Source organism: Marinobacterium marinum, from assembly GCF_013868415.1.
Taxonomy (GTDB): domain Bacteria; phylum Pseudomonadota; class Gammaproteobacteria; order Pseudomonadales; family Balneatricaceae; genus Marinobacterium; species Marinobacterium marinum.
Map to the genome: position 1 here is coordinate 56,665 of NZ_JACEMT010000033.1, position 57,671 is coordinate 114,335.

Below are 57,671 nucleotides of genomic sequence, written 5' to 3' on the forward strand. Positions count from 1 at the left end.
CGGGGCAATCCCCGTGTTCCTGATGCCGACCCGTAACAACTACGGCATCATCGGCCCAATTCCAAAGAGTGAATTCGACCCGGAAACGATCCGCAAGAAAATCGAGGCCAACCCCTTCGCACGCGAAGCGAAGAACAAGAAGCCGCGCATTCTGACCATCACCCAGAGCACCTACGACGGCATCGTCTACAACGTCGAAACCATCAAGGAGATGCTGGGCAACACCATCGACACCCTGCACTTTGATGAAGCCTGGCTGCCCCATGCGACCTTCCACGACTTCTATCACAACATGCACGCCATTGGAGAAGGCCGCCCGCGTTCGGACGAAACCCTGGTGTTCGCTACCCAGTCGACTCACAAACTGCTGGCTGGCCTCTCCCAGGCCTCGCAAATTCTGGTACAGGACGGCAACAACCGAAAGCTGGACACCCATCGCTTCAACGAGTCCTATCTAATGCACTCATCCACCAGCCCACAGTACGCGATCATCGCCTCCTGCGACGTGGCAGCGGCGATGATGGAGCCTCCGGGCGGCAAGGCACTGGTGGAAGAGTCGCTGCTGGAAGCGATCGACTTCCGTCGCGCCATGCACAAGGTGGACGAGGAGTTCGGCGAGCACGACTGGTGGTTCAAGGTCTGGGGGCCGGATGTTCAGGCCGAAGAAGGCCTGGGTGATCGCGATAACTGGATCATCCACGACGATGATGACTGGCATGGTTTCGGCAAGATCGATTCCGGCTTCAACATGCTGGACCCGATCAAGTCCACCATCATCACCCCGGGACTTAACCTGAAAGGCGAATTTGACGAAATCGGTATTCCCGCGGCCATCGTCAGCAAGTACCTGGCCGAGCACGGCATCATCATCGAGAAGACAGGGCTGTACTCCTTCTTCATCATGTTCACCATCGGCATCACCAAGGGCCGCTGGAACTCCATGGTGACCGAGCTGCAGCAGTTCAAGGATGACTACGACCAGAACCTGCCGATGTGGCGGGTGATGCCGGAGTTCGCCAAGCGCTATCCGCAGTATGAGCGCGTCGGCCTGCGCGATCTCTGTACCGAGATCCACAACGTCTACAAACAGTACGATGTAGCGCGTATCACCACCGAGATGTACCTGTCCAACATCGAACCGGCGATGACCCCGGCCGATGCCTGGGCGAAGATGGCCCATCGCGATGTGGAACGCGTCTCCATCGATGCCCTGGAAGGCCGCGTCACCGCCATGCTGGTCACGCCTTACCCGCCGGGCATTCCCCTGCTGGTACCGGGCGAACGCTTCAACAAGACCATCGTGCGTTACCTGCAGTTTGCCCGCGACTTCAACTCCCGTTTCCCCGGATTTGAAACCGATGTACATGGCCTGGTACGCGAAGAGGTTAACGGAAAAGATGCTTACTTCGTGGATGTCGTGAAAGACTGATACGTGGCACAGCCTCCTACCTGAAAGCGCCCCCTTGCGGGGCGCTTTTCGTTGAGTATCAGCGCGTGTTCAGCTGCACCCGGTCTTCCAGAATAGTCAGTTTCTCAACGATCTCGCCGGAGATTTGTGCGACCTGGTCATAACAGGCTTCAGCCTGCCCCAGCTCTCCCGCCGACCGGTACTGAATCGCTTGTTTCACCAAAGCATGCAGCCGTTCGTGCGGCCCTTCAATACTGCTGAACTCCTGCATCTGACCATATTTCTGCTTGCCGTCCGAGTAGTACCATTTGCCAAAGGCACAATCGAAATGCGAAACCGCTTCCTGCTCGGTCAACGTCGACTCACCATCCAAAAAGCTGCGCAGGCGTGTTTTCCAAGACAGATGGGCAGACTTGGCAGCACTCAGATCAATCCCGTCCACATTGGTTTCGAAGTGGCTGACTTCATTGAGCAGGTTATTGACATAACCGCTGATGCCCTGGGTGACACCAACCGACTGCTTGGAGTAGATCGTCGTACGCCGGGATTCATCCGCAATGCTGTTGATATGGCGGTCCATATCCTGCGCCACCTGACTCTGCTCTTCTGACGCTGTCGCAATTTGCGTATTCATGTCGGAAATCACGCTGACAGAATCCACAATCCGCAAAATGACACTGCGAGCCTCTTCAGCGTTGGCCACACTCTCTTCAGCCAAGCTCTGGCTGGTGATAATAGCATCCACCGCCGAAACCGACTGTTTCTGCAAGCGCTGTACAATACGCGCAATGCTCTCGGTCGACTGCTGGGTACGTTGAGCCAGGGTACGCACTTCATCTGCCACAACCGCAAATCCGCGCCCTTGCTCACCGGCACGGGCCGCTTCGATCGCGGCATTCAGAGCCAGCAGATTGGTCTGCTCCGCTACTGCCGTGATTACGTCCAGAATCTGACTGACTTCTTCACTGCCCTTGGCCAGGTCATGAATAACGTCTACGGAGCTGCGCACCTGATCGGCCACCGCCCCTATCTGATCACTGACTTCCGCCACCAGGCGCTGTCCGCCTTTGGCCGAGTCGTTGGCCGACTCCGCCGCAACAGCCGCATTAGCAGCACTGTGCGCAACTTCCTGCACCGTCGCCGCCATTTCCGCCACGGCAGCAGCCACCATTTCGATCTGCGCCTGCTGAGATGAGACCCCCCGGTCCGTATCCGAAAGGTCGGCATTCACCTGGCTGATACCGGTGCTGATCCGACTCGATGTCTGCGTCACCTTGTACAGCAGCTCTCCAATTTCACGGATGATTTCATTGTAAGCCGTATAGTTCTGGCCCACTTCGTTATTGGGGTTGTCCACCTCGATGGGAACCGAGAAATTACCCTGCGACAGAATGCGCAGGTGGTCACGCAGATTCTTGATCTGCCGAAACATCACCGTCAAACCAAACGCACGCCCCATGACAATCAACAACAGCACGACGGCGGTTACCCCCAGCGCGATATTCTGCAACAGACGCTGTTCGGCAATAGCATCCTGTTCCATCATGCCAACGGCCTTGTTCATTTCGGTCAGAACGTCTAATGAACCCGCCTGCAGTTGCATCAGCTCTGTCGCCCCGCCAGCACCTGCCGCCTGCACCAGGCGCTCAACATTCCCGCGATAATCCCGCCAGACCTGGCCCACACGTTCAAGCTGAATCCGTGCCTCACCCCGTACCGGCTTTATACCCAGCTCCGCACTCCCCTCCAGCAAGGCTCGATGTGCCGTGTCAAAGCTGCGCATAGTCGCTCGAGGCAGATCAGCCTGGATCACGCCCTGTTGCAACAGCAGGGTTTCCTTCGCCAGACGCTGACTCAGCATCCGCTGCTTCCCCGCCAGGTTAATCGCTGTCGCACCGTCACTGCCGGCCATCCAGACCGCAACGCCGATCAAGGCCGTCAGTACGAAAATCAAAACATAGGAAAACATGAATTGCGCATCCAGCGAGCGCAGTCCAATCATTTCCAGAATCCGTTCCAACGCCTTGCCGGTACGGTAACGAATGGAGTGTCTATTGGGTAGGTACTTGAACATCAATGCGTTCCTGGTCCTGTGGAATTTAAAGATGTGTAGAGAGTGACAGCATAAACCGACAGTCCAATGAAGGCTATCCAATCATGCCCGGATCACCGGTAATCCGGTATTGTCTTGACCTTACCCCAGGAATCTGGCGAACGCCCCCTCACTGACTGCCCATCAGACCCACCGACCCCGGGTAACTTTCGGCAAGCAATAAAAAAGGGGGCTGACGCCCCCTTGGTATTACTTCTGTTTCTTGACGAACTTGGTCAGGATAACAATTTGCTGACCTTCCACACGCCCTTCGATATGCTCGGGATTATCCGGCACCAGTGAAATATTCCGTACCGCCGTGCCGCGCTTGGCCGTCAGGCTGGAACCCTTGACGTTCAGGTCCTTGATCAGGGTAACGGTATCTCCTGCTTCGAGAACCGCACCATTGCTGTCCAAGTGACGCACGACCTCATCGTCCGACAGGTGGTCACCGGTTGCCTCGGCCCAGGATTGAGTTTCATCATCCAGGTACATCATATCCAACAGGTCCTGTGGCCAACCTTCGCCGCGCAGGCGGTTCAGCATGCGCCAGGCCACCACCTGAACCGCCGGTACCTGGCTCCACATGCTGTCATTCAGGCAGCGCCAGTGGTTGGGGTCCATCTGCTCGGGATCATCCATCTGGGCACGGCAGACCGCGCACGCAAGAATCGATTGATCGACACTGTCATCTCCCGATGGCGGTACCATAAACGCCGCAAGATTTTCAGTTGCGCCACAAAGTTCACACTTGGATTCACTACGGGTGTGCAGAGCCTGTTCGATTGTCATGATCGACCCTCCTGTTGATAAAGGCGCGCATTATGCCAGAAACCATCGTTTTTTTGGGGCCTTACACAAAAAAAGGCTACCGTTCGGTAGCCTTTTCCATTGAACACACGGCAGTGCATCACTACTCTTCGAAGAAAAACGTCTCCTGCCCAAACGCCGGACGAAGGTGGTTCAACCAGGTAGCCTGCTCATCGTAGGCGGCGAAAAACGGCCGCTGCACCCAATCCGGATTGCGACCCTGGATAAAACGCAACACAAATACCTTCTCGCCATTGATTTCGGTTACACCCTGAATTTCCACCTTGCCGGGCGTCGCCGACATCGAAGGACCTCGCGCCGTACGGGCGATACCGCTCACCTGCTTCATCGCATCGCGATAGGTGTTCCAGGCCTGCGCCAGGGGCACTTCGAAATAATGCTGGGCACCGGTATCACGCTCAACGAACATGTAGTACGGCTGGATTCCCAGCTCCACTTGTGTCTGCCACATTTTGGCCCAGTCAGCAGCTTCGGTATTGATGTGATTCAGCAGTGGACCCTGACTGCGAATATGAGCACCCGTTTCACGAATCCTCGCCACCGCCTGACGGTGAATATCGGTGCTCATTTCACGCCAGTGGTTATAGTGCGCCATGAACGCCAGATGCTTGCCAGCGGCAATGATGTCTCGGAACAACGCCATCAAGTCATCACTGTCTTCATCCGTAACAAAACGGTACGGCCAGAAGGTCAACGCCTTGGAACCAATGCGGATGGTGCGGATGTGATCAAATTCCGGCTCCAGCAGCGGCTCCAGATAGGCGCGCAGATTCTTGGTTTTCATCACCATCGGATCGCCACCCGTGATCAGCACGTCCGTCACCTCGGGATGTTCACGCAGGTATTCGCACAGCTGGCCGGATTCCTTGGCGGCGATTTTCAGCGATTGATCGCCGACAAACTGAGCCCAACGGAAGCAGAAAGTGCAATAGCTGTGGCACACCTGGCCGGAGCTGGGGAAAAACAACACGGTCTCATTGTATTTGTGCTGGATACCGTTCACCGGTTCGCCATTAACACGGGGGATGTTCTGTTCCATTTGGCCCGCCGGGTGAGGATTCAAGGCCTGGCGTACTTCATTGACCACGCGCTTGATTTCAGCCCTGTCTTCCGTGGCAAGTGCAGCCTCTACTGCATCAAAGTGCTCAGGTTTGAGCATGCCTCGCTGCGGGAACGTCAGCTGAAACATGGGATCATGTTCGGCATTATCCCAGTCAATCAGTTGCTCAATGACGTAATTGTTGACTCGAAATGGCAGAACGGATGCAACCACTTCCATCTCATGTCTGAGTTGGGAGGGAAGTCGTTGCAACTGCGGAATCTGCTGCAGGTGGCGGGCGGTGAAAACTTTGAAAGCCGGTGCATCAGCGGCGGCAATTTGAACAGCATCAATGGGCGTATGTGAATTCATGAGCTCCCTTGTACAGGCCGGTTAGAAAAATGGCGGATCCCCAGTCTGGAGACGCTGTGTTCCAGAAAAATGAAAACGGGGCACTCAGGTAAGCCGGGCAATACACGCCCTGATCGGGAAAGATGATTCGGAATCAACTCGAATTTGACACAGAATCCAGATAGCGAAAAGCAACAAACAGGGCAGGATCAAGCCTGCAAAACCCGCGATTATCCGCCAAACCTCCCCAATAAACCTGAACGGTAAAGGCAGCATTGTCCTACAGCGCCACACCGGGGGTCAAGAAAACGCAACTCAGCGTTCTTCAGGTGGTACGGCCAGCCAGTTAATCTCTATGGCGGTTGCCGCCCCCACAGTGACCTGTTCCAGGTCAGGAGGCAGCAACGCCCAACCGGGACTCACCTGCACCCGCCCTGCCATGATTTCAGCGCGGGTCTGCGGGTACAGCGGTGCCTGTGTCGGATCGGCAAACCCGTCAGGCCAAACCGGCTGATGGGTGTTCGAGTCATACTTGTCACTTGCACCCAGCGTATGCAGAAATTCATGTACGGCAACCATGTTGTTCTGCCGCTGAAAATCACTGCCGGCATAACCATTGACCAGACCAATCATGCCCCGCTGCAGCCCCAGAGAGTGCCGTGGCGGCGTCAAGGTACTGCCGGGCAGGTAGTAGTTGATGAAGATCCGGGCATCCACATGCGCGTCATGAGTCTCATGACGCCAGACCCACAATCGCATGCGCATTGACCACCAGATCGCATCCAGAATACTGGGCTGATCGGGAACCTGAGGCGGAGCCGCATGAATCTGAGGGGCCAGATTTACCCTTACCGGCTCCGCCAGGTCCAGATGATAGCGTTTGGCTTCACGCGCGAAAAAGCGCTCTATATCCGCAAAATGCTCTGGACCAAGTTGGTCAATATACGACTGGGTCAAGGGATGATAATCGGCATTGATCGGGTAAATCACCATGGTTACAGGCTCCCGCCACCACGTCTCCGAGGCACGCCCCAGCCACACATTGACCAACAACAATGTCAGGATCATCAGCAATATTGCCTGAATGATTCGCAGCAGCAGGGTTTTCGTCATGACTCACTCAGCCGGCCAGCCCGATAACGACAGCATAGCGCAATGATTTGCCCAGCGTAATCATGACCAGGCTGGCAACGAAACCGATCCTGAGCCAACCGGCTACCAGGCAGATAGGGTCCCCGATGATCGGTAGCCAAGCCAACAACAGCCCGAAGGGACCATAGCGCTCCAACCAGCGTTGCGCACGCCGATGCCGAGGGTTTTCCAACGACCGCAACGGATACCGACCGGCAATCCAGTACCCCATCCCCCAGGTCAAGAGACTGCCCAGCACATTCCCTGCCGTAGCACTGATCCATAGCAGCCAAACCGAATGTGTGGCTTCAGTCACCAGCCAGGCCAAAAGCACTTCAGACCCACCTGGCAACAGAGTAGAGGAAATCAGGGCACTGAAAAAAAGCCCGAACGGACCCTGCAGGGCCTCACTCACATCTCCATACCTTGGCGAATACAGCGCAGCAGGCCATATTCATAGCGCCCTTCCAGGGTTTCATGCACCGATTTCAGCGAGTCGCCAAACTGTTGACGACAAAATCGAATGGTGTTTTCGATCTCTGTACGTTCACCTGCCGGCAGCTCAACCACCTCATCCACGCTGATCATCTGCTGACGTATGCCCTGTGCCAAATGACCATAAATCACGTTGACCGACAATTTTTGCTGCCGTGCGACCTGTTCAACCGTCATGCCGCTGCGGTACAGCAGCAGTGACTGCTCGGCTTGATAGCTGGCACTGTCATCCGGTACCGCATGCTCCTCGATCAAGTCCAGAAACGGCTGCCCATACAGCGTCAGCTTGCGCTCCCCCACGCCACTGAGGCGGCGCATCTGCTCGGCACTCATGGGGCGGTACAGCACCATCTCCATCAATGTGGCATCATGAAAAATGACATACGGCGGCACATCCTGCTCCTGCGCCAGCTGCTTGCGCAGGGCACGCAACGCTTCCCATAAACGGTTCTCGTCCGCGTCCAGGCGCTGTTGCGCCACTGCGCTGCGCCCCTTGCCACTCCCGGCAGTCGGCGCTTTCTGGCGCAGGTCACGCCGCAACTCCAGGCACTGCTCCCCCTTCAGCAAGGGGCGGCAGCTGTCACTCAGGTGCAGCACGCCAAAGCCTTGCGGATCAACATTAAGATAGCCCCGCGCCACCAGTTGGCGAAATACCGAGCGCCACTGCTGCTGATCCAGCTCTTTCCCGATTCCCCAGACCGACAGTTGTTCATGACCACGCTGCCGCGTTTTATCACTCGACTGCCCCTGCAGGATATCAACCACATAATTCACCCCGTACTGTTGACCGCTCCGGTATACGGCCGACAATGCCTTCCGCGCCGCCTCGGTACCATCCCAGGTCGGTACGGGTTCCAGACAGGTATCGCAGTTGCCGCAGGGCTCATGCTCGGATTCACCAAAATACTCCAGCAACGCCTGCCGACGACAGCTGGTAATCTCGCACAGCCCCAGCATCGCCTCCAGCTTCTGCCGCTCGACCTGCTTTTGCGCATCCTCGGCGGTCGATCCTTCCAGCATTTGCCGCAAGAAAATCACGTCCTGAAGGCCATACACCATCCAGGCATCAGCCGGCAGGCCATCACGTCCGGCACGGCCGGTTTCCTGATAATAAGCCTCGATGGAGCGCGGCAGATCCAAGTGCGCAACAAAACGCACGTTAGGTTTATCAATGCCCATGCCAAAGGCAATGGTGGCTACCATGATGACGGATTCTTCAGTCAGAAAACGGTGCTGGTTGTGCTGACGCAAGCGTGCATCCAGCCCGGCATGATAAGGCAAGGCATTGAAGCCTCGCTCACATAGCCAGGCGGCGGTTTCTTCTACCCGCTTGCGCGACAGACAGTACACGACTCCGACATCCTGCGGGTGTTCCTCGCGGATAAATCTGAGCAACTGTTCACGCGCCCGGTTTTTCTGGCCAATCCGATAACGGATATTCGGCCGGTCAAAACCACAGACAAATGCACGCGCATCATCAAGCTCCAGCCGATCCAGTATTTCCTGACGCGTCCGCGCGTCCGCCGTAGCGGTCAACGCGATGCGCGGCACACCCGGATAAAGGCTGCGCAGCACATTCAACTGCATGTATTCAGGACGGAAATCATGGCCCCACTGCGACACACAGTGCGCCTCATCGATGGCAAACAGGGCCAGTTTGCTCTCGCTCAGCAACTGCTGGGTACGTGGCTGCTGCAAGCGTTCGGGCGCGACATACAGCAAATCCAGCTCACCGGAACGCAGCTGCCACTCGGTTTCCTGCAGGGCCTCCAGCGACATGGAGGAATTCAGACACCCCGCTCGTATCCCCAGCTGTGACAAGGCACTGACCTGATCCTGCATCAGCGCGATCAAGGGGGAAACCACAATTCCGCACCCTTCACGCACCAGCGCGGGCAACTGATAACACAACGACTTGCCGCCGCCGGTCGGCATAATAACCAGCGCATCACGGCCTTCTATCAGTGTTGCAACAACCTCATCCTGAGGCTGGCGGAAGGACTCGAAGCCGAAGACATCGGCGAGTATTTGTCGGGCGCGTTCAATCATGTGCGATATTATCCGTGATCCCCCACATGAAGTCATCCCGCAACCATATCCCTGTACGCTGCTTCGGGGTAGAATCACTTTTGTTTCCTTCGTTGCGGATATGCTGCCATGACTGCCAATATTGCCCTCATCACAGAAGAAGAACTGGATCATCTGGAAGAGTTTCTGTTTTCACCAGCGGTTTCCGACGAAGCGCTGGACCTGATCGGAGCCCACGGTTTCCTCTGCGCGCTGAACATCAGCCCCAAAACGGTCACCGAGGCCGAGTGGCTGGAGCAGCTTTTTGATGGCGAGCCCGAATGGCGTTCAGCCGCCGAAAAAGACACCATTATCGAACTGCTGCGCAAGCTTTACCGTACCATCGGCAATGACCTCTATAACGATCAGGAAATTCTGCTGCCCTGCGAGCTGAGCCTGGAAGCCGAAGACGACGAAGACGCCACGGAGCTGACCACCTGGGCACAGTCATTCATGGAGGGCGTGTTCCTGCATGAGGAAGAGTGGTTTGGCCAGGACGAGGAAACCGTTGCCGGTCTGCTGCTTCCCGTTATGGTCGCGTCAGACCTGTTCGAAGACGAGGACGTGCGTGAGATCAGCCAGGATCGCGCCCTGCGTGAAGAGATGTGCGTTCAGATTCCTGAAGTTCTGGTTGACCTGTACCTGCATTTCCACGCACCTGACAAGTAATTTTCAGGCCCGGAAGGCGGCCATGCCCTGCATGGCCGCGGCCCCGGTCAGTAGGACACTTTACGGGAGCGTCCCTGGCCCAGTACGCGAATACGATCACCCGGCTGGAAGAAACGTCCGTTTTCAACTTCCTGCACAACAGACAGCACACCACCGTCGTCCAGACGGATAGTAATTTCCTGCCCCTGACGCTCTGTTGCCGACTTTTCGATATGCTGACCAGCCACACCACCGGCCACTGCGCCCACCACCGTCGCCAATGTACGGCCAGTACCGCCACCGATATGGCTACCGGCAATGCCCCCCACAACTGCACCAGTGCCGCTGCCTACGACACCGTCGGTCCGGCCTTCGATACGAACCGGCGTCACGGACTCGACAATCCCGTACTGAACACTCTGAGCCTTGCCCACCTGGTCACGGCTGTACGTATTACCGGTCAATCCCTGTTGCGCACAACCGCCCAGAAGCGTAACGGTTGACAATGCGATCACTGCAATTGTTTTATTCATATCCATAACTCTATTTGATTTTCAAAACCAGCTGACTGATCAACGCCCAAATCAGCTCCTTGAGTTTGCGATGCCAGGGCCGCTTCGACCACTCATCGGCGGTCATTTCAGCACATTGCTCAAGATCCGCCAACATCAAGCGTTCAACTTGTTCGGTCATTTCAGGCTCGATCACTTCCACATTGGCCTCCAGGTTCCAGCGCAGATTCCAGTGATCCAGGTTACACGACCCCAGCGATACCCAGTCGTCCACCAGCCCCACCTTGGCATGCAGAAAGCGCGGCTGGTATTCATAAATACGCACACCGGCATTCAGCAAGCGACGATAATAACGCTTTGACGCATGATATACCCAAAACTGATCGGTGTAAGGGCCGGCCACCAGCATACGCACATCCACGCCGCGCCGCGCCGCACGCCTCAGGGCAGAGCGAATGGAAAACGATGGCATGAAATACGCGGTTGCCAGCCAAACCCGATCATTGGCGCCGTTCACATGATTCAGAAAAGCAACCTTGATGTCCTGCTGATACAGCCCCTGTACGGTTGTCACCCGCATTAACGCCTGTCCTCGCTCAGGCTGCGGCGAGGGCGGTGGTAGCTGGCGAGCGGTACAACGTAGCCACAGGCGGTTATACAGACTGATCAAGTCTGCCACGACCGGCCCTTCGATTCGGCACATGATTTCATGCCAGGGACAGCCCGGTCGCTCCGACAGCCAATATTCGTCCGACAGCCCCGTGCCACCGATAAAGGCAAGGCGCTCGTCAATCAGCATCAGTTTGCGGTGGTCTCGCGCAAAATTGCGTGTCAGCTTGCTCAGCTGCAGCGGATTATAAACAACCAGTTGCACACCAGCCGCTTCCAGACGCTGTCGATCCGCCCGGCTCAAGTGCCGACCGCCAAAGCCATCAACAATCAAACGCACGGAGACACCACGCCGAACAGCATCCGCCAGCGCCTGGGAAAAGCGGTCCATGATTTTGCCGGAAATCACCAGATAGAACTCCAGCAACAGACTGGACTCGGCCTGCTCTATCGCCTTCAGCATGGCGGGAAAAAAGTTTTCGCCGTCCACCATCAGCTCGATCCGGTTACCACCCTGCCAATTGAAGCGCTGCCGCATATGCCGAATGCTTACCTCTATACTTGCCGCTGGCCATACAGCCGAGCATATAACCCCTGCTGATCCAGCAATTCATCGTGACTCCCCTGCTCGCTGATATGCCCATCCTCGAACACGTAGACCCTGTCAGCCTGCTTTACCGCGCTCAACCGGTGCGCCACGATGATTGTGGTGCGTCCCTGCAAAAAGCCAGACATGGCCTGATGCAAGGCAGACTCGGTCTGGGTATCCAGCGCCGATGTAGCCTCGTCCAGCACCACTACCGCAGGATCGGACAACACCATGCGCGCAATGGCCAGCCGCTGCCGCTGCCCGCCGGACAAGCGCACGCCCTGTCGCCCGACCATTGTAGCCAGGCCGTGTTCCAACCCCATGACAAAAGACTTCAGCTGTGCCACTTCCAGCGCATCCCAAAGCTGCCGATCGGCAAAAGAGCGCCCCATGGCCAGGTTGTCACGCACGGTGCCATTAAACAGTGCCGGCTGCTGCAAAACGGTCGCCACATGCTCGCGTACCTGTTCCAGCCCAATGCGCTGCACGGGCACTCCGTCAAAGCAGATTTCCCCTTTTCGTGCCGGATAAAGCCCAAGCAGCACCTGCACAAGCGTGGACTTGCCGCCGCCACTGGCCCCCACCAACGCCACTTTTTGACCGGCCGGAATATCCAGCGAGATCCCACGCAAGACATCCTGATCCGGGAAATAGCCAAAATGCACGTCACGCAAACTGATCCCGACACTCTTGCGGCCTGCAAACGGGTCTTGCAGTTGCGGATAGCGGGGCTCCTGATTCAGATCCATCAAACGATTGACCCTTTCCAGCGCCGCACGTGCTCCGAACCAGGCATACTGCATGCCCAGCACCTCCTGCACCGGCCCCATCATGAACCAGAGGTAACCGAACACGGCCATCATCTGACCCACCGACAGATCTGAGAACACCACCATCAACATGGATACGGCGCGAAACAGATCAACCCCGATCATGAACAGCATGAAACTGAAACGACTGGCCGCATCCGAACGCCATTCATAACTGGTCGAGTGATCACGCACTTCCCGTGCCCGCTCCGTCAGCTGCATCAGATAATGCTGCTCCCGGTTGGATGCCCGGATTTGCTGGATGGCGTCCAGCGTCTCGGTCAGCGCCGACTGAAACAGCTCGTAAGCCGAGTTCTCCCTTGCCTTCAAATGCTTGACCTTTTTGCCCACCATCATAGTCAACCAGATCACGAAGGGATTCAGAAACAGGATGAACAAGGCCAACTGCCAGTGCATCCAAAGCAGAATGATTGCCGTGCCCACAATCGACAACAGCGCCACCAGAAACCGGCTGACCGAACTGCCGACGAAGCGGTCCACCGTATCCAGATCGGTTACAAAATGAGACGCGACCCCGCCACTGCCCAGTGTTTCATATTCCGCCATCGAAATACGCTGCAGACGCTCCAGCAGTCCGGCCCGAATGCGGTAGATGATATCCTTGGAGATAATGGTGAACTGGCGCGCCTGCAGCACGTTAAGCCCCTGCGACAATAGCCGCAACACGACCGTCAGCAGCAGCACCGCCCCGATATACAATGACGGCCCCTGCCAGTCGGCGGGAAAGATCCGCTCCACACTCGCTACAACCACACCAGGCTGCTCCAGCAGGACCTCATCCACCAGAAGCGGCATCAACAGCGGCAGGGGCACACTCAGGATTGCAGCTCCAACCGCAATCAGGTTAGCCAGGACCAACTGACGCTTGTGCTCCAAAGCGATATTGAAGATATACCGCCAGGTATAGCGGGGAGGCGTGGAAGGTGACACCCGAAACTCCTTTATATGCGAGAAAATTCAGACACTCTGCGCGCCTGATTCCTTCAATGTACGCCAGCCCTGAGCAGAAAAACACCCACGGTTGTTGTGCCCTCGCTCTTTCACTATGCTGCAAAGCTGAACCCCTGTTCTGACACCTTGCACAACCGATCGGAAACTTCGCCCATGAACGCCACCCTGATCATTCCGGCAACCCCCATTGGCCCCCTGACCCTTCAGGCTGATGCGACAGGCCTGTGTCGCATCGACTTCGGACGAAGCCAAACACCTACTCCAAACACCGATGAACACCCCGTTCTGGAACAAGCGGCCGAACAGCTCCGGGCCTACTTTGCCGGCACCCTCACCCGCTTCCAGCTTCCTCTTTCATTGATCGGCACTCCGTTTCAACAAGCCGTCTGGCAAGCCTTGCAGGCCATTCCCTACGGCCAGGTCTGCAGCTATGCCGATATCGCTCAAGCCGTCGGTCGCCCCAAAGCCTTTCGCGCCGTCGGCATGGCCAACAACCGCAACCCTCTCCCGATCATCGTACCCTGCCACCGCGTCGTAGGCGCTTCGGGCATGCTGGTCGGATACGGTGGCGGACTTGCAACCAAAGTCCATTTACTGGAGCTGGAGCAGGTACCGCTGACAACTGCGGCCGAACTCGAGCGGTACAGGGTCATTCAAACCGGCAATACACCTTAGGAGACTCGACCTTGGCAGCAATTAGCGGTAGCTTATGCCCCCCACGACCTGCGTAGAGTGAAGCTGCTATCCATGGATACCCTGACCCTGCAACCGCTGGCCCACGCCAACGGCGAAGTTCAGATTCCGGGCTCCAAGAGCCTGTCCAACCGAATTCTTCTGCTCGCGGCCCTGGCCGAAGGCACAACCCGTATTACCAACCTGCTCGACAGCGATGATGTCCGCCATATGCTGAATGCTCTGCAGGCACTGGGCGTACGCTACACCCTGGCAAACGATCGCCGCAGCTGCGAACTGGAAGGACGGGGACAGGCATTTGCCGCCGAGCAGGCACTGGAACTGTTTCTGGGCAACGCAGGTACCGCCATGCGCCCGCTGTGCGCCGCATTGTGCGCCAGCCGCGGGAGCTTTACCCTGACCGGCGAACCGCGCATGTACGAACGCCCCATCGCGGATCTGGTCGATGCCCTGAACCCTCTGGGAGCCGACATCACCTACCTGGGCGAACCCGGGTTTCCGCCACTGCGCATCAATGCCAATGGCCTGAGCGGTGGCGAGGTGTCAATCAAGGGCAACATTTCCAGCCAGTTTCTGACCGCACTGCTGATGAGCGCTCCCCTTGCCGAAGGCGACCTGATCATCAACGTGGAAGGTGAGCTGGTATCCAAACCCTATATCGACATCACGTTACACAGCATGGCGCTGTTCGGAGTAAGGGTCGAAAACCAGGACTATCAACGCTTCATCATCAAGGCCGGACAAACATACCGTTCACCGGGTGAAGTCATGGTGGAAGGCGACGCCTCCTCGGCCTCATACTTCCTTGCGGCTGCCGCAATCGCTGGCGGTACCGTCCGCGTTTATGGCGTGGGAGCCGACAGCGTCCAGGGTGACAAGGCATTTGCCGAAGTACTCGGAGCCATGGGTGCCCAGGTCAGCTACGGACCGACCTGGATTGAAGTCAGCCGGGGAGAGCTCAAGGGTGTGGACCTGGATTTGAATGCGATCCCTGATGCGGCCATGACCATTGCGACCACGGCACTGTTTGCCGAAGGCCCTACGGCAATCCGTAATGTATACAACTGGCGAGTCAAGGAAACCGACCGTCTGAGCGCCATGGCAACCGAACTGCGCAAGGTGGGAGCGGATGTCGTCGAAGGCGAGGATTTCATCGAAATCACTCCGCCGAGCGAGATTCGAAGTGCCGCTATCGACACCTATGATGACCACCGCATGGCCATGTGCTTTTCACTGGCCGCCTTTGGCAAGGCACCTGTTACCATCAACGATCCGGGCTGCACACGCAAGACCTTCCCTGAGTATTTCGATCTGTTTGCGTCAATTACGCGCTGACCGCAAGACATGGCCCGCACCGATGTGACACGCCCAGGCGCTGTCACATCGGTAGCAAAATCCGTTTATCCGCCTGCCTGATCCGTCTTGGAGCCGCCCTTACAGGTCGGCGACAGCGGCACCTCACCACTGCGCTCAACCCACTCTTCCGGTGTATGCAGATGCAGGGCCAGTGCATGAATGGGGTTCTGCATCAACTCCGCAACCAGGCCATAAACCTGCTGATGACGCTGCACCAACCGCTTGCCGGCAAAATCGGGGCTGACCAGTACCAGCTTGAAGTGGCTTTCGGTAGCAGGTCCCGAATGCATATGACTTTCGTTTTCCAACCGGATATATTCCACCTGCAATCCCGCCTGAAGCAGGCATTCCAGCTGTTCAGCAACACTCATGTAAACTCCACTGATAACTCGACGGACGGCGCCCGATCACTTGCGAATGCGATCCTTGCGCGCCATCTGAATAAAGTGATGATGTATTCTCCGGGTCGCCAGCCACACACTGGCAGTCACCACGGGAACCGCTATGCCGGTTGCCAATGACTTGTCAATCGGAACACCTGCATCATACACCGCTTCGAAGACATACTTCAGCAGGCCGATCAGATAATAACTGATCGCCACCACGGACAGCCCCTCAACCGTATGCTGCATCATCAACTGAATACGAGAACGTCGATCCATGGAGCTGAGCAACTGCTGATTCTGCTGGTGAATGCTCAACTCCACACGGGTACGCATCATATCGGACACACGATCCACACGCGTGGACAGGTCTTCCAGACGCTCACCACTGGCCTGGCAGGTGCGTACCGCAGGCGTCAATCGACGGGTCATGAATTCAGTGATGGTCAAATGTCCTGACACCTCATCCTCACGCAGCTCCTCCAGCCGGGTCAGGACCAGTGCATGATAGGCCTTGGTGGCACCGAACCGAAAGGTGAGCCGGGCACGCCAGGATTCTATATCAGCCGCCATGTCGATCAGATCGGCCAACAGAGCCGGCTCATCCACTCCGCCTTCTCCCGCCAACTGCTGGGTCAGCTGGGCCAGACGATCATTCATGCGCACCAGTTCCGGCGATACCGAACGCGCCAGCGGCAAGGCCAACAATGCCATCAGGCGATAGGTTTCAATTTCCATCAGACGCTGTGCCAGACGTCCCAGCTGGCTATCACTCATCCGCTTGTTAACCACCATCAAACGGCCAAACCCGTCGGAATGCAGTTGAAAGCTGGCCCACACATGCGCATCGCCATTCTGAGGACTGCTACCGACCAGACGCAGATCTTCAAATGCCCGCTTGACCTCCGGCAGGTCGGGCTCTGGAGCCTGGCGCGCATCTTCTATGCTGACATGAAAGGCCGCCACCACCTCTCCAGGCAGGGACTCTACCCACCCCTTAGGCAAAGGCGTCAAACCGGTCACGTCAAAAGGATCACTGCCTTCAGGTATGTCCAGGTTCGTGAACGTATAGGTCGTAAATTCGGTGTGCTGCTCGCGGCGCAGGCGAAAACTGCCACAATCGTACTCATAGCAGTTCTGATCCTGCTGATGAACCGGACATCCAAAGACGCCATACAGCTCCTGCAAGTGCTCCTTCTGCGCCCGTTTTTGCGCTTCAGAACAGAGGACGGCAATGTGTGTTACCCGAGCGGGGCTGGGAATAACCTGGAAAGGACGGGAATGCAGCTCATCGTAAAGGTGTGATCGCAGCGGATGAATGTTCATCAATGAATCCGAGCCAAAGATTCAACCTTAATCAATTGCGCTAATGATGAAAACCCCCCGCTAATCGTCAAACCGACCCTGTTTATCTTATACTTGCGGCCCATATCAACACGAGTCGCCTATGATTGTCCGCGTGCTGCCCCAGCTGGAAAGCCGTCACGACTGGATCGCCTTCTGCCGTCGGGATGTACCTTATTGCATGATTGACAGCCCCGCCTGCCTGGTCGATTTCCAAAGCCATTTTCTGCAACTGACTCTGTTCAGCAAGCAGGCACCGGTACGCTACACCCTTGGCTCCCGCCGCTCCATGGACCCTGCCTGGCAGCTGATCAAGCGCTGTAACTGGAGCCTGCAGGCACTGGTAGCCGGACTCGAAACCCTGGATTTTAGCGGTAATGTACGTGACAACGGTTTTCTGGGAGTTCATTCGGATCTGAGTGCGCGCCGCTCCCGCCCCCGTGACCAGCACCTGCACGCGCCAGACAGCAGCGAACTCCTGCCACCGTTAACAGCACTGCCCGATACCTGGCGGATTACCGCCCTGAAACGACTGCTGGCCAATCACCAGTATCGGGACTGGCGCAACGAGGAGGCGAACGCCTCTCTGGGCGCCAGTGCGGTACTGCTGGAGCTGTTGAATCACCCTCACGACTGGCAGGTGCTGACAAGCGGCCCGAGGCTGCAGCTGAGCTATCGCGGCCGGGTATTGGTCAGCCTGATTGCCGACCTGGAACAGCGCCAGCCGGGGCAGCCCTCCCTGCCTGCCCCCTTCCGCTAGGCCGTCAGACCGGCAACGGTGCTCCTTCCGCTTCTGCCGCCAGTACCTTGTAGGGATGATCCGACGCCAGCAACGCCTTGCCCAGTTCAGTCGGAAATTCCACATCCAGATCGACAACCCGACCATCACGACACACGTTGATGATGGTATCCATACAGGACGAAAGCAGCGAGTACTTCTCGTCCGGTGCCGCAATAATGGTTTGCAGCCCCAGATCAGACATGAAGCCCAGTGATGTTACCGTGTTCTCGGAGTCCAGCTTGTTGAACGCCTCGTCAAAGACAGACAGGCTCAAACCACCGACCGGACGGCCATCACCGCCTTCTTTCAAACGGTAGGTTGCCCCCAGGGCGGCGGCCATGGCGACATAGAACGGCACCTGATGCTCACCACCCGAACCGGTCTTGATGCGCTGGGTCAACGTGGTTTTGCGATTCCCCTCAAGGTCCTTGACGACCAACTCGAAGTTGTAGAAGTTGCGGTAATCCTGCAACAGGCTGCTTTCGCCCTCGTCACTGAGCACGTCATGAATCTTGTTCAGCGCCTCGCGGTGGTCGTTATCCCCCTGATGCTGAATATCAAACAGGGTACCCACGTTGGCCTGATCCAGACGGGTGTAGGCTTCGACCAGTTCCAGAATATCCTTGAGTTCCGGGTTCGGCATCATCTCGAAGCTGTACATTTCCTGATGGAAAGGACGGTTCTTAAGGTGACTGTTCAGTTCGCGAATCAGGTCCTTGATCTTGTTGATCTGATCGTTCAGGTGCGCGACAAAGTCCGAACGGAAGGCCGTTTCCGCTTCCAGTCGCGCCCGCTCGGCACGCTTGGTGTATTCGGCCAGCTCTGAATCTCGCAGCGCCTGCACCGTCTTATTGACGTAGAATTCAAGATCTTCATGGCTGGATTCGGCACTGATATTATCCAGCTCCTGATGACTCAGGCCGCCGCCATGGTAGCGCGCCTTGTACTGCGCCACCGCATCACGCACGGCATTCTTTTTCTTTTCATGCAGCTGAATTTCGGACTGGGCACGCTTGGCCGCCTCGAAAATGATGCGTTCCAGCTCGCCACCGCAGCTGTCGTCCAAATAGTCGCGTTTTTCCTGAGCGGCCTGGGCATCGAAATGGGCCTTTTCTGCACACAGGGTACGTGACTGGGCGTGCTCGACCAGCTCCTGCTCCAGCACTTCCAGACTGGCATTGTCCTTGATCATGCCGGTCCGCACTTTTTGCAGCTTTTCCATCAGCGCTTTCTGCTTGGCATCTATCTCCTGCTGCTGTTCCGCCAGCTCGGCAATACGTACCCGAATACCACTGTCATCGTGATTGCGCAGGTCTGTAACTGCTTGCTCATAGCCGGCCACTTCTGTCGCCAGCTGCTCTCTCTGATTCCCCAGGTCAAACACGCTTTCGGTCATATGTGTCAGGCTGGAGGTCATGTTGATCAAGGCATCGCGCAACTTCTCCAGTGACTCGTGACGCCGTCCCAGTGTCGTGAACTCGGCAATCAGTTCATCCACCTGACGCCCCTGCACTTCCAGCTGATCCTGACGACGACGGATACCCATGATAGGGCTCAGCTCATTGATGGAAGTGGTGGAACCTTCGGTCTGCAGCATGCAGTCATAGGTCAACGCACGCTCCTGCCGCAGCAGCTCATGCTCCGTTTCCACCGCCATCACGCCCCCCAAGGCACGGTTCATGTAGGCGCGAGCATGGTCGTTATCGGTATCGATAAACTCCGCCAACGACCCACGCTTGCTGCGATGCAGCCAGTCACCGGACTTGGTGGTATTGATGATGCGGCACCCCTTGAGGTGACGACCCTTGCGACGATACAGGGTAATCGCTTCCTTGACTCTGTCCGGCGCCACGACCAGAGCCTCGCGACGCGCCCCCAGGAAAGATTCGATGGCGATGCGCCACTTGTCATCATTGATATCTGCCAGCTCGCAAATCGGAGTCGACTCAATACCATAGCTGTCCAGCAGGTCCATCAGCTCACGAGTGTTATGGCGAATGGGGGCACGCCCCTGCTGCAGTTGTTCAACCGCGCTTTTCTGATTCTGAATCAGGCTGCGAAGGTCGTTGATACGAATCACCGATTCTTCATAACGACGTGCAATCGCCTTACGTACATCGTCAACCTGAGCCTTGAGCTGCTCAATCACCTTATCGACGCTGACCGGCTCCGCAGGCCACTGGTCCACCGGCAGGTTCTCACCCGAGCGCCACAAATCAACCGAACGCTCGACCAGCGGACGGAAGTCTGCCGGCAACAATTCATTGTAAGCGGCAAAACTCACAGTCGTGCGCAGCAGGTTGTAGGCCTGCTGTATTTTGTCACGCACGACGCCCTGTTCATGCTGACGGGCCTTGATCGTGGATTCCAGCGCATTGATCTTGTGCGCGGAATCACTGGTATTCAACTCGGCGCGAGCGTCTGCCAAATCCTGCATCGCCTGGTTCAGACGAATGCTGTTTTCTTCCAGTTGCCGCTGCAGCTGTTCTTCTTTTTCAGTGGCTGCTTCCAGGCGCTCCGCGGTTTCTTCCTTGCGCAAATCGGCATTTTCGAAACGGCTTTCGTGCACAACCCATTCATATTCAACCGCATTCTTAATATTGCGGCTGATGCCACCACAGTGCTCCTGAACTTTCTCCAGTTCCCCGATACGGTTGGCGACTTCCTGTGTTTTATGCTCCATCGCTCGGTATTCATCCAGCGATTTGCGGAAGGCGCCTACATGCACGATGTTCTCATCCAACACGAACTCCCGAATAAAACGGGTCGGGCTGTCAATCGGCACAAATTTAAGCGCATTCTTGAAGTTTTTGATGAACTTGTCGTCATCGTTGGGCATCTGCGGATCATGGCTCAGGTGTGTCACCATATCGCGAATAAAGCGGTTGGCCCGTTTTTCCAACACCATGTCCGGGCACTGCTTGAGCAGGCTGTCACGCACCTCATTCCAGGGACGAGGCAAGCGACCACTACCCTGTTTCACCGAGAAATCATCCAGTGAAACGGAAAAGTCCGGCAGAATAAAACGGCCCAGCACATCCTCTTCGGCGGATGCCGTAGACGCGCTGATCGCAATACCGATACAGCTTTCCTTCGCGGTCTCGGTGTCAAAAAAGCTCAAGGCCATATAGGTCAGCGAGTCTTCACGCGCCATCGCTTTCTTGCCCTGCTCATCCATGAAGCCGAGACAGTAGGTCCGCAGCGAGCGCTCGCTTTTTTCACCCGCCGAGGCGTTGAAGCTCAGGTGACGCTTGTGCCCCCCCATCAAGACGGTCTGAATCGCATCCAGCAGGGACGATTTTCCCGAGCCGTTGGGGCCGACAATGGCAACATTCCCTTTGATCGGAATTTCAACGGCACCCAGTACATACCAGTTGACCAGAACAATTCGGTTAAGCTGTTTCATGACGGGGTATCCTCCGCTTTATCAGTGTCGCGCTCATCATTAGCGGCAGGCTCGCTGTATTCCGCTTCTGCGGCAGGCGGTTGCGGTTCAACCGTTTCCGGCTCAGCGGCGTCCGCTTCGACATCCACTGGCTCCTCAACATGAGCATCAACCGGGGCTTCATCCGTCGCATCCGGTTCAGACTCTTCGTCCCCCCGGTCCCGAATATCCAGATCGCACAGCGCTTCCAACTGACCGATATAATCCTCAACCACTACTTGGCGGATGGTGGGGTTGATCCTCAAGGGAATATTCTTGGGATCTGTCTCATCGACTTTCCCACGCTCAACCAGACCATGACGGGTAAACAGCGACAGGATTTCCTTTAATCGCGTTTCATTGGGAATATCCTTGCCCGTCAGGCTGGCAAACAGGCGCAGCAGCTCGTCCGTGGTGGTGTAGGCCTTGCCACTTTCCACCTCAAAATTTTCCAGCTTCTGTTCATACTGCTGTCGCAGACACAACATCAACAGGGACTCGTCCAGTTTGAGCTTCAGCACCCGCTCCTCACCCTGGGGAATAATGCCCAGAAAGGCTTCATCCGGCTGATAGGCCAGCGTCCAGCCCAGCGCTTCAAACAGGTTGCGGAAATAGTCCAGATGACTCGCGATCAGAAAGTAGCTGTCACGGTGTACAGGGCGGTCCGCATAAAGGAACTGGCTGCTCAGCAACAAACCAGCGGCGCGGATAAAGTCATCAGCGTCATGCTGCTCATTGCGGGAGACGATTTTCTGCAGATCACCAAGCATTTAGGGATTCCTGTGGATGGTAAAACCACGACATTCCACCATATCGGCGACATTGACGTAGTGGTCTTCAAATTGAATTCGGTAACGTTTGCGCATGTGCAGCGCTTTCTTGCCCAGGGAGTTCAAGTGGCGGACATAGCTGAAGCAGATATACTCTTCTACCGTACTAATGCGGAAGTCGGTCGCTTTTAACTGGTCACGCCCGGCCAGCTGGCTTTCCAGAAAAGTCTCGATCCGCTCCACGTTGACTTCGCGGCGCTCCTTCCATTCCTTGAACAGACGGCGCAGCTCCAGCACCTTGGGATCGATCTCCTGCTGAGTGATCACCCATGGCTTGGCTTCAATACGGCGACGTACGGGAGCACGCACACTGGCCGGCGCGATAAAGCCAACCTCTTCCAGAGTGTCCAGGCGCGGAGTCACATGATCCGGTAATTTGGCTGCCGCTGCGATGACACGCGACAGGCGTGCAGCCATGCCTGGCGTTGTTTTGTCCATGTAGCGCACCGTATCCGCCACTCGCTTTTCCAGCTGGTAGCGAAAATCGTCGATAGCCGCCAGACGCTGATCTACCGAGTCAAAAATGCGAATAATACGATTGATGTGCTGATGTACCTGAGCTTCAGCCACATCCAGAGACACATCCAGCTGTAACTGATAATGCCCGGCCAGCTGCTTGAGCTTGAGCGGATCGAACTGCAGGTCACGCAGCATCGACAGAATCTGGCGCCGGAAGCGGAAAGGGTTGTTACGCGTTTTCAGCGTTTTGTAATCCGATACCAGAACCTGTTCGACAAAGCGGTCAAAGAAGCCGCGCACGATCTCCTGAGGATTATTGCTGGCTGACAGGTTTATTTTCAGCTCGCGCAGGCTGAGCATCATATCGGTCAAGTGCGCACTGAAATCCGCAGCGGTCTGCGCCGCTTCCGCCAGGGTAATACCGCGCCCCTCGGGATCATGGACGGCCGATTCAAGCGAACTGAGCACGTTCAGCACCGCTCCGCCATAACTGCGTTTTTCCAGCTTGGCGATACTGACCAGCGAGCGCAGCAGATAGCTGACCGCGGGCGACAGCAGTACATAGGTACGATATACCTTCTGCTCTTCCTCTAGCCAGCCAGTCTGTACCAGACGACGATAGATACGGTTGGTGTATTCGGCCGTCGAACGCGGCGGCTCTGTCGAGTCCTCCCCCTGCTCATGCTCCCAGCGCCGCACACCCATGCGCACCACCGCATTTTCGATGGTAGAACGCACCAAATCACGAGGAATGAAGGGATCTATCAGATCTTCATCGAAAAAGAGATCCGCCAGCTCGAGCAGTACGGACTGGTAGACTTGCCGATTCTGCCCCGAGAGCGGGATGAAAATATCTTCAGGAAGCTTGTTAAACAGCACTGAGTTGTCCGGTTTGTGGTCGGTTTTCATAAGCGGGTTATGTTAGCGAAAAACCGTGTGCGAGATAAGAGGAAGGAAAGGCCTCACATCGGTTCGGATCATTTAGTCTGCTGCCGCCTTCTTGCTGCCCCAGACGTCAACACGCCCAACAGCCTCTCTCCGCCCGCCCAGCCCCCCTGCATGGCAAATTTGCCATGCATTTGGAGTAACGATGTAAACAGTTTCACTAGGCCCTTGATGCAACAGGAAATTTTTTTCACATTAGGGCTTGACGACCCGCCAACTCATCACTAATATACGGCCCCACGGTTGAGACGTTCCTCGATAGCTCAGTTGGTAGAGCAGTAGACTGTTAATCTATTGGTCGCTGGTTCGAGTCCAGCTCGAGGAGCCAACCTTACCGTTATGGCTATTCCCTGATAGCTCAGTTGGTAGAGCAGTAGACTGTTAATCTATTGGTCGCTGGTTCGAGTCCAGCTCGGGGAGCCATTTTAAAAGTGTCGGAGCATAGCGCAGTCTGGTAGCGCATCTGGTTTGGGACCAGAGGGTCGGGGGTTCGAATCCCTCTGCTCCGACCACTTATAAATTTATGATATCTCTACCCCTCCCCAGTTGTAGTCTTAACCTATAGACTAAAAATATTTCACGACCTCCTCCCATCAGTCCAAGTTTCAAAATATACTGAGAGTCTTGCCGGGACGAACAGTCAAGAAACATCAAATTTACACCAAAGTAGCCCCACTCTTTGCAATAAAAGTGCACGGCATATTACACCACTAGCCGACAGACACATCACTATGCTTTGAAGCAGGTATAATACCAACGAAAGCCGGTACTTTCGAAACTGATACGTAATTACCCTAGTCCCTCAAGCTAGCCAAAGCACAGCTGCTAAACCAGCCCACTAGAGCAAAAGCAGGGTGTACAAACCAAGCAGGTATCGACAGAAGGCTAAGCAACGCCCAACCAGGCCGACCTGACAACAACAGCAGCAAAGAAGGATAAAGAGCCATAAAACCCAAGATCATAAAAAACGTCATGGCACTATTATATGGTACAGACGGCGTATATAGGAGCAGTGTTCAAAATTCTGTGTCTTTTCTTTAGACTGAACCGAAAAGAGATGACTCATGACCAAACCTGCGTTCGATATGGATGCCGCGCTTCAAGCTCTGCGTGAGAGCAAAGACCTCACCGGCAAAGACCGTATCCTGACCCCGTTGATCAAGCAACCCACCAAAGCCGCAATACAAGTAACAGCAGCGAAAGCTACCTGAACAAAGCACAGATTACAGACCAGAGCATCGGACGCCCCCTCCAACACAACCTATAAACTCAGCAAGCCGAGTCCTGAAACTCCTGACTACCGAGCCTTTCCAAACCGACCTTTCACCCCACTTCTGGTTTTGCAAAGGTGATAAAATCCGCATCTTCCATTCCTGTCAGGAGGCGCAGTCAGCGCGGAACATCAACATGAAAGTACTGGTTATCGGCTACGTTTGGCCTGAACCTTCATCCAGCGCAGCCGGTTACCGGATGCTGGCACTGCTGAAGACTTTTCGGCAACAGGGCTGGGAAGTCACCTTTGCCAGCCCGGCGGAAAAGAGCATTCATCGCGCAAACCTGCCCTCTATGGACATTCGCGAGATCAACATCGCTCTCAATTGCAGCAGCTTCGATACATTCATTGACGAACTGCAGCCCGACCTTGTGATGTTTGACCGCTTCATGATGGAAGAACAGTTTGGCTGGCGTGTTGAAAAATACTGCCCAAACGCTATTCGCCTGCTCGACACTGAAGATCTGTCCTGCCTGCGCCACGCACGACACCAGGCCTGTAAAAAAAATGGTGAAGTCTGCCTGAATACCTTGCCGGAACAATTGTATTCCGAGCACGCCAAACGCGAAGTTGCCGCCATCCTGCGCAGCGACTTGACCCTGATGATTTCCAAAGCCGAAATTGATTTGCTGCAACAACAATTCAAGGTTGACGCAAGCCTGCTCCTGGATTGCCCTTTTATGCAGCCTCCAGTGACATCCGAGCAACAAAAGCAACGCCCACCGTTCGAACAGCGTCAGCATTTCATCGTCATTGGCAATTTTCGCCACGCCCCAAACTGGGATGCCGTACTCTGGCTCAAACACAGCATATGGCCTCTGATCCACGACCGGCTACCCGAAGCAGAATTGCATGTCTGCGGTGCCTACCCGCCACCCAAAGCCACCCAACTGCATAACCCCAAACAAGGTTTTCTGATCAAGGGATGGGTCGAAGACGTAAACAGCGTGATGCAGCAGGCTCGCGTCAATCTGGCACCGCTGCGCTTCGGAGCCGGACTGAAGGGAAAACTGGTTGACGCCCTGGCCTGTGGTACGCCTTCAATCACGACATCCGTTGGCGTCGAGGGCATGGCAGGTGATCACCACTGGCCGCAACCCGTTACCGATAGCCCCGAACAATTCGCCCTACAGGCCATTATGCTGTACACCCAAGAACACCAATGGCAGACCTCTCAACAACTGGGCTTTGAACTACACAACCGGCGTTTTGACTTCGACTGCCATGCCGGTACATTGGTATCTCGATTACAGCAGTTGAGGCAAGGCCTGGCTCAACATCGGCTCGCCAACTTTACCGGCGCCATGCTCCGACACCACAGTATGAAAAGCACCCAATACATGGCGCAATGGATTGAAGCCAAAAATAACAGGTAGGTCATCGCATGATCGATATTCAAAACGTCACGGTTTACCAGCAACAGACCCCTGTATTGCAGAATTTCTCGTTGCGTATCAAGGAAGGCGAGCGCGTCGCCATTCTCGGCCCCAACGGCGCGGGCAAAAGCACACTCCTGAAACTGATCAGCCGTGACCTCTATCCAGTGGTCACGCCCAACAGCCATGTGCGGCTGTACGGCAGTGAAGCAGTTAACCTGTGGGACCTGCGCCGCCGGATCGGCGTTGTCTCCAGCGATCTTCAGGAAGACTACACGCCTTACACGCCGGCCCTGAGTGTCATTTTGTCAGGATATTTCGGCAGCATTGGTCAACACGGACACCTGCAGCCAACAACAGCGCAGCAGCAACTGGCCGAGCAGCTATTGTCCGACATGGGACTGGCAGACTATCGACACCAGATGTATCAGCGCCTGTCCACCGGACAAAAACGACGCCTGCTGCTTGCACGCGCCCTGATTCATCAGCCCCAGGCCCTTATTCTGGATGAACCGGCCAACGGTCTCGACATGGGTGCCTCGATCACGATGCTGGAACTCATGAGATCCTTCTGCCGACAGGGCGGCTCCATGCTGATCGCAACCCATCATGTCGCCGATATCATTCCCGAAATCGACCGTGTCATTCTGCTTCGACAGGGGAAAGTCATGGCCGACGGCGCCAAGCAGGACATTCTGACCAGCACCAACCTGTCACAACTCTATGGCGTCCCGCTGGAAATCAGCCAGAAGAACCACTGGTACCACCTCTGGCACAGCCAAGCATAGACCTGCCTGGCATTATATTCTTTTTATCTAATATAAATTAATCTAAAATGACCCCGTTACATTCACACACGGGACTCACTATGAAAACAGCTCACGACCTCGTTGCTGCCGCCAAGAAACAGATTCAGGAAATACCGGTCAGCGCCGCTGACAATGCCATTCAGGCTGCCGATTTGCTGATCGACGTACGCGAACCCGAGGAATATCACAACAGCCATATTGCCGGAGCCATCAACATCCCTCGCGGCCTGCTGGAATTCAAATTCAGCAACGACGAGGCACTCACCGCCCGTGACCTGAATATTGTGCTGTACTGCAAAAACAGCGGCCGCGCAGCGCTCAGCGCACAAACCCTCGACAGCATGGGCTATCTGCACGTGCAATCCATCACTGGCGGCATTGAGGCCTGGCTGGCCGCTGACAAGCCCGTTGTTACGCCATCGCTTCCGTCGTTTGATTGAGCAGGGTCGAAACCTCGTTACACAGGTATTCGGCCGGCAGGCACTGATCCAGCTCGCCGGCCGCATACTCCAGAAAACTGCGCGCGGCATACGGCAAACGCCGATCTCGACGAACAATAAAATGCCAGTGGCTTTCGATGGGAAACCCCTTCACTGGCAAGATAACGATACCGGGATGTACCTCCGGTAATACATGCCGCGATACAACCGCCAACCCCATCCCGGCCGCCACACCGACACGAATCGCGCCGTTACTGGCCATCTGCATACCGTTGAACCACTGCGCACCCTGCCCCTGTAACCAGCTTTCAAACAACATACGCGTGGCAGACCCCGGTTCGCGCAACAGCAACCGCTCCTGCAAAATATCGTCAAGCTCCACTTCCTGCTTATGAGCCAGCGGGTGCTGCTCGGGCGCAATCACCACCAACGGATTTCGCAAAAAACGCGCCACATGCGCCTGCTCCAGCGAAGGAGGGTGACTGAAGACATAGATGTCATCCAGCTGGCGTTCAAAACGTTCCAGCAACTGCTGTCGGTTACCAATTTCGACCGTCATTTCCACTTCGGGAAAGGCCTGCGAATAGGGCCCCAGCAATTTGGGCAGGACATACTGCGCCGTATTCACCAGCGCGATACTGAAACGCCCTTTTTGTCCGCCCTTCAACTCTGCCAGATAGTCTTGAAAGTCCTCAAAGCGGCCGGTCACATCCAGTGCCGTACGATACAGCTCTCGACCCGAGTCCGTCAGCTCAAGCCGCCCTCCTCGTGACACGAAAAGAGGTTCGGCGACAGCTTCAGCCAACCGCTTCAATTGCTGAGACACCGTGGGTTGCGTCAAGTGCAGCTGCTGGGCTGCCGCTGTCACCGACCCCGTACGTACAACCGTGACATAGACTTCCAGCAGACGAAATGTGAGATGACGAAGATTCATACAGCCTCAAACATAGATAATTATCTATACGCAAGCTCGATATAATTAATTAGATTCAATGTCCTGATCAGGGCACAATTTTCGCAGTAACTGATACCAATCACCAAGGATATTTATGCCGGACATTGTCGCCATGTTTTTTTTGCTCGGTGTGGTCGCCGGGCTGGTCAAATCGGACCTAAACGTTCCCAAAGCCGCATATGACACTCTCAGCCTCCTGTTGATGCTGACCATCGGTCTGAAAGGAGGCATGGGACTGCACGGCAACCTGACGCTGAGCCTTGTCCCCGAGCTGCTGCTGGTATTGTCGCTGGGCGCCATCATCCCGCTTCTACTCTTTCCACTACTGCGTAAACTGGTACGCCTGTCACTGGCCGACAGCGCCAGCATATGCGCTCATTACGGCTCGGTCAGCGCCGGTACCTTTGCCGTTGCCCTGGCCTACACCGAAAGCCACTCGCTGATCACCGGACCCGAAGTCACCCTGTATCTGGTATTGCTGGAGTTGCCGGCCATCATGGTTGGCCTGGCACTGTTTCGCCATTTTGACCACAGCCCCGGTACCGGCCACTCCCGCACCAGCCTGCTGCATGAAACCCTGACCAATCGCAGCGTCGTACTACTGGCGGGAGGTGTCGTAATTGGCTACCTCTACGGCCCCATGAATGGCGCCTCGGTTACCGATCTGTTCACCGGAGCCTTCAAGGCCGTGCTGGCACTCTTCCTGCTGGAGATGGGACTGACTGCAGCCGAGACGCTACGCCCCATTCCTTGGAAACACTGGCGCCTGCTGACCTTTGCCTGCGTCACGCCGAGTCTGCTTGCCTGCTTCGGCATCGCTGCCGGCCTGATCCTTGAACTGCCACAAGGCACCACTCTGGTCCTGGCCAGTCTGACCGCCAGCGCTTCGTATATTGCTGTCCCTGCTGCCATGCGCGCCGCTGTTCCTCAAGCCAATATCGGACTGGCAATGCTGGCATCACTGGGGCTGACATTCCCGTTCAACGTGATCTTCGGCATCCCCTTGTACCATCAGCTATTACTTTCATTGGGCGTATAGCGTATCGGTACTGTTTCCGGCCACTATCAATCTGCGGCCGGAAACGCCTGCCGACTAGCCTGGCACCCGCTGCACTTGCATGAAGTGCTGCAGTACCCGATACAACCCGTAGGCATCCTGACTGCCCGCCAACTCACGAATGGAGTGCATGGCAAACTGGGGCACACCAATATCCAGCGTTTTCACTCCCAACTCAGCTGCCGTAATCGGCCCGATAGTGCTGCCACACGCCATATCGGTACGCACCACAAAGCTCTGCACCGGCACCTGAACCTGCTCCGCCAGATGACGGAAAAACGCACTGGTTTCACTGTTACTGGCGTAACGCTGATTGGCATTGAGCTTGATGACCGGTCCCGCATTAAGCAGCGGACCGTGATTACTGTCATGCTTGTCGCTGAAGTTGGGGTGTACGCCATGGGCGTTATCCACCGAGATCAACATGGAGCGCGCCAAAGAGCGATTGCGCCGACCCGCTTCGGGCAGCACTCGCTCCAGCCATTGTGCAAGCATGGGCCCTTGAGCCCCACAGGCACTCATGCTGCCCACTTCTTCATGATCTGTACACACCAGCACCTGCCCGATCCTGTCGTCTCGACCTTCGATCAAGGCTTGCAGACCGACAAAGCAACTCAGCAGATTATCCAGCCGCGCCGAAGCCAAAAATTCCTGCTCAAACCCAACCAGAGTCGCTCCCTGGGTATCATAAAAACACAGCTCATAATCCAGCACTGACTCAACCGATTCAACACCCTTATCCTGCAGGCGCAGTTTAAGCAACTGGCGAAAGTCAGGCTTAGTCTCGGTCTGCCCCATTACAACCGGCAAATAGGTTTGGGCGTTAATACTGCGGCTGGAGTTGGCTTCACGGTCCAGATGGATCGCCAGACTCGGCAAAACCGCGACGGGCCGCTCAAAATCCAGCAAGGCGCTGGTGATATCACCCTCCGTCGTACGATAGGTGACACGACCGGCCAGCGACAGGTCTCGATCAAACCAGGGGTTCAGTAACACGCCACCGTATACCTCCACCCCCAACTGAAAATAGCCATGACGGTGCAGTTCGGGACAAGGCTTGACCTTCAGACAGGGTGAATCCGTATGTGCTCCCACCAGACGCCACCCGTGTTCGACTGCACACCTGTCCGTTGGCTGACGCCAGGCGATAATGGAAGAATCATTACGGGTGATGTAATACCCCTGCCCCGGCTCCAAAAACCAGCGATCCGCTTCGTCCAGCGCTTGGAACCCCGCAGCTGCCAGCCTCTTGATCATGGAGTCAACAGCATGAAACGGCGTCGGAGATGCATCCAGAAAAGCACACAGCTCGGCGTTGAAATCCCTCTGCAAATTATCACTCATCATCACTGCGCCTCCTCGACCTTAATCACTTCCAGCAATTCAACCTTGAAAATCAGGGTCGAGTTAGCCGGTATATCCGGGTTTGGACTGGTTGCCCCGTACGCCTGCTCGGGTGGCAAATACAGCATGGCCGTACCGCCTTCTTGCATCTGAATCAGCCCATTTCGCCAACCGCGCACCACCTGCTTCAGAGGAAAGCGGGATGCACTACCACGCTCATAAGAGCTGTCAAAGACCTGTCCATCAACACGCCGCCCTTCATAATGAACCACTACAGTATCGGCTGCCGTCGGGCGTGCACCGGTACCTTGCACCAAATGCTCGACCTGAAGACCGCTTTCCATTACCTGCACGCCATCACGCTTAGCGTTTGCCGCAAGAAAGGCATCACCGGCCTTACGGGTATCATCATTCAATGCACGCTCCAGCCGCTCCTGACGCAAACGCTCCTGCTCCGGGTCTTCCCCACAACCTCCCAACAGCACGGCAGCCGTCAGCATCAGCGCGGCGCTTTTCCAAATCGGCATCAGTATCGACTCCGTCATTCAGAGATAAACCAATGATTTTACATTACCGGGCCCGATGACTACACTCACAAGGCTCTAGCTGACGGAACTGATGACCGTTGCTGCCGTCCTATATCAGGAACCGAGAGCAAAAACGGACTTTAGCCCTCGGGAATCAGCTCCAGCCATTCGATCCGGAGATCCGCTGCTCATGACCAAGCGATTCGCCCAGCCCTTCATTGCTGCTCTTGCCCTGACATTGTCATTAGGGGCAAGCTCGGTCAGCGCCACCCTCGCCCCGGCACCCGTGCATTCGCAGACACTGCTGGATGTGGTGACGGCTCTGCAGCAGGGACACTACAACCAGGTTACATTTGACGACCGCCTGTCCAGCGCCGTACTGGACCAGTACCTGAGCATACTGGATCCAGAACGGAGCTACTTCTATGCAGACGACATTACCGAATTCGAAGCCTTCCGCAGCCAACTGGATGACGATATTCTGGCAGGCAAGAGCAACGCGGCCTTCGTCATTTTCAACCGCTACCAGGAACGTCGCAGCGAGCGCATCGACTATATCCTGACCCAGCTGCAACACGCCGAGTGGGATTTCACCCGCGACGAAAGCCTGCCGACCTCTCGCAGCGAAGCGCCCTGGCCCGATGGCACCGCCGAGATGAACGATATCTGGCGCAAGCGCCTGAAAAGCGCAGTCCTCAGCCTGAAGCTGGCAGACAAGACCACCGACGAAGCCCGTGACATCCTGCTCAAACGCTACAAGAACCAGAAGCAGCGCATCGAACAGGCCAAAAACGACGACGTGTTTGAAAGCTTCGTCAACGCCCTGACTCACGAATTCGACCCGCATACCCAGTATTTTTCACCACAGGGATCCGAGAATTTCGAAATCAACATGAGCCTTTCGCTTGAAGGCATCGGTGCCGTTCTTCAGGCCGAAAATGACCAGACCAAGGTTGTGCGCCTGGTACCCGCCGGCCCTGCCGACAAAAGCGGACAGATCAAACCCGCCGACATCATTATCGGTGTCGGCCAGGGTGAAGATGGCGAGATCGAGGATGTTGTCGGTATGCGCCTGGATGATGTAGTCGGCAAAATTCGCGGCCCCAAAGGCACTATTGTGCGCCTGGAAATCATTCCCGCCGACGCCGTCGATCGCCAGAAGCGAAAGATCATCAAAATCGAGCGCAATAAGGTCAAACTGGAGGAACAGGCCGCCCGCAAGCGCGTTCTGGAGCTGACCCGTGATGGTAAACCCTATCGTTTGGGCGTCATCGAAGTTCCAACCTTCTACATCGATTTCGCCGCTCTGCAAAGCGGTGACCCCAACTACAAAAGCACCACCCGCGATGTGGAAAAACTGATCAACGAGCTACGCGCAGAAGATATCGATGGTCTGGTCATGGACCTGCGCAACAATGGCGGCGGCTCGCTGCGTGAGGCCAACGAACTGATCGGCCTGTTCATCCAGCGCGGACCAACCGTCCAGATTCGCGATGCCACAGGGCGTGTCGACATCCTCGGCGACTTCAACCCCAAAGTAGCCTGGGACGGCCCCTTGGCTGTCATCGTCAACCGTCTAAGCGCTTCTGCCTCAGAGATTTTTGCAGGCGCCATTCAGGACTACAGCCGCGGCATCATTGTCGGCAACCGCACCTTCGGCAAAGGCACAGTGCAAACCCTGCAGCCAATTGACCATGGCCAGGTCAAGCTGACCCATGCCAAGTTTTACCGTATTTCCGGCGACAGCACCCAGCACCGCGGTGTCGAACCGGATATCAGCTTCCCGTCGCTGTACAGCACTGAAGATATCGGTGAGAGCGCACTGGACAAAGCTCTGCCCTGGGATCAGGTACGTCCGGTTCGGCACGGGCGCTTTCCCAGTCTCAGCCCTTTCATGCAGCAACTGATTGAACGCCACCAGAAGCGTACGGAGCAGGACCCCGACTTCGTCTTCATGCGCAAACAGGTTGCACACTTGGCAGAACAGAAGGATGCTTCGACCCTGACCCTGAACGAGACCAAGCTGCGTGCCGAGCAGGCCAAAAACGAAGCCTGGATGCTGCAGGCCGAAAACGAGCGCCGCGCAGGACTTGGGCTACCCCCCATTAGTCAGCTCAGCGAAGCCGATGACAACCTGCCAACCGATGAGCAGGGGCGACCGATCAACCCCGAAGCCGAAGCCATTCTTGCGGAAAGTGGTGAAATACTGCTGGACCTGATCAATCTGTCGATCAGTCATACGGCATCCAACCTGCCACGACGCAACTCTGCTCTACCGGCGGAATAAACAGCAGTGAAAGCAGGCAAATTCGGCCTTGTTCTGCTGATTCTGATCCCCCTGATTCTGACAATCGGGGGGACAGCCAGCTACTTCGCCTATCAGGAAATGCAGACGCAACACCAGGTCAATCTGGCAGAACTGGAAAAGTTCGGCTTTGAAATGGTTCCCACCGATATCCATACCCCAACTGTCGGTGAATTGGGTGCAACTCAACTGCCCTCGACTTTCAGCGAAAAAAAACTGACCCCTACCGAACGCGTGATTCGCGGCCTGATGCGAGACAAAGAAAATCTGCTGGCTGAGCAACAGGTACTTCAGGACCAGATCACTGCGCTGCAACAGCAGGTTACCGAACTGGAAGACTACAAGCGCCTGAACCAGCATTTTGCCCCCTCAACCTTCAACGAAGAACTGGCGGAAACCAAATCCATTCTCAAAAGCTCTTTGGCCCGCATGCCCGAGTCGGAGCCCTTTGACAACACCCGCCTTGACCTGATGGCTGCCGCAGGCACTCTGGAATACCGCCGCTTCGTCAGAGCCAATCGCCTGATGCTGGAACGCCCGCATAAAGTCGTTATCATTGAGGAACTGCTGCCGGCTTACGCCTTTTGTGTCGGTAACGCTATCGATCTGGCCGCCAATAACGCAGCCGAAGAGCAACTGCTGCTCGACTGGTTCAGCTCACCCGACGGCTCACCTCTTCCCGCCGCACTGGAGGCCGACCTGAACACGCTACTGCCCGCCTGCCAACACCCCTTGCGTGAAGCGCTGCAACAAACCCTGCCCGAAACAGTTGGTCAAAATTAGCACCACGGACTGGCGTCAACGAGCATTCGCCTGTATAATTTTGCAACTTTATATTTCCCACGCTGTTTGCACATCGCCAGCCCAGTGCCGACTGGCGTGGTTATCGACAACCGACCCTGTATAGCTGGCATACAGGCTGGAAACTGCCCCTTTGTTTCACGAAGGGCAGTGACAATATAGGACACTTTCATGAGCGAAAGCTTTGCTGAACTGTTTGAAGAATCCCTGCAAGACATTGCCATGACTCCGGGCACCCTGGTAATGGGTGAAGTTGTCGACATCGACAGCGACTGGGTCACTGTTAACGCAGGCCTGAAATCTGAAGCAGTTATTCCCCGTGCGCAGTTCCTGAACGACAACAACGAACTGGAAATCCAGATCGGTGATTCCGTTAAGGTCGCACTGGAAGCGGTTGAAGACGGTTTCGGTGAAACCCGTCTGTCCCGTGAAAAAGCCAAGCGTGCTGAAGCCTGGGAAGTTCTGCAGAAGAAATTCGACGCAGAAGAAGTTGTCAAGGGTTACATCTCTGGCAAGGTCAAAGGTGGCTTCACTGTCAGCATCAACAACATCCAGGGCTTCCTGCCCGGTTCTCTGGTTGATGTTCGTCCGGTACGTGACGTTGACCACCTGGAAGGCAAAGAGCTTGATTTCAAACTGATCAAGCTGGATCCGAAACGCAACAACATCGTTGTGTCTCGTCGTGCCGTTCTGCAGGAAGCTAACAGCGCTCAACGTGAAGAGCTGCTGGCTACCCTGGAAGAAGGTCAGATCGCCAAGGGTTACGTCAAGAACCTCACCAACTACGGTGCGTTCATCGATCTGGGCGGCGTAGACGGTCTGCTGCATATCACTGATATGGCGTGGAAGCGCATCTCTCACCCGAGCGAAATGCTGAACCCGGGCGACGAGATCTCCGTCAAGATCATCAAGTTCGACAAGGAAACCAACCGCATCTCCCTCGGCCTGAAACAGCTGAGCGAAGACCCGTGGGATGACATCAAAGAACGTTACCCGGCCGGCTCCAAAGTTGCCGCTCGCGTCACCAACCTGACCGACTACGGTTGCTTTGCGTCCATCGAAGATGGCGTTGAAGGTCTGGTACACGTTTCCGAAATGTCCTGGACCAACAAGAACATCCACCCGTCCAAGATCGTCAACATCGGCGACGAAGTGGAAGTGATGATCCTGGATGTCGACGAAGAGCGTCGTCGTATCTCTCTGGGTATCAAGCAGTGCACTGCCAACCCGTGGACCTCCTTCTCCGAGCAGAACGCTGCCGGCGACAAAGTCAGCGGTACTATCAAGACCATCACTGACTTCGGTATCTTCGTGGGTCTGGACAACGACCTGGACGGCCTGGTTCACATGTCCGATATTTCTTGGGACGCTGATCCGGAAACCGCTCTGCGTCAGTTCAAGAAAGGCGACGAAGTTGAAGCCGTTATCCTGTCTATCGACGCCGAAAAAGAGCGCATCTCTCTGGGCGTCAAGCAGCTGGAAAGCGATCCGTTCGCTGAATACCTGGCCGCTAACGACAAGGGTACTATCGTAACCGGTACTGTTAAGAGCGTTGAGCCGAAAGCCGCTATCGTTGAGCTGGCTGAAGGCATTGAAGCGACTCTGAAAGTGTCTGAAATCGCTGCAGAGCGCATCGAAGACGCAACCACCGCTCTGAAAGTGGGTGAAACCGTCGAAGCCAAGATCACTGGTGTTGACCGTCGTAACCGCATCATCAACCTGTCTATCCGTGCGAAAGACCAGGCTGACGAGAAAGCGGCTATGAACGCAGTTCGCAACCAGGAAGTCGACGTTCCGGGACCGACCACTATCGGCGATCTGATCAAGCAGCAGATGGCCAACCAGAACAACTGATTTTCCTCTTCAGTTGCAACGCCAAGGGGCGCCGAAAGGCGCCCCTTTTTTATGCCACAACCCCCGCTATTCCAACCGGAAACGATACGGTATCCGGCTCTATAGTCAGCGCCCGCCGGTGCTAGTCTTCATCCAGAACATAGTCAATCAGCTGGTCTTCATGGATTTCATTATCCTTGACCTCGTACACGCTAAGCACGGATGCATTGGCTTCAATCACCGATTGACGCTCCCCCGTCAGCAGAGGATGCCAGTCGGGCAGATCTCGCTTTTCGTGAATCAAGCGATAACTGCAGGTAAACGGAAGCCAGTCAAAATTCTCGACATCTTCCGGCTGCAGGCGAATGCAGGATGGCACCAGCTCACAACGCCGCTCATACTCGGTACACTGGCAATTATCCATATCGAGCAGGTGGCAGACGACCGTCGTATAGAACACCTCTTCGGTGTCTTCATCTTCAACCTTGTGCAGACAACACAACGCACAGCCATCGCACAGCGACTCCCACTCGGGCCGAGTCATTTCATGCAACGCCTTACGCCGCCAAAACACTTCCTGCGCCATACTCAGCGCACCCCGGTTTCAGGCCGATTCTTGAACAAATCGAGCATATAGTCATCTCTTACCGGCGGCATCTGCAGGTAATATCCTCGCTCAGACACCTCATCGAGTAACTTGCCGGTATCCTTGACACGCCCCAGCTTGCGCTCGGCCGTTAATGGCATATCCATCACGTGGATCGGAGTACCAAACATCTCCTGCAGCGCTTCCGGCACACGCTCCAACTGTTCGCGCTTCTCCACGTAAAGGTACATCTCGTCCTTACGGTTACTCTTGAAAACACTGATGATTTTCATCACTCAACTCTTGTCAAACTGTTCTATTCGCGCCAGCAGCGCATCCCCGACCAGCGTCTTGCGCCAACCGGACAGACTGGGCGGCAAGCAATAATGGCCATGCTCATCATACGAGCGAATCAAGGCATCAAGGTCACGCTTGCGCAACAGCACCTCCGGCATCAGGCCATTCCGCTCCGCCGATTGACGCCCGATGGCACGCAACTGCTTCAAGCGCTTGTTCCAGACATAATGCAACGGCCGGTCAATCGCTGACGGCGGATTGGTTTCTGCCGTGACTCGGGCATTTTGAATCACCTGCAGAATTTCTGCACCGTACTCACGCACCACCCGGCCACGCTGGATGATTTTGTCCAACTGCGGCTCTGTCGCCGGCACCTTCTCGGCGATTTCCAGCAATGCCTGATTACGCAGCAGACGATTGCGCGACAGATCACAGCGGCGACAGGTCAGTTCTCGCCACGCCGCCAAATCCCGCAGCACCGCCCGATGGTAGACATCAAAATGCCAGGCCTGACTGAAACGCTGAAAATAGCCATACGGGTCCTGATCATCCTGAGCGGCCACATTTTCAGACAGGGCAGCACACTCTTCTTCCGCCCATGACAACCGTCCCTGCTGCTGCAATTGCTCACGCTGCAGCAGTGCCAGTGCCGGCAGGTAAGCCACATCAAGCGCCGCATAGTGCTCTTGCTCGGTGGTCAGCGGTCGTTGCAGCCAGTCCGATGTTGTTTCACCCTTGCCCAGCTCAACGCCCAACCGCTCCGATACCATCCGTTGCAGCCCCATGCTGAAGCCCCAGCCAACAAAGGCAGCACCGATCTGAGTATCGTACAGCGGCTCCGGCAGTACGCCGTAGCTATGGCGAAACAACTCCAAATCCTCACTGCCCGCGTGTATAACCTTCAACACTTCCGGTGCGGCCAAGACCCGCGCCAAAGGCGACATGTCAGACACCTTGAGCGGGTCGATCAGGTAACAGCCCTGCTCGTCGGCAACCTGAATCAATCCAGGAATCGGATAGAAGGTTTCCGTACGCATGAACTCCGTATCCAGCGCTACCAGCGGCTGCTTCAACCAGCGTGCGGCATGCTCGGCAAGCGCCGCATCATCCAGTATATGTACCGGGGTCGCGGCACGAGCTTCAAGGTTGCGCCAGTCATAGCGTTGGCTCAGATCACACATCAGCACTCCGTTTCAATGAACGCCGCCCGGCAAAGGCATGCGCCAGCGTTCCACCATCAACAAATTCAAGCTCGCCACCAACCGGCACACCGTGCGCGATACGGGTAATATTAACCGAGCTTTGCTGCAACTGTTCAGCAATATAGTGCGCTGTTGCCTCACCTTCGACCGTCGGATTGGTCGCCAGAATCAACTCGCTGACATTGCCCTGATCAACACGCGCAAACAACTGCTCCAGCCCCAACTCTTCCGGCCCGATGCCATCGATTGGAGACAAGTGCCCTTTCAAAACAAAATAGACACCGTTAAAGCCACCGGTCTGTTCAACCGCCATCAGATCAACCGGAGATTCCAGTACACAGATCACGGAGGCATCCCGGGTTCCATCCTCACAGACCGCACATATCTCACGCTCGGACAGGTTACGGCAGCGTCGACATTCACCGATATTCTCCACCGCCTGCTCCAGCGCTACCGACAGGCTCAAAGCACCACGTCGATCACGCTCCAGCAGGTGCAGCGCCATCCGCTGGGCCGACTTGGGGCCGACTCCGGGCAATGCGCGCAGCGCGCTGATCAGTTCTTGTAACAAGGGACTCAGGTTCATTATCAGAACGGCATCTTGAAGCCCGGCGGCATACCCATGCCACTGGTGACCTTGGACATGCGTTCCTGCGTATTCTGCTCGACCTTGCGCACAGCATCATTCACTGCCGCCGCAATCAGGTCTTCCAGAATCTCCTTGTCTTCTTCCATCAGGCTTTCGTCAATCTGCACCGCTTTGACATCATGACGGCCATTCATGGTGATCTTGACCAAGCCGGCACCAGACTCACCCTCGACTTCGGCACGTTGCACCTCTTCCTGTGCCTTCTGCATCTCTTCCTGCATTTTCTGGGCCTGCTTCATCAGGTTCCCCATGCCACCTTTCATCATGCTCATGCTCCTGTTATTCAATCAGTCAAAATCAATCGATAGGTCGTACCGAATCATAATCGATACGCGCTCCAAAATGCTCTATCAGTGTCTGCACGCACACATCAGCTTCTATCGCCTTAACGGCTTCCAGCCGTCGCTCTGCACGCTTGCGCTCAGCGCGCTGCGCTGGTGTCTCACGGGTCTGTTCAGCCTTAATAAATTCGATTCGGCAGTCACTCCCGCGAGCCTGTAACAGCGCCTCTTGAATCCGTTCACGCCGATCGCCACTGAGCAGAGCCTCCTGCTCAGGCGTGTAATGGAAACGCAGCAGCCCCACCTCTTCGACTTCCAGCGACAGGTTGCGTGCCAGACTTTCAGCCATGCCGGTCAAGCCCAGACTCGCCAACAGCTCGGCCCAACTTTCATTCTCAGGTGCCAGTGCAGCCGGCACTCCGGGCCGGCCTTCAACCATCTCCGATTGAGGCTCCGGAGCTACGCTATGCGCTGTAACCGGCCGGTCAGGGTTTTGCGCTACCGGCTGTACAGAATCAATGTCAGCCGGCCGGGACTTTTTTGGTTGCACATCCTCGTCGGCCAAATCAGGGGGCAGCGCCTCCCAGGGCGGGATATCATTCGGCGGCATTGGTGCCGGCACTTCAGGCTCAGGAGGCGCCACCGGCTGCCGTTCCGCCGACTCAGCGACCGAAGACGGCACAGCGACATCGCCGCAGGACTGTGCTTTCGGCGCTTCGGGTGCAGGGCGCTGCCCAGCCGGGCGGAATGCCAACATGCGCAGCAGGGTCATCTCCAGCCCTTCTCTTGGCTCGGGCACAAAGGGCAAGTCCTTGCGACCCATAAGGGCAACCTGATAGTACAGCTGAACCTCTTCGGCACGCATTCGCTGTGCCAACGCCATGACTTGCTCACGATCCCCCAGGCTATTATCCACCGCCGCCGGCACCACCTGCGCCAATGCAACCCGATGCAACAGACTGACAATATCACCCAACACACCGGAATAGTCCGGTGCAAACCCGGCCAGCGACTGCACGACCTCCAGCACAGCCTGAGGCTGTTGCGCTGCCACATGTTCAAGAATGCTGTATACCAACTGCTGATCAATGGTGCCCAGCATGGTGCGCACATCCGCCTCATGTACGGAACCGGCTCCAAAGGCTATCGCCTGGTCCGTCAAACTGAGAGCATCTCGCATCGAGCCATCCGCCGAACGGGCCAGCAGCCAGAGTGCAGGCGTTTCGAAGGGTATCGACTCCGCTTCCAGGACATGATCCAGATGCTGCTGAATACGCTCGGCGGTGAGGTTTTTCAGGTTGAACTGCAGGCAACGCGACAGCACGGTCATCGGCAGTTTCTGTGGATCGGTGGTTGCCAACAGGAATTTGACGTGCGGTGGCGGCTCTTCCAGTGTTTTCAACAACGCGTTGAACGAGCTGTTGGAGAGCATGTGCACCTCGTCAATGAGGTATACCTTAAAACGCCCATGGGTGGGCGCATACTGGACATTTTCCAGTAGCTCGCGAGTGTCTTCGACCTTGGTCCGCGAGGCTGCGTCGACCTCGATCAGATCGACAAAACGCCCTTCGGCAATCTCGGTACAGGCACTGCATTGCCCACAGGGCTCGGACGACACGCCCTGTTCACAATTCAGCGACTTGGCGAACAGGCGTGCAATGGAGGTCTTCCCCACCCCTCGCGTCCCGGTAAACAGATAGGCATGGTGCAACCGTCCGTCATCCAGGGCATTCACCAGCGCTTTCAGGACATGTTCCTGTCCCACCATTTCCGCAAAGCGTTTGGGCCGCCATTTACGTGCCAGTACCTGATAGCTCATGCTGCCTCGTTGCCGATTTTGAACATACTCATGGGCGCGAATCTTACCATGCTTTCCTGCCTGGTGCCGCACAACAGCGTGACGCGTCGTCGACCGATTTGTCCCGATTGGTAACGGTTTGCTTTCTCCCGCCTTTCGATTAAAACTAGACGGCTCAGCATCCCCTGGCGACGGTAGTGATGAAAACCAACAAGACTAAAAAAATAGATCGCATCGACCGCAACATCCTGACCATCCTTCAGCAGGAAGGGCGCATTTCCTACACTGAATTGGCCGACCGGGTCGGGCTGTCCACCACGCCCTGTATGGAGCGAGTCAAACGCCTCGAACGCGACGGTATTATCACGGGATACCGCGCCACGGTGAACCCGGAACGGCTGAACTACAACTTACTGGTATTTGTCGAAATCGCCTTGTCCTACCAGTCCCCCGATGCCTTTGAGCGCTTCAGCCACGCCGTCCGCACCCTGCCCTATGTGATGGAATGTCACCTGGTCTCCGGCGACGCCGATTACCTGCTCAAGGCTCGCCTGCACGACATGTCGCAGTACCGCGAACTGCTCGGCGACATGCTGCTCACGCTGCCGGGCGTCAAGAACTCCAAGTCCTATATCGTGATGGAAGAGATCAAGGAAGAAAGTACATTGCCGGTCGAAATATCCGGTTGATTATCCGAGAACATGGCGCTCATACAGGCAAATTTTCTTTGACCTCCCTGTCGCCATCATTAGTATAGAAAATGTCACGCTTTCCATAAGAAGAACTCGAGGATGCAGCCGATGACGCGACTTTCCCGCCCCCGCCCCGCGATCAACCGGCCCCTGCTTCATTGCCTTGCGACAGAACCCATCGACCTTATCGGTATCCACCGATACTGACAGATCGACTGCAAAAGAAGAAACAGAGATTTCTACCAAAAACACAGCCAACTACGTGATTATTCGGGTTTCAGGGATGAAAATCAGAAGAAAACAACACTGCATCACCGACACACACCCAGCCTCGCGCCCACACGTCCCGACTGAATGTCCGCGTCCGTGTGCGGCAATCGAGACCTTTTCACAACTGTTCGCTCCAGCTATCGCGTGCGGTTACCAACACGACCTGATGGAGGTATACATTGATGGAAACCATTGAATCAGCTATCCGAGCGATCAACGGCGTTGTCTGGGGGCCCATGATGCTGGTCCTCATCCTGGGCGTCGGTCTGTTCCTGTCGCTCGGATTGAAACTGGTCCCCATCCTCAAGATCGGCACGGGCTTCAAGCTCCTGTGGGGAGGACGTACGGCAGCATCCGGTGATGAAGAAAAAGGGGAGATCCCGCCGTTTCAGGCCCTGATGACGGCCATGTCAGCCACCGTGGGCACCGGTAATATTGCCGGTGTCGCGACCGCCATTTTTCTGGGCGGCCCCGGCGCCCTGTTCTGGATGTGGATTACCGCCCTGATCGGCATGGCCACCAAGTATTCAGAGGCCGTACTGGCCGTACGCTATCGTGAAACAGATGAAAAGGGCCAGCATGTTGGCGGTCCCATGTACTACATCAAAAACGGACTGGGCAAAAACTGGGCCTGGATGGGTGTCGTCTTTGCCATTTTTGGTGCCTGTGCCGGATTCGGTATCGGCAACACCGTGCAGTCCAACTCCGTTGCCGATGTGTTGCATGCCAATTTCTCCATTCCGACCTGGGTCAGCGGTGTCATCATGGCCACACTGGTTGGCGCCGTCCTGATTGGCGGCATCAAACGGATCGGCCAAGTCGCCGGAGCACTGGTCCCTTTCATGGCCATTTCATACCTGATTGCCGGCCTGGTTGTGCTTGCCATCAACGCCCACCTGCTGCCACAGGCGTTCGAGCTGATTTTCACCCATGCTTTTTCCCCCGTTGCCGCACAAGGCGGGTTCGCGGGAGCGGCCGTCTGGGCCGCCATTCGTTTCGGTGTTGCGCGAGGCGTCTTTTCCAATGAGGCCGGCCTGGGTTCCGCTCCCATTGCCCACGCCGCCGCACAAACCCACAACCCCGTACGCCAGGGGCTGGTCGCAATGCTGGGAACCTTTTTGGACACACTGGTCATCTGCACAATCACCGGACTGGTTATTGTCAGCTCCGGCGTCTGGACCGGCGGCGAATCCGGTGCAGCCCTGACCAGCCAGGCTTTCGCCACGGCCCTGCCCTCCTTCGGCAACTATCTGGTTGCGGTTGCACTGGCGATTTTTGCATTCACGACAATCATTGGCTGGTCCTTCTATGGTGAACGCTGCATCGAATTCCTGTTTGGCATCAAAGCCGTTTTGCCCTACCGTATTCTGTGGATCATCGCCATCCCGCTGGGAGCCACACTCAGCCTGGACTTTGTCTGGCTGGTAGCCGATACCTTGAATGCCATGATGGCCATTCCCAACCTGGTTGCCCTGGCACTGCTCAGCCCGGTGGTCTTCCAACTGACGCGCGACTACTTCAGCAAACATTAATGCCCGCACTCAATCTCCCGAACATTCACTCCAGAGGTTGAGTGCTGCCCCCGGCTACGGAGACATGAATGGGTCTGCAAGACACACTGAAAACACTGGTACATAAAAGCCATTTGAGCGATGTGTCCAGACACTTGAAACACCGCATCGAGCAAGGACTTGAACAGCGCGTCAAGCTGGCTGTTACGGGTCTGAGCCGCAGCGGCAAGACCGTATTCATCAGCGCTCTGGCCCGCCACCTGCAGCAAAGCGACCAGGGGCTGTCCCTGCCGTTCTTCAGTGCCGCCGCCGACGGGCGCATTATCGGCACTCGCGACTGCAGCCATGAATCCGCCATCCCTTTCCCTCTGCAGACCACTCTGGCAGGACTCCAGGCATCTCCGCCTCACTGGCCTGCCTCAACTGATCAACTCTCGGAAGTCAAACTGGCGCTACGCTACCGCCGCTCACCCGGCCTTGGCCGAATGCTCGGGGAACACACCACCTTATATCTGGACCTGATCGATTACCCCGGTGAATGGCTCCTGGACCTCCCCATGCTGGAATGGAGCTTTGCAACCTGGTGCCGCCAGCAACAAGCCCTGTTCTTTGCTTCGCCACGCCTGGAGGCGTCGAGGGAATGGCTGACCTGCCAGCAGCAACTGGACTGGCTGGCACCCGCCGACGACACCCAGTTCCAGCAACTGGCGCACACCTTCCGTGACCTGCTGCAACAGCTGCGCGAACCGCCCTACTGTCTCAGCCTGCTGCAACCCGGCCGGTTATTGATGCCCGGCGACTTGTCGGACAGTCCCTTGCTCAATCTTTTCCCGATTCTGACCGACCTCCCGGCAAATCCGGATCAGGCCGCTCCCGACAGCCTTTACTCTCGTTTGAAAAGCACCTATTACGCCTATCGTGAACATGCGGTCCGCCCCTTCTATGAAGACCACTTCCGCCACTTCGACCGCCAGATCGTCCTGGTCGACTGCCTGAAAACCCTGAATAGGGGCGAAGCCTGTTTCACCGATATGCAGCAGGCACTCAACACCCTGCTGCACAGCTTTCATTACGGCCACAACAGCCTTCTGCGCCGACTGGTGCGTCCCCGTATCAGCCGGGTGCTGTTCGCAGCCACCAAAGCGGATCATGTCACGGCCAACCAGCACCATAACCTTGATCGTTTTCTGCAACTGCTGGTTGAGTCCGCTCAACGAGAAATTCGCTTTGAGCAGGTGGAAACACACTGCCTGGCCATCGCCTCACTGAGAGCAACCAGCGCCGCCCAGGCCAAACTGGACGGGCAATATCTATCCTGCCTGCGCGGCCACCGAAAGGACAATGGCGAAGAAATGGCGCTCTTCCCTGGCGAGGTTCCGGTGGAACTGCCGCGCGCCGAAGACTGGAACAGTGAACGCTTCCGCTTTGTGGACTTTGCCCCCCGCCCCCTGCCTGTGGGCCCCCTGCGCCCGGAGCATCATATCCGGCTGGACCAGGCCCTTGAATATCTGCTGGGAGACCTGCTGCAATGAACCCTACGCCCGACTGGAAACGCCCGGTTGAACTTTCCCCCGACGCACTAACGGATCCTGACAACAGCGACAGCAAACCGCAGATATCACCCGTAAGCGCCCCTCGCGAGATACCGCCGGCACTGGCTCAGGATACCAATGACAACCCACCCGACGAAGTTCCTGTTCGTGCGCCAGCACGCAAGCGTTCCCGACGCTGGCTTTGGGGAGCGCTGGGCGTACTGGCCAGTACCGCCATAGGCACCGAGGTCTACCGTCTTATCAGCTGGAGCAACGATATCCATCCCTTGCTGGGAGCCGGTTTTGCCGCCCTGACATTTATATTGACCTGCGCCCTGGGCATCGAAGTCCATCGCGGCCTGCGCGGCAACCGACAACTGAAACAAGTGCATGCTCTGCAACAACAGGCGCAGACACTGCTGACGCAAAGCTCACACGGCAACAGCACACGACTGACCCGGCAACTGGGACGCCAGTATCATGGCACCGTGCTGCAGCGCGAACTGCAAAGTGCCCTGCAGCAGCTCGACAGCAGCTATAACGATCAGGAAATTGTTCAGTATCTGGACCGACACGCACTGAGCCAGGCAGATACTGCCGCTCGCCGCTGCGTCCAGCGCTACAGCATCGAGTCCGGCGTCTTGGTCGCCTTCAGCCCCTGGGCCAGTTTTGACATGCTGCTTGTGGCCTGGCGCAACCTGCGCATGCTGCGGGAAGTTGCCGCCATTTACGGCATTGCATCAGGCCCGCTGACACAGGGCCGACTGTTGAAGCAGGTTTTGCAGAACCTCGCTTTTGCCGGCGCCAGCGAATTATCACTGGAGGCCGGATCTGCCCTGCTGGGCAGCTCACTGACCGCCAGCCTGTCCGCACGAGCCGGACAGGGCCTGGGGGCCGGCCTGTTTACTGCACGCACCGGGCTAGCCGCCATCCGGCTCTGCCGCCCACTGCCTGCCCAGCATAAAGAGTCGGCCCTGCCCAGAAAAATCGCCAAAAGTATCGTACAGCAGCTGACAGCCCGACAAAATGACACCCTGTAACCGGTCAGGAACCGGATTTGCGTGCGGCCTTTGCCTGCCGTTTTTTCAGCTCGGCCTGCAACCGCTCCACTTCTTCGGCATTGAGCCACTCCTCGATCCAGCCGCGAATATGGCGACGCTTGCGCGGTGTATTTGACCAGGTCTTATACGCCCGTATGTGGGCTGAACAGACACAGGGCGCATCTTTTTTCGAAGCTGCCGAACAGCCTCCGGGAAACAGCGCATTCTTGTCAAACTGACGCTCAACCCAGTTGATTACCCAATTTTTTTGATCCTTGCTGAACTCCATGCTTATCCACCCGATTGATCACTTATGATCCAATCCTACGTGAGTAAGAGAACAGTAATGTTACAGCTAACGAACCTGTCACCTCGACTCTACCAACCGAGTTGCATCCCGAGCAGACCGCCGCGGATGACACAACCGCGGCACAAGACCGCTGAAGACAGGAAAATGACCGGAAGATCACGTGTCACTGGCATGTCCAGCTGCTGACGACAGACAGAGAAGCCATCAATATCAGGCCTGTGCAGATCAAGGATGATAATATCGGGCTTGAGCAATTGCGTCTGATATACCGCCTTGCGAGAGCCGATACCACTGACAGGCGACGACCACGCGATCAAAACAACCACATAGCAAATGAAAGTTTTTTGAGCACTGACACAGGCGAAGACCCATAAAGCGAATGCTCGCAGAACAGGTGAACAAGAAACGATTACAGAAAGGATATGGAAGGATATGGAAGGATTGGAGGCAGCTCCACCAGCCACATCCCGGCACACGAAACCACCGCTGTGGCTGCTCCCTTCCGGGCCTGACCAGGTTCACGGCTTATCGTTGCGAGAGGACCAGCAGAGCCACCCTAACGTGGCATTGCGCCCTGTCTCATCAAGACAGGCGCGCAGTATAAGCATAGCGAAAAATAAATGCAAACAGGATCAAGGTATTGCGACCCGAATCGCCAACGCAATCAACACCACTCCGGTCAACTGCTCAACGCGTTTCAGATGCCTGCGCAACCAGGCCAGCAACCGTGGCTGTGAAAATAGCAGTGCAACCAGCGTATACCAGATACCGTCCACCAACGTGGCGGTCAATACCAGAATCAGCTGATCACCGAATGCCTGCCCCGCCGTAACAAACTGGGAAAAAAGAGCGGTAAAAAATACCGCCAGCTTCGGGTTCAGCAGTGAAATCAGCATACCTGAACGCGCCGCCTGCCATAAGGTCTCCGATTCACCCTGTGTCGGCTGCAGGTCGGGTACTGATGCCATGCGCAGCGCGCTGATGCCCAACCAGACCAGATAGCCAGCTCCCAGCCAGGTCAACAACTGATACAGTGCCTGGTACTCGTTGACCAGTACCCCCAACCCCCAAACCGTCATGACCGCCCATAGTCCAACACCCAGCGCATGGGCACAACCGGCCAGTATTCCATGCCCCCTGCCATTACTGACCGTCTGTCGCAACACAACAGCCAGGCTTGGTCCCGGTGACATGGCCCCCAGCACACAGATCAGCAACAGCGAACCCCACAGCATTAATGACATAAAAACTCCTTTTCTTTCACTTTGTTGAGCGCTCTCCGCCTGCCTGCGGCATTGTGCTATAGTCTGGCTCCGAAATACCGAGCAGCGGATTTGAGGTACCACAATGGCAGGCTCACTGCAGGACCAACTACTCAAGGCAGGTCTGGCCAACAAAAAACAGGCCAAGCAAGCCAAAGAGCATAAACGTAAAGCAACCAAACAGAAACGCTCTGGTCAGGCGATTGATGAGCAACAGCAGCAACAGGCCGCTCTGGAGCAGGCGCGCCAGGCCAAAACCGAACGTGATCGCGAGCTTAACCTGAAACGCCAACAGGAACAGGCCCAAAAGGCCGCCATGGCCGAAGTGCGTCAGCTGATCGAAGCCCACCGTCTCGCGCTGCCAAAAGATGCCGAAACACGCTATAACTTCGCCCACGGCAGCACAATTCACCACCTGTATCTCAACCAGGGTCTTATTAATCAACTGGCACGCGGCCAACTGCGCATTGCCTTTCTGGATGATGCCTACCAGCTGATCCCCGCCGACATCGTAGAACGGATCGAGCAGCGCCAACCTGATGTGATTTTGCCGCTGCCCAAGGACGACACGCCGGCCGAGGATGACCCCTATGCCGCTTATGTCATCCCCGATGACCTGATGTGGTAAGGCGAAGAAGCCAAGCACGCCCCGAAGCTCACGCTCGGGGCCTTATGCAGGGACCTGAAGCCCCGGCGGGTCATTCGTAGCTGCGCGGCACTCTGGGCGTCAGGCACGTCAGTAAAGTATAGGGTATGGTGTCGCACCAGCGAGCCACTTCAGACACAGGCAACTGCCGCCCCCAAAGCTCAACCCGACTGCCGACCCCCGCGTGCGGCAGATCAGTGAGATCAACCGTCAACATATCCATGGACACTCGCCCGACCAGTCGAGTACGCTGCCCATCCACCAGAACCGGTGTACCCGTGCGCGCATGGCGCGAGTAGCCATCACCATAGCCCATTGCGACCGTCCCGACGCGAACCGGGTGCTCACTGCTGAATGTAGCGCCATACCCCACACTTTCGCCCGCAGGCACTTCACGCACGGCAATGATTTCGGAACTGAGTGTCATGGCCGCTTGCAACCCTTCAGCAACCGGGTCGGCATGCTCAAAGGGCGTTGCGCCATACAACATGATCCCAGGACGCAGCCATTGGTAATGTGCCGCAGGCCAGGCCATCACCGCCGCAGAGTTGGACATGCTGGCTCCGGTTTCAAGGGCTTCCACCAGTGTCGATATACGCGCCAACTGGTGCTCGGTCATGCCCTTTTCAGGCTCGTCCGAACAGGCAAAATGAGTCATCAGCAGCACCTCGGACACCGCTGCACACGCACGTAAACGCTCAACCACCGCAGGCACAGCTTCCGGATCAAAGCCCAGACGATGCATCCCCGTATCCACCTTAAGCCAAACAGGAATGGCAGCAGGCAAGTCCGCCTGCTCCAGCCAGCTCAACTGATGCTCCGAATGAACGGCTGGCCAAAAGCCCTGACGGGCAATCACCGGTAGCTCATCAGCATCAAAGAAGCCTTCCAGCAGCACAACCGGTTGAGCCAACCCGGCCGCCCGCAGTTCAAGCGCCTCTTCGATACAAGCCACCCCGAAGGCATCAGCTTCAGCCGCCAAGGCCCGCGCCACCGGCACAGCACCATGTCCATAGGCATTGGCTTTCACGACAGCCACCGCCGATGCTCCCGGCGCCTGTGCGCGCGCCAAACGGTAGTTATGGACAATTGCATCCAGATGGATGTCAGCACGGACCTTGCGGCTCATGGCTTTTCTGTACTCCTGTAATCAGTCTTTGAGAACCATCACGGCATCAATTTCAACATCAGCCGCCTTCGGCAGTGCCTTGACCGCGAAGGCTGCGCGTGCCGGGTACGGCTCGCTGAAATAACGCGCCATCACTTCATTCACTTGCGGAAAGAAATCCATATCGGACAGCAGAATGGTCAGCTTGACGCACTCGGCCAGAGAACCGCCGGCTTCTTCCGCAATGGCTTTCAGGTTTTCGAAAACACGTACCGCCTGAGCTTCAAACGACTCGGTCACCATTTCCATGGTGGCAGGGTCCAGCGGAATCTGGCCAGAGATATATACGGTGTTGCCCGTTTTAACTGCCTGAGAGTAGGTCCCGATGGCGGCTGGAGCCTGATCTGTCTTGATAATGCTTCGATTGGACATGCTGTTATTCCTGATCCAAAAGTTGTGGTGGGTGGCAAACTATGGCGCAGCGCCGACGTCTTGCCAAGAAAACGATCTGTTGCCCGTCAATTATAACGATTTATGGAAAGCCCTTCGGTATCAATGGCTGGCGTACGGCCCGAAATGATGTCGCTGATATAACGGGCAGAACCCATGGACATGGTCCAACCCAAAGTACCGTGACCGGTGTTCAAGTAGAGCCCCTGATAACGTGTACGCCCCAGAATGGGCGTGCCATCCGGCGTCATGGGGCGCAAGCCGGTCCACAGCTCGACTGACTCCGGTTTGCCGCCCCCCGGAAACAGGTCGTTAACGACAAACTCGACATTGGCACGACGGCTGGCGGGCGTCGACAGATCAAAACCGGTCAACTCGGCCGTCCCGCCCACACGAATACGATTGCCCAAACGACTGACCGCCACCTTGTAGGTTTCATCCATGACGGTAGATTCCGGCGCGCACGTTGCATCCTCGATCGGAATGGTCAGCGAAAAGCCTTTAACCGGATAGATTGGAGCCTTGATACCCAGCGGAGACAAAAGTTCGGGACTGTAGCTCCCCATCGCAACCAGGCAGGCATCGCCCTGTACCGGTCCGGCATCCGTATCCACGCCCACAACACGATCACCCTCAACCTGCAATTGACGAATCGCCGTGTTAAAACGGAACTCCACCCCCAGCTCGCGGCAACGCTCGGCCAGACGCTGAGTAAACAGGAAACAATCTCCGGTCTCATCACCGGGCAAACGCAACCCGCCCACCAGCTTGCTGTGCACATGCTGCAACGCCGGTTCATGCTGAATAATGCCGTCCACATTCAATGACTCATAGCGCACACCACAGTCTTCCAGAATACGGATATCCTCGGCCGAAGCGGCCATTTGCTGCTCCGATCGAAACAACTGAATCAGCCCCTGGGCCCGGTTGTCGTACTCGATGCCGATCTCCTGACGCAACTCGATCAGACAGTCACGACTGTACTCTGCAACACGCAGCATTCTCGCCTTGTTGCGGGCATAAGCCTTATGTGTGCAGTTGGCCAGCATTCTGGCCATCCAGCCCCACATGACAGGATCAAGGCGGGGCGCCACACGCAGAGGAGCCAGATCCTGCATCATCCACCTAATTGCTTTCAGCGGAACACCCGGCGCCGCCCAAGGGGCCGAGTAGCCCGGTGATATTTGTCCCGCATTGGCAAAGCTGGTTTCCATCGCGGGCTCCGGCTGGCGATCAATCACCACAACCTCATGTCCTTCCTGTGCCAGATACCAGGCAGACGTCACGCCAATCACACCACTTCCAAGCACCACAACACGCATATCAGCACCCCGGCAATTAAAATCAAAAGATGCCACTATTTTTAAGCAAAATAAGCAGGATTAATCACCATATTTGAAATCATTTTCAGATCAATCCACTTATTAATCTGAAAGAATCAAATAACTTCCTGAAGCCATACACTATCACCAAGCATGGCTCAGTTTGTTTGAAAGTCGATGGACACACAGAGAACAGAGAACAGAGAACAGAGAACAGAGAACAGAGAACAGAGAACAGAGAACAGAGAACAGAGAACAGAGAACAGAGAACAGAGAACAGAACAGGGTAGGAAGGGTGGCCCTATTAAGCTATACCAGATGGCCCCCACCTTACTGACATAGCCGTTCAGGCCGTAGAAACGAAACATGCCTGTTCCGCTTTTTCCGAATATAGGCGGTCAAAAAACGAAAATCAAGAAAAATTCACCGACCGGCCAGAATTTTTTCGACACGCGCGCGAATACGCTCAAACGGAATCGGTTTGGGCAACACTTCAATACCGGGCCGCACAGCATCGACCCGATCCTGAACCCGATCCTGGTTCAGCGCCGTCACGACAATCAGATGCATCTGGTCCAACATTCCCTGCTGCTCCAGTGCTTGAATGATACTGAACCCATCAATATTGGGCAGGTTCAGATCCAGCACCAACAGCTCCGGGTCAAACTGCCCCAGCTCCAACAATCCCTGGTAGCCGTCTGAAGCCTGTTTCAGGTTGATCGGCAGGCCCCAGTGACGAAACGTCAGCGCATACAAGCGCTGCAAGCTTGCCTCATCTTCAATCACCTGAATCTTCACGGCACCGCTTGCCGCAGCCGCTTCAGGCACTGCCTCATGCCGGGAAGCAGACATATCTGCCGATATAATGCCCCTGGCGGGCTCGTCAGCCTGCTCGATGCGGCTTTTCAGTTCGCTCGGCGTCACTTCACCACTGCGTATCTCGGTCGCGAGATTTTCAATGGTACTCAAGCTGAAACGGCGATGCCCGCCAGGTGTTTTCCAGCTTTGCAGGATACCCGAATCAGCCCACAACTGTATGGTTCGGGGCGTCACACCCAATAACTCTGCTGCCTTGCGACTAGTACAAAGATCTTGATTCAACACCTGAAACACTCTCTTCAATTCCAGACACCTATGTTAATCCTTCGCTTCCTTTTTGCAAAAAACAATCGGCCACTACCAAACAACAGCACGCCGAAAAGCAACGGGACAACATTAGACATATTATGTTATAAAGTAACAAAAGGAGCCATTACCCACTATGAACATTGCACTTCCTCCATTACCCGACATCGCTCACCAAACCCTGGCCGATCAACAACATGTACTGGACTGGGTTGGCATGAGCGGCATCGACCTGCCACTGAAGCTGGAGACATTTTCCCCCCATGCCCTGCCGGCCAAAGTGGATATATATGTCGACCTGTGCGACCCCGAACATCGAGGCATTCACATGTCGCGCCTTTATCTGGCCATGCAGAACACCCTGCCCCACTCCCCCCTTAATGCCGACACCCTTGAGCAACTCTTACGCCAGGCCCTGGACAGCCATACCGATACCAGCCAACAGGCCACACTCAGGATTCAGTTTCAGCTCCCTCTGTTACGCTCAGCGCTGAAAAGCGAATACAGTGGCTGGAAAGCCTACCCTGTCACTCTGGAGGCTCGACTAGGCTCTCAGGGCCTGCTCATGGAGCTGATGGTCGATATCACATATTCCTCAACCTGCCCCTGCTCTGCTGCCCTTTCGCGCCAGCTGCTGCAACAGGCCTTCAACCAAGAGTTTGCGCAACACCCGCATGTGAGTACCGATCAGGTCAGTGACTGGCTACAGAAACACGGCAGCCTGGCAACACCTCACAGCCAGCGCAGCACCGCCCGGTTACGTGTTACGCTCGCGACCCAGGACGAGCTTCAGCTCCCGATTTCCACCCTGATTAACAGCGCCGAGGCCGCACTTCAAACGCCGGTACAGACTGCTGTAAAACGTGCAGACGAACAGGCCTTTGCAGCCCTTAATGGCCGCAACCAGATGTTTTGTGAGGATGCCGCGCGTCGGCTCAAACAGGCACTGTTGAGCCAAAACGAATGGCATGACTTCTGGATTCGAGTAGAACATCACGAAAGCCTGCATGCTCATGACGCAGTAGCCATCTGTACCAAGGGCATCCCCGGCGGTTTCACGCCAAGACTGTCCTGACATGCCCCGGCAAACATTGCCCCCGCCCCCGACCTGTACGGTATAATACCTTCGGTTTTATTGGGGAACATCGAATGCAACGTTTGGACATTATTCTGGTTGAGCGCGGCTTGACGGATACACGCACAAGAGCCCAGCGGCTGATTAAAGAAGGGTGCGTACAAGCCGAGTTGGGGCAATGGCAGACTCTGACCAAGCCCGGCTTCAAACTTGCCCCGGATACTCCCGTCAAGGTTGAAGCTCGCGACGAAGACCGCTTTGTGTCCCGAGGGGCACTGAAGCTGCAGCATATCTTGCAGGCATTATCATTGAACCCCTCCGGCCTCACCGCGATTGATGTCGGACAATCCACCGGCGGTTTTACCGACTGCCTGCTGCAATCCGGCATCGCCCGCGTGGTGGGTATTGAAGTAGGCCACGATCAATTGCATCCACGCCTGCGCAATGACCCACGTGTCATCTGCCTGGAAGGCTACAATGCGCGCCAACTGAACGACAACCTGCGCCAGCATACTCCGGAAGCACGCGGATTTGATTTGGCTGTTATCGATGTTTCCTTTATTTCGCAGCGCCTGATTCTGCCCACGCTGGCTCCCCTGATCCGTCCCGGAGGCTGGCTGCTGACACTCGTCAAGCCCCAGTTTGAAGTCGGCCCACAGCACATTGGCAAGGGCGGCCTTGTACGCGACGCCAGTCTGTACCCGTCTGTCCGCAAGCGCATCGAAACCTGCTGTCTGGAACAGGGACTGCAGCCGGTTTACTGGGATGAAAGCCCGATTACGGGCGGAGACGGCAATCACGAATTTCTGCTTGGCGCCTGCCAGCCATGATATCAGGGCTGTAACCTTCTTGCGCTAGCCTCGGCCCTGCCGCACACTGAACGGCGGTACCCGCAAAGAGGATTAAGCATGCGCATCGAAGATATGCACCTGGTCATTCGCAACCTGGAGCATTCCGATTACCCCAAGCTCCAGGCACTCATGGACCAGGTCTACGAAGACATAGGCGGCTCTTGGCCCGAGCATACCATCAACACCTTGATCGACGACTTTCCCGAAGGCCAGATCTGTGTCTTCGACGGTGATGAGTTGGCGGGTATCGCACTGTCGGTACAGGTTCACTACGACCGTTTCAGCAACCCCCACTCCTACGACGACCTGATCGGCAAGCGCATGACCATCCTCAACGCCCCCGAGGGTGATGCCCTGTACGGCCTGGACGTGCTGATCCACCCCGACTACCGAGGCTTCCGGCTGGGTCGACGCCTGTATGAAGCACGCAAGGAACTGTGTCGACAATATAACCTGCGCGCCATCCTGGCCGGAGGGCGCATCCCCAATTATTATAAATATGCCGCCGAGATGACCGCCAGCGCCTACATTGGCAAGGTACGCCAACGTGAAATCTACGACCCCATCCTGACATTTCAGCTTTCCAACAATTTTCAGGTGAAACGACTGCTCGGCAGCTACCTGCCGGAAGACACCAAATCCAAAGGCTACGCCACCCTACTGGAATGGAACAACATCCTGTTTGAGCCGGAAGAAAGCGTGATCAGCAGTCGGCCGACACGGGTCCGCATCGGTGCGGTGCAGTGGCAAATGCGCGAAGTCGAGTCCGTCGAAGAGCTACTCCAGCAGGTTGAATACTTCGTCGATACCCTGTCCGACTATCAAAGCGATTTCGCACTCTTCCCCGAGTTTTTCAACGCTCCCCTGATGGGCCTGACCGACCCGTCCAACCAGACAGAAGCCATCCGCTTCCTGGCCGGGTTTACCGATCGTTTCCGCAGTGAAATGTCACACCTGGCCGTCAGCTACAACATCAACATCATTACCGGCTCCATGCCTCTGCTTGAAGGAGACAGCCTCTATAACGTCAGCTACCTGTGCCGACGCGACGGCACTATTGAGGAACAGCGCAAGCTACATATCACGCCTCATGAGCGTCGCGACTGGGTTATCAAGGGCGGCAACCAGCTGAAGGTATTTGAAACCGATGCCGGCAGGGTCGGCATTCTAATCTGCTACGATGTTGAATTCCCCGAACTGGCACGCCTGCTGTCGGACCAGGATATGGATATTCTGCTTGTGCCCTTCTGGACCGACACCAAAAACGGCTATTTGCGCGTACGGCATTGCGCCCAGGCACGTGCCATTGAAAACGAGTGCTATACCGTGATCTGTGGCAGTGTCGGCAACCTCCCCTCAGTCGAGAGCCTGGATGTGCAATACGCCCAGTCAGCCGTCTTTTCACCCTCCGATTTCGCCTTTCCTCACGATGCCGTCATGTCGGAAACCACCCCGAATACCGAGATGATCATGTTCTCTGATCTGGACCTGGATCAGATCCGGGTGATTCGTAATGAAGGCTCGGTTACCAACCTGAAAGACCGACGCAAGGACCTGTATCGACTGCATTGGCGCCACGAAATGTAGCCCCCCGCCCCCTTAAAACGTAAAAACCCGCCAGACCCAAGGCCTGGCGGGCAAATACGAGGAGATCGAAAGATTACGCGTTAACGCACGATCAGTCAGCCTGTCGACGCAGGAACGCCGGAATATCCAGAAAGTCCATATCGTCGGTACCTGTCTTTTTCGCACTACCGCTTTCCGCTGCAGGCTCTGCCTTGCTTTCAACGGCAGCAACACGCGACTTTTCTTCAGACTGACGATTGCGCAGTACCGTTGGCAACTCCAGCTGACTGAAATCGGTCGTTGATACCGGCTGACGAGGCGCCGAAACCGGCGTTGTGCTGCCGTTGACGACACGGGACTCGGCCATCTGTGCTTGCGCGCGTGCCAACCCCGTTGCAACCACGGTTACTTTCAACTCGTCCGTCAATTCCGGATCGATAACCGTACCCACAACCACGGTCGCATCCTCATGCGCATACTCTTCAACCAGATCACCGACCTCGGAAAACTCACCCAGGCTCAAGTCCAGACCCGCCGTGATGTTGACCAGCACACCGCTGGCCCCTTTCAGATCAATATCTTCCAGCAACGGACTGTTGATCGCTGCCTCGGCTGCTTCACGCGCACGATTTTCACCACGCGCCTGCCCGGTTCCCATCATGGCCATGCCCATTTCAGACATAACGGTTCGCACGTCTGCAAAGTCCACGTTGATCATGCCCGGACGGATGATCAGATCGGCAATCCCCTGCACGGCTCCCTTCAATACATCATTGGCGGTACCAAAGGCGCTGACCAGGCTGCAGTTCTTGCCCAGTACCGGCAGCAGTTTCTCATTGGGGATGATAATCAGCGAATCAACGTGCTCCTGCAGCTCACGAATCCCCTCTTCCGCCACTTTTTTACGACGACGACCTTCGAACGGGAAAGGCTTGGTCACGACAGCTACCGTCAGAATACCCAGCTCTCTGGCAACCTCGGCCACGATCGGAGCCGCGCCGGTTCCCGTGCCACCGCCCATACCGGCCGTGATAAACACCATATCGGCACCTGCCAGCGCCGTGGCGATACGTTCACGATCTTCAAGCGCTGCCTGGCGTCCGATTTCAGGATTCGCCCCGGCTCCCAACCCTTTGGTCAGCTCACCGCCAATATGCAGGGCAGTCTTGGCAATCATGTTATTCAGGGCCTGTGCGTCCGTATTGGCACAAATAAACTCGACCCCCTCAAGATCCGTATTCTCCATGTGGTTTACAGCATTACCGCCACCGCCACCAACACCTACGACCTTGATTACAGCATTTTTCGGCACACTATCGACAAGTTCAAACATATTCGATTCCCTCTCCTGCAAGGACTCTGCTCTTGAATGGCAGATAACCCCGTTTACAACACTTAATCATTTCCCAGCAACCAGCTGGTGAATCGACGCAACACGCCGCCTTCTCGCTCACCCACCGAAGCAGTAACCGCCGTATCGTGCCTTTCCGTGGTCGCTCTACTTCCATCCTGTTCCTGCCAGGCATAATGCAACAGCCCAACCCCTGCAGCATAAACAGGATTACTCAACTGCTCTTCCATACCACGCACGCCATTCGGCTTGGCCAAAC

The 57,671-nt window shown here is 56.1% G+C and carries 51 protein-coding genes, 3 tRNA genes, 1 other RNA gene and 1 pseudogene (2 of these 56 only partly in view); 24 read left to right on the plus strand and 32 right to left on the minus strand.

Annotation, left to right across the window (positions count from 1 at the left end):
- Nucleotides 1-1,429, plus strand: partial view of an arginine/lysine/ornithine decarboxylase gene (locus tag H1S06_RS02415; RefSeq protein ID WP_181736852.1) — the 3' portion only. The gene continues 827 nt to the left of window position 1, outside the view; only the last 1,429 of its 2,256 coding nucleotides appear in the window; its start codon lies beyond the left edge, outside the window; it ends in the stop codon at nucleotides 1,427-1,429.
- A gap of 58 nt (nucleotides 1,430-1,487) precedes the next feature.
- On the opposite strand, the gene H1S06_RS02420 is transcribed toward H1S06_RS02415, so the two are convergent.
- The 6 genes from H1S06_RS02420 to recQ all read right to left on the minus strand — a co-directional run bounded on the left by H1S06_RS02420 (nucleotide 1,488) and on the right by recQ (nucleotide 9,396).
- Nucleotides 1,488-3,482, minus strand: a complete 1,995-nt coding sequence (locus H1S06_RS02420) for a methyl-accepting chemotaxis protein (RefSeq protein WP_181736854.1) — start codon at nucleotides 3,480-3,482, stop codon at nucleotides 1,488-1,490.
- A 228-nt stretch (nucleotides 3,483-3,710) separates the two neighbouring features.
- Nucleotides 3,711-4,292 carry a PhnA domain-containing protein gene (locus H1S06_RS02425; RefSeq protein WP_181736856.1) on the minus strand — a complete coding sequence of 194 codons (582 nt, stop codon included), beginning with the start codon at nucleotides 4,290-4,292 and terminating at the stop codon, nucleotides 3,711-3,713.
- 121 nt (nucleotides 4,293-4,413) lie between these two features.
- Nucleotides 4,414-5,742: a KamA family radical SAM protein gene (locus H1S06_RS02430; protein WP_181736858.1), complete on the minus strand. Its 1,329-nt coding sequence runs from the start codon at nucleotides 5,740-5,742 to the stop codon at nucleotides 4,414-4,416.
- 294 nt (nucleotides 5,743-6,036) lie between these two features.
- Nucleotides 6,037-6,834 (minus strand): hypothetical protein, encoded by a 798-nt coding sequence (locus H1S06_RS02435; RefSeq protein ID WP_181736860.1) that lies wholly within the window; start codon nucleotides 6,832-6,834, stop codon nucleotides 6,037-6,039.
- 7 nt (nucleotides 6,835-6,841) lie between these two features.
- Nucleotides 6,842-7,267, minus strand: a complete 426-nt coding sequence (locus tag H1S06_RS02440) for a YqaA family protein (RefSeq protein WP_181736862.1) — start codon at nucleotides 7,265-7,267, stop codon at nucleotides 6,842-6,844.
- Entirely contained in the window at nucleotides 7,264-9,396 is a 2,133-nt protein-coding gene (gene recQ, locus H1S06_RS02445; RefSeq protein ID WP_181736864.1) for a DNA helicase RecQ, read from the minus strand. The genes H1S06_RS02440 and recQ overlap by 4 nt, the downstream gene beginning before the upstream one ends.
- A gap of 108 nt (nucleotides 9,397-9,504) precedes the next feature.
- Here recQ and H1S06_RS02450 point away from each other — a divergent pair, with 108 nt between their 5' ends.
- Entirely contained in the window at nucleotides 9,505-10,083 is a 579-nt protein-coding gene (locus H1S06_RS02450; protein ID WP_181736866.1) for a YecA/YgfB family protein, read from the plus strand.
- Between the two features lie 47 nt (nucleotides 10,084-10,130).
- Here H1S06_RS02450 and H1S06_RS02455 read toward each other — a convergent pair whose 3' ends face one another.
- The 3 genes from H1S06_RS02455 to H1S06_RS02465 are packed head-to-tail and all read right to left on the minus strand — an operon-like array spanning nucleotide 10,131 to nucleotide 13,532.
- The gene (locus H1S06_RS02455) at nucleotides 10,131-10,595 is read right to left on the minus strand and encodes an outer membrane lipoprotein (RefSeq protein ID WP_181736869.1); all 465 of its coding nucleotides are present in this window, start codon (nucleotides 10,593-10,595) and stop codon (nucleotides 10,131-10,133) included.
- Between the two features lie 10 nt (nucleotides 10,596-10,605).
- Nucleotides 10,606-11,721 (minus strand): phospholipase D-like domain-containing protein, encoded by a 1,116-nt coding sequence (locus H1S06_RS02460; RefSeq protein ID WP_181736871.1) that lies wholly within the window; start codon nucleotides 11,719-11,721, stop codon nucleotides 10,606-10,608.
- A gap of 17 nt (nucleotides 11,722-11,738) precedes the next feature.
- Nucleotides 11,739-13,532 (minus strand): ABC transporter ATP-binding protein, encoded by a 1,794-nt coding sequence (locus H1S06_RS02465; protein WP_181736873.1) that lies wholly within the window; start codon nucleotides 13,530-13,532, stop codon nucleotides 11,739-11,741.
- Between the two features lie 174 nt (nucleotides 13,533-13,706).
- Between H1S06_RS02465 and H1S06_RS02470 the strand changes: the two genes are divergently transcribed.
- Together H1S06_RS02470 and aroA are read left to right on the plus strand one after the other, a co-directional pair.
- On the plus strand, nucleotides 13,707-14,228 hold the full coding sequence (locus tag H1S06_RS02470) for a methylated-DNA--[protein]-cysteine S-methyltransferase (RefSeq protein ID WP_181736875.1): 522 nt from the start codon (nucleotides 13,707-13,709) through the stop codon (nucleotides 14,226-14,228).
- A 72-nt stretch (nucleotides 14,229-14,300) separates the two neighbouring features.
- A complete protein-coding gene (gene aroA / locus H1S06_RS02475) occupies nucleotides 14,301-15,581 on the plus strand; it encodes a 3-phosphoshikimate 1-carboxyvinyltransferase (protein ID WP_181736877.1) in 1,281 nt (426 codons plus the stop codon).
- A gap of 65 nt (nucleotides 15,582-15,646) precedes the next feature.
- On the opposite strand, the gene H1S06_RS02480 is transcribed toward aroA, so the two are convergent.
- On the minus strand, nucleotides 15,647-15,973 hold the full coding sequence (locus H1S06_RS02480; RefSeq protein ID WP_181736879.1) for a BolA family protein: 327 nt from the start codon (nucleotides 15,971-15,973) through the stop codon (nucleotides 15,647-15,649).
- 36 nt (nucleotides 15,974-16,009) lie between these two features.
- Entirely contained in the window at nucleotides 16,010-17,311 is a 1,302-nt protein-coding gene (locus H1S06_RS02485; protein WP_181736881.1) for a DUF3422 family protein, read from the minus strand.
- A 121-nt stretch (nucleotides 17,312-17,432) separates the two neighbouring features.
- Here H1S06_RS02485 and H1S06_RS02490 point away from each other — a divergent pair, with 121 nt between their 5' ends.
- Entirely contained in the window at nucleotides 17,433-18,089 is a 657-nt protein-coding gene (locus tag H1S06_RS02490) for a hypothetical protein (protein WP_181736883.1), read from the plus strand.
- 4 nt (nucleotides 18,090-18,093) lie between these two features.
- Here H1S06_RS02490 and H1S06_RS02495 read toward each other — a convergent pair whose 3' ends face one another.
- From H1S06_RS02495 to H1S06_RS02505, 3 genes are read right to left on the minus strand one after another with little or no spacing between them, the layout of a single operon-like run.
- Nucleotides 18,094-21,516 carry an SbcC/MukB-like Walker B domain-containing protein gene (locus tag H1S06_RS02495; protein WP_181736886.1) on the minus strand — a complete coding sequence of 1,141 codons (3,423 nt, stop codon included), beginning with the start codon at nucleotides 21,514-21,516 and terminating at the stop codon, nucleotides 18,094-18,096.
- A complete protein-coding gene (locus H1S06_RS02500; protein WP_181736888.1) occupies nucleotides 21,513-22,304 on the minus strand; it encodes a DUF4194 domain-containing protein in 792 nt (263 codons plus the stop codon). The genes H1S06_RS02495 and H1S06_RS02500 overlap by 4 nt, the downstream gene beginning before the upstream one ends.
- A complete protein-coding gene (locus H1S06_RS02505; protein ID WP_181736890.1) occupies nucleotides 22,305-23,702 on the minus strand; it encodes a Wadjet anti-phage system protein JetA family protein in 1,398 nt (465 codons plus the stop codon).
- Between the two features lie 318 nt (nucleotides 23,703-24,020).
- On the opposite strand from H1S06_RS02505, the gene H1S06_RS02510 reads away from it, so the two are divergent.
- The 7 genes and pseudogenes from H1S06_RS02510 to H1S06_RS02540 all read left to right on the plus strand — a co-directional run bounded on the left by H1S06_RS02510 (nucleotide 24,021) and on the right by H1S06_RS02540 (nucleotide 27,666).
- Nucleotides 24,021-24,096, plus strand: a tRNA-Asn gene (locus H1S06_RS02510).
- Nucleotides 24,097-24,115: 19 nt separating this feature from the next.
- Nucleotides 24,116-24,191 (plus strand) — tRNA-Asn (locus H1S06_RS02515).
- A 12-nt stretch (nucleotides 24,192-24,203) separates the two neighbouring features.
- Nucleotides 24,204-24,280 (plus strand) — tRNA-Pro (locus tag H1S06_RS02520).
- 552 nt (nucleotides 24,281-24,832) lie between these two features.
- Nucleotides 24,833-24,952 (plus strand): annotated as a pseudogene (locus H1S06_RS02525) (IS256 family transposase); the annotation flags it as partial.
- Nucleotides 24,953-25,175: 223 nt separating this feature from the next.
- Nucleotides 25,176-26,417, plus strand: coding sequence for a glycosyltransferase (locus H1S06_RS02530; RefSeq protein ID WP_181736892.1), 1,242 nt, complete (start codon nucleotides 25,176-25,178; stop codon nucleotides 26,415-26,417).
- A gap of 8 nt (nucleotides 26,418-26,425) precedes the next feature.
- On the plus strand, nucleotides 26,426-27,205 hold the full coding sequence (locus H1S06_RS02535; RefSeq protein ID WP_181736894.1) for an ABC transporter ATP-binding protein: 780 nt from the start codon (nucleotides 26,426-26,428) through the stop codon (nucleotides 27,203-27,205).
- Between the two features lie 80 nt (nucleotides 27,206-27,285).
- Nucleotides 27,286-27,666, plus strand: coding sequence for a rhodanese-like domain-containing protein (locus H1S06_RS02540; RefSeq protein ID WP_181736896.1), 381 nt, complete (start codon nucleotides 27,286-27,288; stop codon nucleotides 27,664-27,666).
- Here H1S06_RS02540 and H1S06_RS02545 read toward each other — a convergent pair.
- Complete coding sequence (locus H1S06_RS02545; RefSeq protein ID WP_181736898.1) at nucleotides 27,638-28,600, minus strand: LysR family transcriptional regulator; 963 nt, start codon at nucleotides 28,598-28,600, stop codon at nucleotides 27,638-27,640. The genes H1S06_RS02540 and H1S06_RS02545 overlap by 29 nt on opposite strands.
- Before the next feature lie 115 nt (nucleotides 28,601-28,715).
- On the opposite strand from H1S06_RS02545, the gene H1S06_RS02550 reads away from it, so the two are divergent.
- Entirely contained in the window at nucleotides 28,716-29,660 is a 945-nt protein-coding gene (locus tag H1S06_RS02550; RefSeq protein ID WP_181736900.1) for a sodium-dependent bicarbonate transport family permease, read from the plus strand.
- 54 nt (nucleotides 29,661-29,714) lie between these two features.
- Here H1S06_RS02550 and H1S06_RS02555 read toward each other — a convergent pair whose 3' ends face one another.
- Nucleotides 29,715-31,022: a M18 family aminopeptidase gene (locus H1S06_RS02555; protein ID WP_181737110.1), complete on the minus strand. Its 1,308-nt coding sequence runs from the start codon at nucleotides 31,020-31,022 to the stop codon at nucleotides 29,715-29,717.
- Nucleotides 31,023-31,024: 2 nt separating this feature from the next.
- A complete protein-coding gene (locus H1S06_RS02560; protein WP_181736902.1) occupies nucleotides 31,025-31,549 on the minus strand; it encodes an FKBP-type peptidyl-prolyl cis-trans isomerase in 525 nt (174 codons plus the stop codon).
- Between the two features lie 190 nt (nucleotides 31,550-31,739).
- Between H1S06_RS02560 and H1S06_RS02565 the strand changes: the two genes are divergently transcribed.
- The 3 genes from H1S06_RS02565 to rpsA all read left to right on the plus strand — a co-directional run bounded on the left by H1S06_RS02565 (nucleotide 31,740) and on the right by rpsA (nucleotide 36,509).
- The gene (locus H1S06_RS02565) at nucleotides 31,740-33,836 is read left to right on the plus strand and encodes a carboxy terminal-processing peptidase (RefSeq protein ID WP_181736904.1); all 2,097 of its coding nucleotides are present in this window, start codon (nucleotides 31,740-31,742) and stop codon (nucleotides 33,834-33,836) included.
- Between the two features lie 6 nt (nucleotides 33,837-33,842).
- Nucleotides 33,843-34,637 carry a hypothetical protein gene (locus H1S06_RS02570; protein ID WP_181736906.1) on the plus strand — a complete coding sequence of 265 codons (795 nt, stop codon included), beginning with the start codon at nucleotides 33,843-33,845 and terminating at the stop codon, nucleotides 34,635-34,637.
- Between the two features lie 189 nt (nucleotides 34,638-34,826).
- Nucleotides 34,827-36,509 (plus strand): 30S ribosomal protein S1, encoded by a 1,683-nt coding sequence (gene rpsA, locus H1S06_RS02575; RefSeq protein ID WP_181736908.1) that lies wholly within the window; start codon nucleotides 34,827-34,829, stop codon nucleotides 36,507-36,509.
- Nucleotides 36,510-36,630: 121 nt separating this feature from the next.
- Here the strand turns inward: rpsA and H1S06_RS02580 are convergent, their stop codons facing one another.
- Genes H1S06_RS02580 through dnaX form a run of 6 tightly spaced genes read right to left on the minus strand, consistent with a single transcriptional unit; the run spans nucleotide 36,631 to nucleotide 41,322 of the window.
- Complete coding sequence (locus H1S06_RS02580; protein ID WP_181736909.1) at nucleotides 36,631-37,074, minus strand: YcgN family cysteine cluster protein; 444 nt, start codon at nucleotides 37,072-37,074, stop codon at nucleotides 36,631-36,633.
- A gap of 2 nt (nucleotides 37,075-37,076) precedes the next feature.
- On the minus strand, nucleotides 37,077-37,367 hold the full coding sequence (locus tag H1S06_RS02585) for a YcgL domain-containing protein (RefSeq protein ID WP_181736911.1): 291 nt from the start codon (nucleotides 37,365-37,367) through the stop codon (nucleotides 37,077-37,079).
- A 3-nt stretch (nucleotides 37,368-37,370) separates the two neighbouring features.
- Entirely contained in the window at nucleotides 37,371-38,552 is a 1,182-nt protein-coding gene (gene rnd, locus H1S06_RS02590) for a ribonuclease D (protein ID WP_181736913.1), read from the minus strand.
- Nucleotides 38,545-39,159, minus strand: coding sequence for a recombination mediator RecR (gene recR, locus H1S06_RS02595; protein WP_181736914.1), 615 nt, complete (start codon nucleotides 39,157-39,159; stop codon nucleotides 38,545-38,547). Before recR ends, rnd begins: the two co-directional genes overlap by 8 nt.
- Before the next feature lie 2 nt (nucleotides 39,160-39,161).
- Nucleotides 39,162-39,488: a YbaB/EbfC family nucleoid-associated protein gene (locus H1S06_RS02600; protein ID WP_181736916.1), complete on the minus strand. Its 327-nt coding sequence runs from the start codon at nucleotides 39,486-39,488 to the stop codon at nucleotides 39,162-39,164.
- A 31-nt stretch (nucleotides 39,489-39,519) separates the two neighbouring features.
- Complete coding sequence (gene dnaX, locus H1S06_RS02605) at nucleotides 39,520-41,322, minus strand: DNA polymerase III subunit gamma/tau (RefSeq protein ID WP_181736918.1); 1,803 nt, start codon at nucleotides 41,320-41,322, stop codon at nucleotides 39,520-39,522.
- 179 nt (nucleotides 41,323-41,501) lie between these two features.
- On the opposite strand from dnaX, the gene H1S06_RS02610 reads away from it, so the two are divergent.
- The 4 genes from H1S06_RS02610 (at nucleotide 41,502) to H1S06_RS02625 (ending at nucleotide 46,346) form a co-directional block, all read left to right on the plus strand.
- Nucleotides 41,502-41,990: an Lrp/AsnC ligand binding domain-containing protein gene (locus H1S06_RS02610; protein ID WP_181736921.1), complete on the plus strand. Its 489-nt coding sequence runs from the start codon at nucleotides 41,502-41,504 to the stop codon at nucleotides 41,988-41,990.
- 455 nt (nucleotides 41,991-42,445) lie between these two features.
- Nucleotides 42,446-43,795 (plus strand): alanine/glycine:cation symporter family protein, encoded by a 1,350-nt coding sequence (locus tag H1S06_RS02615; RefSeq protein WP_181736923.1) that lies wholly within the window; start codon nucleotides 42,446-42,448, stop codon nucleotides 43,793-43,795.
- Nucleotides 43,796-43,863: 68 nt separating this feature from the next.
- Complete coding sequence (locus tag H1S06_RS02620; RefSeq protein ID WP_181736925.1) at nucleotides 43,864-45,306, plus strand: YcjX family GTP-binding protein; 1,443 nt, start codon at nucleotides 43,864-43,866, stop codon at nucleotides 45,304-45,306.
- Nucleotides 45,303-46,346: a TIGR01620 family protein gene (locus H1S06_RS02625; protein WP_181736928.1), complete on the plus strand. Its 1,044-nt coding sequence runs from the start codon at nucleotides 45,303-45,305 to the stop codon at nucleotides 46,344-46,346. The genes H1S06_RS02620 and H1S06_RS02625 overlap by 4 nt, the downstream gene beginning before the upstream one ends.
- Before the next feature lie 4 nt (nucleotides 46,347-46,350).
- Here H1S06_RS02625 and H1S06_RS02630 read toward each other — a convergent pair whose 3' ends face one another.
- The 3 genes from H1S06_RS02630 to H1S06_RS02640 all read right to left on the minus strand — a co-directional run bounded on the left by H1S06_RS02630 (nucleotide 46,351) and on the right by H1S06_RS02640 (nucleotide 47,900).
- A complete protein-coding gene (locus H1S06_RS02630) occupies nucleotides 46,351-46,635 on the minus strand; it encodes a hypothetical protein (protein WP_181736930.1) in 285 nt (94 codons plus the stop codon).
- 472 nt (nucleotides 46,636-47,107) lie between these two features.
- Nucleotides 47,108-47,204, minus strand: an RNA gene (ffs, locus tag H1S06_RS02635) — signal recognition particle sRNA small type.
- 84 nt (nucleotides 47,205-47,288) lie between these two features.
- Nucleotides 47,289-47,900 (minus strand): LysE family translocator, encoded by a 612-nt coding sequence (locus H1S06_RS02640; protein WP_181736931.1) that lies wholly within the window; start codon nucleotides 47,898-47,900, stop codon nucleotides 47,289-47,291.
- Between the two features lie 103 nt (nucleotides 47,901-48,003).
- Between H1S06_RS02640 and H1S06_RS02645 the strand changes: the two genes are divergently transcribed.
- On the plus strand, nucleotides 48,004-48,546 hold the full coding sequence (locus tag H1S06_RS02645; protein WP_181736933.1) for a DUF2058 domain-containing protein: 543 nt from the start codon (nucleotides 48,004-48,006) through the stop codon (nucleotides 48,544-48,546).
- 70 nt (nucleotides 48,547-48,616) lie between these two features.
- On the opposite strand, the gene alr is transcribed toward H1S06_RS02645, so the two are convergent.
- The 4 genes from alr to H1S06_RS02665 form a co-directional block, all read right to left on the minus strand.
- Nucleotides 48,617-49,693: an alanine racemase gene (gene alr / locus H1S06_RS02650; RefSeq protein ID WP_181736936.1), complete on the minus strand. Its 1,077-nt coding sequence runs from the start codon at nucleotides 49,691-49,693 to the stop codon at nucleotides 48,617-48,619.
- Between the two features lie 21 nt (nucleotides 49,694-49,714).
- Nucleotides 49,715-50,104, minus strand: a complete 390-nt coding sequence (locus tag H1S06_RS02655; RefSeq protein ID WP_181736937.1) for a RidA family protein — start codon at nucleotides 50,102-50,104, stop codon at nucleotides 49,715-49,717.
- An 86-nt stretch (nucleotides 50,105-50,190) separates the two neighbouring features.
- Nucleotides 50,191-51,444 (minus strand): D-amino acid dehydrogenase, encoded by a 1,254-nt coding sequence (locus H1S06_RS02660; RefSeq protein WP_181736940.1) that lies wholly within the window; start codon nucleotides 51,442-51,444, stop codon nucleotides 50,191-50,193.
- 423 nt (nucleotides 51,445-51,867) lie between these two features.
- Nucleotides 51,868-52,557, minus strand: a complete 690-nt coding sequence (locus H1S06_RS02665) for a response regulator (RefSeq protein ID WP_328515307.1) — start codon at nucleotides 52,555-52,557, stop codon at nucleotides 51,868-51,870.
- A 148-nt stretch (nucleotides 52,558-52,705) separates the two neighbouring features.
- Between H1S06_RS02665 and folE2 the strand changes: the two genes are divergently transcribed.
- From folE2 to H1S06_RS02680, 3 genes are all read left to right on the plus strand, one after another.
- Nucleotides 52,706-53,644 (plus strand): GTP cyclohydrolase FolE2, encoded by a 939-nt coding sequence (gene folE2, locus H1S06_RS02670; protein WP_181736944.1) that lies wholly within the window; start codon nucleotides 52,706-52,708, stop codon nucleotides 53,642-53,644.
- Between the two features lie 74 nt (nucleotides 53,645-53,718).
- Nucleotides 53,719-54,474 (plus strand): TlyA family RNA methyltransferase, encoded by a 756-nt coding sequence (locus H1S06_RS02675; RefSeq protein WP_181736946.1) that lies wholly within the window; start codon nucleotides 53,719-53,721, stop codon nucleotides 54,472-54,474.
- Nucleotides 54,475-54,552: 78 nt separating this feature from the next.
- Entirely contained in the window at nucleotides 54,553-56,082 is a 1,530-nt protein-coding gene (locus H1S06_RS02680; RefSeq protein WP_181736948.1) for a carbon-nitrogen hydrolase family protein, read from the plus strand.
- 91 nt (nucleotides 56,083-56,173) lie between these two features.
- Here the strand turns inward: H1S06_RS02680 and ftsZ are convergent, their stop codons facing one another.
- Both ftsZ and ftsA read right to left on the minus strand, forming a co-directional pair.
- Nucleotides 56,174-57,394, minus strand: coding sequence for a cell division protein FtsZ (ftsZ, locus tag H1S06_RS02685; RefSeq protein ID WP_181736950.1), 1,221 nt, complete (start codon nucleotides 57,392-57,394; stop codon nucleotides 56,174-56,176).
- A gap of 62 nt (nucleotides 57,395-57,456) precedes the next feature.
- Nucleotides 57,457-57,671, minus strand: partial view of a cell division protein FtsA gene (ftsA, locus tag H1S06_RS02690; RefSeq protein WP_181737113.1) — the end only. Its footprint extends 1,024 nt past the window's final position; the window shows 215 of its 1,239 coding nt (coding positions 1,025-1,239); the start codon falls outside the window, past its right edge; its stop codon occupies nucleotides 57,457-57,459.

Bases quoted from the DNA above. Each gene is read 5' to 3' on its own strand.
- H1S06_RS02420 (WP_181736854.1), bottom strand. From the start codon at position 3,482: ATGTTCAAGTACCTACCCAATAGACACTCCATTCGTTACCGTACCGGC.
- H1S06_RS02425 (WP_181736856.1), bottom strand. From the start codon at position 4,292: ATGACAATCGAACAGGCTCTGCACACCCGTAGTGAATCCAAGTGTGAA.
- H1S06_RS02430 (WP_181736858.1), bottom strand. From the start codon at position 5,742: ATGAATTCACATACGCCCATTGATGCTGTTCAAATTGCCGCCGCTGAT.
- H1S06_RS02435 (WP_181736860.1), bottom strand. From the start codon at position 6,834: ATGACGAAAACCCTGCTGCTGCGAATCATTCAGGCAATATTGCTGATG.
- recQ (WP_181736864.1), bottom strand. From the start codon at position 9,396: ATGATTGAACGCGCCCGACAAATACTCGCCGATGTCTTCGGCTTCGAG.
- H1S06_RS02450 (WP_181736866.1), top strand. From the start codon at position 9,505: ATGACTGCCAATATTGCCCTCATCACAGAAGAAGAACTGGATCATCTG.
- H1S06_RS02455 (WP_181736869.1), bottom strand. From the start codon at position 10,595: ATGAATAAAACAATTGCAGTGATCGCATTGTCAACCGTTACGCTTCTG.
- H1S06_RS02460 (WP_181736871.1), bottom strand. From the start codon at position 11,721: ATGCGGCAGCGCTTCAATTGGCAGGGTGGTAACCGGATCGAGCTGATG.
- H1S06_RS02470 (WP_181736875.1), top strand. From the start codon at position 13,707: ATGAACGCCACCCTGATCATTCCGGCAACCCCCATTGGCCCCCTGACC.
- aroA (WP_181736877.1), top strand. From the start codon at position 14,301: ATGGATACCCTGACCCTGCAACCGCTGGCCCACGCCAACGGCGAAGTT.
- H1S06_RS02480 (WP_181736879.1), bottom strand. From the start codon at position 15,973: ATGAGTGTTGCTGAACAGCTGGAATGCCTGCTTCAGGCGGGATTGCAG.
- H1S06_RS02485 (WP_181736881.1), bottom strand. From the start codon at position 17,311: ATGAACATTCATCCGCTGCGATCACACCTTTACGATGAGCTGCATTCC.
- H1S06_RS02490 (WP_181736883.1), top strand. From the start codon at position 17,433: ATGATTGTCCGCGTGCTGCCCCAGCTGGAAAGCCGTCACGACTGGATC.
- H1S06_RS02495 (WP_181736886.1), bottom strand. From the start codon at position 21,516: ATGAAACAGCTTAACCGAATTGTTCTGGTCAACTGGTATGTACTGGGT.
- H1S06_RS02500 (WP_181736888.1), bottom strand. From the start codon at position 22,304: ATGCTTGGTGATCTGCAGAAAATCGTCTCCCGCAATGAGCAGCATGAC.
- H1S06_RS02530 (WP_181736892.1), top strand. From the start codon at position 25,176: ATGAAAGTACTGGTTATCGGCTACGTTTGGCCTGAACCTTCATCCAGC.
- H1S06_RS02535 (WP_181736894.1), top strand. From the start codon at position 26,426: ATGATCGATATTCAAAACGTCACGGTTTACCAGCAACAGACCCCTGTA.
- H1S06_RS02540 (WP_181736896.1), top strand. From the start codon at position 27,286: ATGAAAACAGCTCACGACCTCGTTGCTGCCGCCAAGAAACAGATTCAG.
- H1S06_RS02545 (WP_181736898.1), bottom strand. From the start codon at position 28,600: ATGAATCTTCGTCATCTCACATTTCGTCTGCTGGAAGTCTATGTCACG.
- H1S06_RS02550 (WP_181736900.1), top strand. From the start codon at position 28,716: ATGCCGGACATTGTCGCCATGTTTTTTTTGCTCGGTGTGGTCGCCGGG.
- H1S06_RS02555 (WP_181737110.1), bottom strand. From the start codon at position 31,022: ATGAGTGATAATTTGCAGAGGGATTTCAACGCCGAGCTGTGTGCTTTT.
- H1S06_RS02560 (WP_181736902.1), bottom strand. From the start codon at position 31,549: ATGCCGATTTGGAAAAGCGCCGCGCTGATGCTGACGGCTGCCGTGCTG.
- H1S06_RS02565 (WP_181736904.1), top strand. From the start codon at position 31,740: ATGACCAAGCGATTCGCCCAGCCCTTCATTGCTGCTCTTGCCCTGACA.
- rpsA (WP_181736908.1), top strand. From the start codon at position 34,827: ATGAGCGAAAGCTTTGCTGAACTGTTTGAAGAATCCCTGCAAGACATT.
- H1S06_RS02580 (WP_181736909.1), bottom strand. From the start codon at position 37,074: ATGGCGCAGGAAGTGTTTTGGCGGCGTAAGGCGTTGCATGAAATGACT.
- H1S06_RS02585 (WP_181736911.1), bottom strand. From the start codon at position 37,367: ATGAAAATCATCAGTGTTTTCAAGAGTAACCGTAAGGACGAGATGTAC.
- rnd (WP_181736913.1), bottom strand. From the start codon at position 38,552: ATGTGTGATCTGAGCCAACGCTATGACTGGCGCAACCTTGAAGCTCGT.
- recR (WP_181736914.1), bottom strand. From the start codon at position 39,159: ATGAACCTGAGTCCCTTGTTACAAGAACTGATCAGCGCGCTGCGCGCA.
- H1S06_RS02600 (WP_181736916.1), bottom strand. From the start codon at position 39,488: ATGATGAAAGGTGGCATGGGGAACCTGATGAAGCAGGCCCAGAAAATG.
- dnaX (WP_181736918.1), bottom strand. From the start codon at position 41,322: ATGAGCTATCAGGTACTGGCACGTAAATGGCGGCCCAAACGCTTTGCG.
- H1S06_RS02610 (WP_181736921.1), top strand. From the start codon at position 41,502: ATGAAAACCAACAAGACTAAAAAAATAGATCGCATCGACCGCAACATC.
- H1S06_RS02615 (WP_181736923.1), top strand. From the start codon at position 42,446: ATGGAAACCATTGAATCAGCTATCCGAGCGATCAACGGCGTTGTCTGG.
- H1S06_RS02620 (WP_181736925.1), top strand. From the start codon at position 43,864: ATGGGTCTGCAAGACACACTGAAAACACTGGTACATAAAAGCCATTTG.
- H1S06_RS02625 (WP_181736928.1), top strand. From the start codon at position 45,303: ATGAACCCTACGCCCGACTGGAAACGCCCGGTTGAACTTTCCCCCGAC.
- H1S06_RS02630 (WP_181736930.1), bottom strand. From the start codon at position 46,635: ATGGAGTTCAGCAAGGATCAAAAAAATTGGGTAATCAACTGGGTTGAG.
- H1S06_RS02640 (WP_181736931.1), bottom strand. From the start codon at position 47,900: ATGTCATTAATGCTGTGGGGTTCGCTGTTGCTGATCTGTGTGCTGGGG.
- H1S06_RS02645 (WP_181736933.1), top strand. From the start codon at position 48,004: ATGGCAGGCTCACTGCAGGACCAACTACTCAAGGCAGGTCTGGCCAAC.
- alr (WP_181736936.1), bottom strand. From the start codon at position 49,693: ATGAGCCGCAAGGTCCGTGCTGACATCCATCTGGATGCAATTGTCCAT.
- H1S06_RS02655 (WP_181736937.1), bottom strand. From the start codon at position 50,104: ATGTCCAATCGAAGCATTATCAAGACAGATCAGGCTCCAGCCGCCATC.
- H1S06_RS02660 (WP_181736940.1), bottom strand. From the start codon at position 51,444: ATGCGTGTTGTGGTGCTTGGAAGTGGTGTGATTGGCGTGACGTCTGCC.
- folE2 (WP_181736944.1), top strand. From the start codon at position 52,706: ATGAACATTGCACTTCCTCCATTACCCGACATCGCTCACCAAACCCTG.
- H1S06_RS02675 (WP_181736946.1), top strand. From the start codon at position 53,719: ATGCAACGTTTGGACATTATTCTGGTTGAGCGCGGCTTGACGGATACA.
- H1S06_RS02680 (WP_181736948.1), top strand. From the start codon at position 54,553: ATGCGCATCGAAGATATGCACCTGGTCATTCGCAACCTGGAGCATTCC.
- ftsZ (WP_181736950.1), bottom strand. From the start codon at position 57,394: ATGTTTGAACTTGTCGATAGTGTGCCGAAAAATGCTGTAATCAAGGTC.